50 protein-coding genes and 1 pseudogene (2 of these 51 running past the window's edge) are annotated in these 57,671 nt (G+C 69.6%); 18 read left to right on the top strand and 33 right to left on the bottom strand.

Going from position 1 to position 57,671, the window contains the following annotated elements; genetic code table 11:
• Positions 1-1,176 carry the 5' portion of an MDR family MFS transporter gene (locus IFR11_RS05505; protein ID WP_191915492.1) on the bottom strand. It extends 303 nt beyond the left edge of the window, so only the first 1,176 of its 1,479 coding nucleotides appear in the window; the start codon lies at positions 1,174-1,176; the stop codon falls past the left edge of the window.
• A gap of 72 nt (positions 1,177-1,248) precedes the next feature.
• Here IFR11_RS05505 and IFR11_RS05500 point away from each other — a divergent pair, with 72 nt between their 5' ends.
• The gene (locus tag IFR11_RS05500) at positions 1,249-1,869 is read left to right on the top strand and encodes a TetR/AcrR family transcriptional regulator (RefSeq protein ID WP_055832857.1); all 621 of its coding nucleotides are present in this window, start codon (positions 1,249-1,251) and stop codon (positions 1,867-1,869) included.
• 4 nt (positions 1,870-1,873) lie between these two features.
• Here IFR11_RS05500 and IFR11_RS16545 read toward each other — a convergent pair whose 3' ends face one another.
• From IFR11_RS16545 to IFR11_RS05465, 8 genes and pseudogenes are all read right to left on the bottom strand, one after another.
• On the bottom strand, positions 1,874-2,245 hold the full coding sequence (locus IFR11_RS16545; protein WP_191915491.1) for a nucleotidyl transferase AbiEii/AbiGii toxin family protein: 372 nt from the start codon (positions 2,243-2,245) through the stop codon (positions 1,874-1,876).
• Between the two features lie 143 nt (positions 2,246-2,388).
• A pseudogene (locus IFR11_RS16865) lies at positions 2,389-2,457 on the bottom strand (hypothetical protein); the annotation flags it as partial.
• Positions 2,458-2,541: 84 nt separating this feature from the next.
• Positions 2,542-3,801 carry a COG4705 family protein gene (locus IFR11_RS05490; protein WP_191915490.1) on the bottom strand — a complete coding sequence of 420 codons (1,260 nt, stop codon included), beginning with the start codon at positions 3,799-3,801 and terminating at the stop codon, positions 2,542-2,544.
• A 65-nt stretch (positions 3,802-3,866) separates the two neighbouring features.
• A complete protein-coding gene (locus IFR11_RS05485) occupies positions 3,867-4,622 on the bottom strand; it encodes a COG4705 family protein (protein WP_197978795.1) in 756 nt (251 codons plus the stop codon).
• A gap of 13 nt (positions 4,623-4,635) precedes the next feature.
• Complete coding sequence (locus tag IFR11_RS05480; RefSeq protein ID WP_342030248.1) at positions 4,636-5,292, bottom strand: VTT domain-containing protein; 657 nt, start codon at positions 5,290-5,292, stop codon at positions 4,636-4,638.
• 142 nt (positions 5,293-5,434) lie between these two features.
• Entirely contained in the window at positions 5,435-5,785 is a 351-nt protein-coding gene (locus tag IFR11_RS05475; RefSeq protein WP_191915488.1) for a hypothetical protein, read from the bottom strand.
• An 82-nt stretch (positions 5,786-5,867) separates the two neighbouring features.
• Positions 5,868-6,818 carry a sensor histidine kinase gene (locus IFR11_RS05470; protein WP_191915487.1) on the bottom strand — a complete coding sequence of 317 codons (951 nt, stop codon included), beginning with the start codon at positions 6,816-6,818 and terminating at the stop codon, positions 5,868-5,870.
• Positions 6,818-7,504, bottom strand: coding sequence for a response regulator transcription factor (locus IFR11_RS05465; protein WP_191915486.1), 687 nt, complete (start codon positions 7,502-7,504; stop codon positions 6,818-6,820). Before IFR11_RS05465 ends, IFR11_RS05470 begins: the two co-directional genes overlap by 1 nt.
• A 127-nt stretch (positions 7,505-7,631) precedes the next feature.
• On the opposite strand from IFR11_RS05465, the gene IFR11_RS05460 reads away from it, so the two are divergent.
• The 3 genes from IFR11_RS05460 (at position 7,632) to IFR11_RS05450 (ending at position 10,483) form a co-directional block, all read left to right on the top strand.
• Positions 7,632-8,336, top strand: a complete 705-nt coding sequence (locus IFR11_RS05460; RefSeq protein WP_244630594.1) for a response regulator transcription factor — start codon at positions 7,632-7,634, stop codon at positions 8,334-8,336.
• A complete protein-coding gene (locus IFR11_RS05455) occupies positions 8,333-9,733 on the top strand; it encodes a sensor histidine kinase (RefSeq protein ID WP_191915485.1) in 1,401 nt (466 codons plus the stop codon). The genes IFR11_RS05460 and IFR11_RS05455 overlap by 4 nt, the downstream gene beginning before the upstream one ends.
• 177 nt (positions 9,734-9,910) lie before the next feature.
• Positions 9,911-10,483, top strand: coding sequence for an LPXTG cell wall anchor domain-containing protein (locus IFR11_RS05450; RefSeq protein ID WP_191915484.1), 573 nt, complete (start codon positions 9,911-9,913; stop codon positions 10,481-10,483).
• Positions 10,484-10,836: 353 nt separating this feature from the next.
• On the opposite strand, the gene IFR11_RS05445 is transcribed toward IFR11_RS05450, so the two are convergent.
• A complete protein-coding gene (locus IFR11_RS05445; RefSeq protein ID WP_070409153.1) occupies positions 10,837-12,264 on the bottom strand; it encodes an alpha/beta hydrolase in 1,428 nt (475 codons plus the stop codon).
• A 73-nt stretch (positions 12,265-12,337) separates the two neighbouring features.
• Between IFR11_RS05445 and IFR11_RS05440 the strand changes: the two genes are divergently transcribed.
• Positions 12,338-12,940: a TetR/AcrR family transcriptional regulator gene (locus IFR11_RS05440; RefSeq protein WP_191915483.1), complete on the top strand. Its 603-nt coding sequence runs from the start codon at positions 12,338-12,340 to the stop codon at positions 12,938-12,940.
• Between the two features lie 35 nt (positions 12,941-12,975).
• On the opposite strand, the gene IFR11_RS05435 is transcribed toward IFR11_RS05440, so the two are convergent.
• Positions 12,976-13,587: a TetR/AcrR family transcriptional regulator gene (locus tag IFR11_RS05435; protein WP_070409151.1), complete on the bottom strand. Its 612-nt coding sequence runs from the start codon at positions 13,585-13,587 to the stop codon at positions 12,976-12,978.
• A 185-nt stretch (positions 13,588-13,772) separates the two neighbouring features.
• Between IFR11_RS05435 and IFR11_RS05430 the strand changes: the two genes are divergently transcribed.
• The 5 genes from IFR11_RS05430 to IFR11_RS05410 all read left to right on the top strand — a co-directional run bounded on the left by IFR11_RS05430 (position 13,773) and on the right by IFR11_RS05410 (position 19,070).
• The gene (locus tag IFR11_RS05430; protein WP_070409150.1) at positions 13,773-15,074 is read left to right on the top strand and encodes an MFS transporter; all 1,302 of its coding nucleotides are present in this window, start codon (positions 13,773-13,775) and stop codon (positions 15,072-15,074) included.
• A 54-nt stretch (positions 15,075-15,128) separates the two neighbouring features.
• A complete protein-coding gene (locus IFR11_RS05425; protein ID WP_191915585.1) occupies positions 15,129-16,250 on the top strand; it encodes a serine hydrolase in 1,122 nt (373 codons plus the stop codon).
• 28 nt (positions 16,251-16,278) lie between these two features.
• Positions 16,279-17,238 (top strand): alpha/beta hydrolase, encoded by a 960-nt coding sequence (locus IFR11_RS05420; RefSeq protein ID WP_070409148.1) that lies wholly within the window; start codon positions 16,279-16,281, stop codon positions 17,236-17,238.
• A 166-nt stretch (positions 17,239-17,404) separates the two neighbouring features.
• Complete coding sequence (locus tag IFR11_RS05415) at positions 17,405-18,034, top strand: hypothetical protein (protein ID WP_191915482.1); 630 nt, start codon at positions 17,405-17,407, stop codon at positions 18,032-18,034.
• A gap of 37 nt (positions 18,035-18,071) precedes the next feature.
• Positions 18,072-19,070 carry a hypothetical protein gene (locus IFR11_RS05410; protein ID WP_206755296.1) on the top strand — a complete coding sequence of 333 codons (999 nt, stop codon included), beginning with the start codon at positions 18,072-18,074 and terminating at the stop codon, positions 19,068-19,070.
• Positions 19,071-19,324: 254 nt separating this feature from the next.
• Here IFR11_RS05410 and IFR11_RS16220 read toward each other — a convergent pair whose 3' ends face one another.
• From IFR11_RS16220 to IFR11_RS05390, 4 genes are all read right to left on the bottom strand, one after another.
• Positions 19,325-19,621: a hypothetical protein gene (locus IFR11_RS16220; protein ID WP_206755295.1), complete on the bottom strand. Its 297-nt coding sequence runs from the start codon at positions 19,619-19,621 to the stop codon at positions 19,325-19,327.
• 408 nt (positions 19,622-20,029) lie between these two features.
• A complete protein-coding gene (locus IFR11_RS05400; protein ID WP_055832855.1) occupies positions 20,030-20,875 on the bottom strand; it encodes a transglutaminase family protein in 846 nt (281 codons plus the stop codon).
• Positions 20,872-21,804, bottom strand: a complete 933-nt coding sequence (locus tag IFR11_RS05395) for an alpha-E domain-containing protein (protein WP_055832854.1) — start codon at positions 21,802-21,804, stop codon at positions 20,872-20,874. Before IFR11_RS05395 ends, IFR11_RS05400 begins: the two co-directional genes overlap by 4 nt.
• Complete coding sequence (locus tag IFR11_RS05390; protein WP_055832853.1) at positions 21,798-23,513, bottom strand: circularly permuted type 2 ATP-grasp protein; 1,716 nt, start codon at positions 23,511-23,513, stop codon at positions 21,798-21,800. The genes IFR11_RS05395 and IFR11_RS05390 overlap by 7 nt, the downstream gene beginning before the upstream one ends.
• 118 nt (positions 23,514-23,631) lie before the next feature.
• On the opposite strand from IFR11_RS05390, the gene IFR11_RS05385 reads away from it, so the two are divergent.
• A complete protein-coding gene (locus tag IFR11_RS05385; RefSeq protein ID WP_055832852.1) occupies positions 23,632-24,855 on the top strand; it encodes a carbamoyl phosphate synthase large subunit in 1,224 nt (407 codons plus the stop codon).
• Positions 24,856-24,934: 79 nt separating this feature from the next.
• Here IFR11_RS05385 and IFR11_RS05380 read toward each other — a convergent pair whose 3' ends face one another.
• The 15 genes from IFR11_RS05380 to IFR11_RS05310 form a co-directional block, all read right to left on the bottom strand.
• On the bottom strand, positions 24,935-26,116 hold the full coding sequence (locus tag IFR11_RS05380) for a zinc-dependent alcohol dehydrogenase (protein ID WP_070409144.1): 1,182 nt from the start codon (positions 26,114-26,116) through the stop codon (positions 24,935-24,937).
• Positions 26,117-26,202: 86 nt separating this feature from the next.
• Positions 26,203-26,922, bottom strand: a complete 720-nt coding sequence (locus tag IFR11_RS05375; protein ID WP_191915480.1) for a glycosyltransferase — start codon at positions 26,920-26,922, stop codon at positions 26,203-26,205.
• The gene (locus IFR11_RS05370) at positions 26,919-28,289 is read right to left on the bottom strand and encodes a PIG-L family deacetylase (protein ID WP_191915479.1); all 1,371 of its coding nucleotides are present in this window, start codon (positions 28,287-28,289) and stop codon (positions 26,919-26,921) included. Before IFR11_RS05370 ends, IFR11_RS05375 begins: the two co-directional genes overlap by 4 nt.
• Positions 28,283-29,329 (bottom strand): acyl-CoA dehydrogenase, encoded by a 1,047-nt coding sequence (locus tag IFR11_RS05365; RefSeq protein WP_342030247.1) that lies wholly within the window; start codon positions 29,327-29,329, stop codon positions 28,283-28,285. Before IFR11_RS05365 ends, IFR11_RS05370 begins: the two co-directional genes overlap by 7 nt.
• A gap of 91 nt (positions 29,330-29,420) precedes the next feature.
• The gene (locus IFR11_RS05360) at positions 29,421-30,590 is read right to left on the bottom strand and encodes an alpha/beta fold hydrolase (RefSeq protein WP_191915478.1); all 1,170 of its coding nucleotides are present in this window, start codon (positions 30,588-30,590) and stop codon (positions 29,421-29,423) included.
• Between the two features lie 166 nt (positions 30,591-30,756).
• Positions 30,757-32,076 carry a COG1470 family protein gene (locus tag IFR11_RS05355; protein WP_191915477.1) on the bottom strand — a complete coding sequence of 440 codons (1,320 nt, stop codon included), beginning with the start codon at positions 32,074-32,076 and terminating at the stop codon, positions 30,757-30,759.
• Positions 32,077-32,131: 55 nt separating this feature from the next.
• A complete protein-coding gene (locus tag IFR11_RS05350; RefSeq protein ID WP_191915476.1) occupies positions 32,132-32,755 on the bottom strand; it encodes a hypothetical protein in 624 nt (207 codons plus the stop codon).
• 99 nt (positions 32,756-32,854) lie between these two features.
• Positions 32,855-36,748 carry a LamG-like jellyroll fold domain-containing protein gene (locus IFR11_RS05345; RefSeq protein WP_197978734.1) on the bottom strand — a complete coding sequence of 1,298 codons (3,894 nt, stop codon included), beginning with the start codon at positions 36,746-36,748 and terminating at the stop codon, positions 32,855-32,857.
• Positions 36,749-37,096: 348 nt separating this feature from the next.
• Positions 37,097-37,369 carry a type II toxin-antitoxin system Phd/YefM family antitoxin gene (locus tag IFR11_RS05340; protein WP_191915474.1) on the bottom strand — a complete coding sequence of 91 codons (273 nt, stop codon included), beginning with the start codon at positions 37,367-37,369 and terminating at the stop codon, positions 37,097-37,099.
• Positions 37,366-39,423 (bottom strand): glycoside hydrolase family 31 protein, encoded by a 2,058-nt coding sequence (locus IFR11_RS05335; protein ID WP_191915473.1) that lies wholly within the window; start codon positions 39,421-39,423, stop codon positions 37,366-37,368. The genes IFR11_RS05340 and IFR11_RS05335 overlap by 4 nt, the downstream gene beginning before the upstream one ends.
• Positions 39,420-41,177, bottom strand: coding sequence for an MGH1-like glycoside hydrolase domain-containing protein (locus IFR11_RS05330; protein ID WP_191915472.1), 1,758 nt, complete (start codon positions 41,175-41,177; stop codon positions 39,420-39,422). Before IFR11_RS05330 ends, IFR11_RS05335 begins: the two co-directional genes overlap by 4 nt.
• Before the next feature lie 29 nt (positions 41,178-41,206).
• Entirely contained in the window at positions 41,207-42,022 is an 816-nt protein-coding gene (locus tag IFR11_RS05325) for a carbohydrate ABC transporter permease (protein ID WP_191915471.1), read from the bottom strand.
• Positions 42,022-42,996, bottom strand: a complete 975-nt coding sequence (locus tag IFR11_RS05320) for a carbohydrate ABC transporter permease (RefSeq protein WP_191915470.1) — start codon at positions 42,994-42,996, stop codon at positions 42,022-42,024. The genes IFR11_RS05325 and IFR11_RS05320 overlap by 1 nt, the downstream gene beginning before the upstream one ends.
• Positions 42,997-43,023: 27 nt before the next feature.
• Entirely contained in the window at positions 43,024-44,271 is a 1,248-nt protein-coding gene (locus IFR11_RS05315; RefSeq protein ID WP_191915469.1) for an extracellular solute-binding protein, read from the bottom strand.
• Positions 44,272-44,371: 100 nt separating this feature from the next.
• Positions 44,372-45,409 carry a LacI family DNA-binding transcriptional regulator gene (locus IFR11_RS05310; protein WP_244630593.1) on the bottom strand — a complete coding sequence of 346 codons (1,038 nt, stop codon included), beginning with the start codon at positions 45,407-45,409 and terminating at the stop codon, positions 44,372-44,374.
• Between the two features lie 129 nt (positions 45,410-45,538).
• On the opposite strand from IFR11_RS05310, the gene IFR11_RS05305 reads away from it, so the two are divergent.
• Positions 45,539-47,092, top strand: a complete 1,554-nt coding sequence (locus IFR11_RS05305; protein WP_191915468.1) for a molybdopterin-dependent oxidoreductase — start codon at positions 45,539-45,541, stop codon at positions 47,090-47,092.
• A gap of 85 nt (positions 47,093-47,177) precedes the next feature.
• On the opposite strand, the gene rocD is transcribed toward IFR11_RS05305, so the two are convergent.
• From rocD to IFR11_RS05290, 3 genes are all read right to left on the bottom strand, one after another.
• The gene (rocD, locus tag IFR11_RS05300) at positions 47,178-48,395 is read right to left on the bottom strand and encodes an ornithine--oxo-acid transaminase (RefSeq protein WP_191915467.1); all 1,218 of its coding nucleotides are present in this window, start codon (positions 48,393-48,395) and stop codon (positions 47,178-47,180) included.
• The gene (gene ddaH, locus IFR11_RS05295; protein WP_191915466.1) at positions 48,392-49,288 is read right to left on the bottom strand and encodes a dimethylargininase; all 897 of its coding nucleotides are present in this window, start codon (positions 49,286-49,288) and stop codon (positions 48,392-48,394) included. Before ddaH ends, rocD begins: the two co-directional genes overlap by 4 nt.
• A gap of 270 nt (positions 49,289-49,558) precedes the next feature.
• Positions 49,559-50,533, bottom strand: a complete 975-nt coding sequence (locus IFR11_RS05290) for a carbohydrate kinase family protein (protein ID WP_191915465.1) — start codon at positions 50,531-50,533, stop codon at positions 49,559-49,561.
• Between the two features lie 202 nt (positions 50,534-50,735).
• Here IFR11_RS05290 and IFR11_RS05285 point away from each other — a divergent pair, with 202 nt between their 5' ends.
• The 6 genes in view from IFR11_RS05285 to IFR11_RS05260 are tightly spaced (at most 38 nt apart) and all read left to right on the top strand, a layout consistent with a single transcriptional unit that may run on beyond the window.
• Positions 50,736-51,749, top strand: coding sequence for a substrate-binding domain-containing protein (locus IFR11_RS05285; protein WP_197978733.1), 1,014 nt, complete (start codon positions 50,736-50,738; stop codon positions 51,747-51,749).
• A gap of 38 nt (positions 51,750-51,787) precedes the next feature.
• Entirely contained in the window at positions 51,788-53,290 is a 1,503-nt protein-coding gene (locus IFR11_RS05280) for a sugar ABC transporter ATP-binding protein (protein ID WP_191915463.1), read from the top strand.
• Positions 53,287-54,288, top strand: coding sequence for an ABC transporter permease subunit (locus IFR11_RS05275; protein ID WP_191915462.1), 1,002 nt, complete (start codon positions 53,287-53,289; stop codon positions 54,286-54,288). The genes IFR11_RS05280 and IFR11_RS05275 overlap by 4 nt, the downstream gene beginning before the upstream one ends.
• Positions 54,285-55,394 carry an ABC transporter permease gene (locus IFR11_RS05270; RefSeq protein ID WP_191915461.1) on the top strand — a complete coding sequence of 370 codons (1,110 nt, stop codon included), beginning with the start codon at positions 54,285-54,287 and terminating at the stop codon, positions 55,392-55,394. The genes IFR11_RS05275 and IFR11_RS05270 overlap by 4 nt, the downstream gene beginning before the upstream one ends.
• Positions 55,391-57,046, top strand: coding sequence for an FGGY family carbohydrate kinase (locus tag IFR11_RS16730; RefSeq protein ID WP_191915460.1), 1,656 nt, complete (start codon positions 55,391-55,393; stop codon positions 57,044-57,046). Before IFR11_RS05270 ends, IFR11_RS16730 begins: the two co-directional genes overlap by 4 nt.
• Positions 57,043-57,671, top strand: partial view of an NAD(P)-dependent oxidoreductase gene (locus IFR11_RS05260; protein WP_191915459.1) — the 5' portion only. The gene runs 337 nt beyond the window's last position; only the first 629 of its 966 coding nucleotides appear in the window; it begins with the start codon at positions 57,043-57,045; its stop codon lies beyond the right edge, outside the window. Before IFR11_RS16730 ends, IFR11_RS05260 begins: the two co-directional genes overlap by 4 nt.

Genomic DNA, 57,671 nt, shown 5'->3' with positions numbered 1-57,671 from the left:
CGTGAACATGAACGCCAGACCCAGGCTCAGCAGGCAGTGCACGGCGATGACGAAGCCGACGGGGGTCGAGGTCGACAGGGTCGCGAAGCCCCAGAGCGCGACGCTGGCCACGATCGCGCCCGGCAGCACGAGCGGGCGCGCGCCGAACCGGTCGAACAGGTTGCCGACGAGCGGGGCCATGAGCCCCATCAGCAGACCGCCCGGCAGCAGCATGAGGCCGGTGGGCAGGGTCCCGAGGCCCAGCACGTTCTGCAGGTACAGCGGCAGCAGGATGAGCACGCCGAACAGCGTCGTCATCGCCACGACCACCAGCACCACGGCGACGCTGAAGGTCGAGTGCCGGAAGACGCCGAGGTTCAGCAGCACGCGGTCGGTCGCGCCGAGGCGCAGCTGACGCACGATGAACGCCACGAGCGCGACGGCGCCCAGGACCAACGGCATCCAGACGGGGACGATCTCGTGACCGCTCGCCGCTTCGCCGATGCTCGACAGGCCGAAGATGATGCCGCCGAAAGCCAGGGCCGACAGCACGACCGAGAGCACGTCGAGGGTCACGCGGCGCGTGTCGGTGAGGTTCTGCACCCACCGGGCGCCCAGGGCGATCGCGACCAGCGCGATCGGGATCATGACGATGAACATCGCCCGCCACGGGAAGACCGACAGGATCAGACCCGAGACGGTGGGACCGACGGCCGGGGCCACCGAGATCACGATCGAGATGAGCCCCATCATGCGTCCGCGACGGTGGGCGGGAACGACGTTCAGAACGGTGGTGAACAGCAGCGGGATCATGATCGCGGTCCCCGACGCCTGGACGACGCGGCCCAGCAGCAGCACGCCGAACCCGGGGGCGATCGCGGCGATCACGGTGCCGAGGGTGAACAGCCCCATCGCGGTGAAGAACAGGGTGCGAAGCGGGAAGCGCTGGATGAGGAACCCGGTCGTGGGGATGACGACGGCCATCGTCAGCAGGAAGGCCGTGGTCAGCCACTGCGCGGAGGCGGCGGTGATGTCGAGCTCGCGCATGAGCTCGGGAAGGGCGACGCCCATGATCGTCTCGTTCAGGATGACGACGAAGGCGGCGACGACGAGCAGCGCGATGACGGCGCCGGGGCGCACGGCGGGCTTGACGCCGGCGCCGGGCGGGGCGGTGGGGACGGTTCCGGTGGAGACCATGGAGGACCAATCTGAGCAGGAAGAGACAACTTGGCAGCTACTGCCAATAAGACATCGACTACTGTATCGGACATGAGCCCCCTGTCAGCCCCCGCGGGTGGAGGTCTGCGCGACCGACGCCGCCGCGAGACGGCGGTCGAGATCTGCGCGGCCGCCCTCGACCTGTTCGAGCAGAAGGGCGTCACCGGCACCACGGTCGACGAGATCGCTGCCCGCGCGGGCGTCTCGCCCCGCACGTTCTTCCGCCTGGCCGGCACGAAAGAAGACGCCGTCTTCATCGACGACGGCCGCTTCGCCGAGGCGCTCGCCGGCGTCGGCGCGCCGGGCGACGACATCGCCGCACTCACGACGGCGCTGCGTGCCGTCTTCGCGCGCGAGCTGCGCGGTCTGGATGCCGATCCTCAGGCGCGCGAGAGGTTCCTCCGCGTGCGTCGGCTCATCGGCCACGAGCCCGCGCTGCTGGGTGCGGCCGTGCGCCGCGAGGCCACGTCATCCGACCGCTTCATCCCCGAGATCGCCGAGCGCCTCGAACGCCCCGACCTCGACGTGCGCGCCGCGCTCGGCCTCGCCGGCCTCGAGATGCGCACGACCCTCGACGAGTGGGCACGCCGCCACGACCGCGGCCAGGCGAGCAGCCTGGTCGACCTGCACCGCGAGGTGCAGCAGCAGATGGGCCGAGCCGCCGGCGCCTGACCGCTCAGGTCTCGCGCGTGGGCGCCTCGGCTCCCCCGGCGGCGGATTCCAACGCCGCCTCGACGACAGCAACGGCCACGTCCGGCGTGACCCGCACGAGGCACTGATGCCCCAGAGCGCGAGTCCACTCCGTGTGCGTTGGCACATCCACGAAGCTGACCTTCGACGCACTGGTGAGGGGGCCGAGCCGTCGGAAGATGTCGAGCGCCTCGCCCGTGATCTTCGACGCTTCGGCGAGGGCCCAGAGGTCGTAGAGATCGCGAGCGGCACCGCGATCACTCCACGCTGCCAGCTTCGACGCCACGAACGACGCGGCCGTGAGAACGCGAAGGCGCGCCGGCGGAGCATCTCCGTAACGCTGCTCGATGGACACCACCTCGGTCGGCAGGCAGGATAGCCGACCGCCGAAACCAACTGCACTTGGATTCGCGTCTCCCCCACCTGCAGAACGGAAGCATGAGGATGTCGCGACTCAGTGAGCCGCGGAGTGAACTGCACGGCGCCGAACAGGCGCCCCAGTCGCCGCGAGAGAATGCCCTCGATCTGTTGCGCGACGTGTCGCCGCTCACCCAGGGCGATGAGATCGATGTCTTCGGACAGCCGAGTCTGCGGGAGGTGCGTTCGAGAGAGCGCCGTTCCGCCTGTGGCTGTCTCGTGAACGTTCGATTGTGATCAAGCCCCGAGCGTGGTCAGCAGGGTCTGCAGCGCCCTCTGCTCGGTGGCCGGGTCGGGAGTACTGGAGCGGACGGAGGAAAGGACGGGATCGATCTTCTGGTCGATGTAGGTCCAAGTGCCGCAGTCTGCCGCGTTGAGAGCATCCTGGTTGTTGTCCCAGGCAGTCTCGAGCTCGGTGGCCCGTTTGCTGGCGCCGGCCCGATCCCCGCTCTGCACCGAGGTGAGGATGTCGGTCGTGATGGTGCGGAAGTCGTTCATGGCGGTGACCGAGAAGTGCGCGGCAGCATTGCTCGCGGCTTGGTCCTGGGTGAGCGTGGAGGTGTCGCTGCAGCTGGGGCCGGGGCCCTCGTCGGCCAGTGCGCTCGCGTGGGGCTGGCTGTTCGTGTAGGTCAGCAGTGCGACGGTGGCGATCGCGACGATGGCCAGGATGCCGAGCGTCGCCCGTCGGCGTCGGGGTGTCGTCGCGGGTTCCGGTGCGTTTCGGTCGCGTTCCACGATGTCGGTTTTGCTGACGGTGAGGTAGATCACGGTGGCGAGGATGGCGGCTAGGAAGATCAGGCTGGTGGTGAAGGTGCCGAGGCCGATGCCGCCTTCGGCGGGGGTGAGGCCGAGCCAGTCGCCGATGTTCGCGCCGAGGGGGCGGGTGAGGATGTAGGCGATCCAGAAGGTGAGCACGGGGTTGGCGCCGTAGCGCCAGAGGGCGGTGACGATGCCGATGAGCACCAGGGGAAGCAGGATGGACAGGCCGGGGCCCCAGCCGGTGAGTTCGAGGGTCCAGTCGCCGAGGGCGGTGCCGAGAGCGAAGGTGACGAGCACGGCGACCCAGTAGAACGCTTCGCGGGGGCGGGTGACGATGCTGTGGATCGAGAGGGTGCGTTCGCGGGCGAACCAGATCGCGAACACCACCGCGAGAGCGGCGGCGAAGACGGCCGAGCTGACCGCGAGTGGCACGCCGGCCTGGTCGGTGAGGATGTCGGTGTAGAGGGTTCCGGTGATGCTGAGCACCACGACGGTGAGCCAGTACGCCGCGGGCCGGTAGCGGGTGAGACGCAGTTGGACGGCGAGGACGATGACGGTGACGACGGTGAAGATGATCGCGGTGGCTACCAGGCCCACGCCGAGGGCCATGTTGATGTAGTCGGCGAAGCTCTCTCCGACGGTGGTGCAGAGGATCTTGATGATCCAGAACCAGATGGTGATCTCGGGGACTTTGCTCAGAAGCTGCCGAGTCGTGGGTGTGGTGGCGTGTGCGCTCATGCTCTGACGTTCCCAACCGGGGTTCCGGGCATCCTGCGAACGGCGCCCTCACCGTCTGAGACTTCTCACACGATCGGGCTCTCCACGCCGGATCGGAACGGCTGTCGGCTGAGCACGGCGACGCAGACGGCGATCGCGGCGGCGAGAACGAGGCTGACCGTGCCGGTGCCGACGCCGATGCCTCCGCGGTCGGGGCCGACGCCAAGCCAGTCCGCGAAAGACGCCCCGAGCGGCCGGGTCAGGATGTACGCCACCCAGAACGCAACGATCGGATTGACGCGGAAGAAGGCGTAGGCGACGGCGGGGATGCAGATCGCCACGAGGAACAGCAGCCCCGATCCGAGGTAGCCGAGCCCGAGCACGTGGGCGGCCCAGTCGCCGGCGGCGGTGCCGAGCGCGAAGGTGGTCAGCACGGCCGCCCAGTAGAACGCTTCCCGGCGGGGCGTGTCGATCGCGTGGATCGACAGGGTGCCCTCGGTGCGGTACCAGAGGAGGAACACCACGGCGAGGGCGATCGCGAAGCCGGCGGTCGAGACCTCGTAGGGCACCCCGAACTGCACGTGCACCACGTCCGCGGCCATCGTGCCGAACACGCTCACAAGCACCACGGCGAGCCAGTAGACCCACGGCACATACCGCCGGGTACGGAACTGCAGCACCAGCGCCCCGACGAGCAGCACGAACGCGACGGCGACCCCGATGACGGGTTCGATGCTCGTCACGACGAAATCGGAGGTCGTCTCCCCCATCCCGGTGGTGAGCACCTTCGTCACCCAGAACAGCACGGTGATCTCCGGCACCTTGCTGCGGCTCAGGTCCATGCGCTTCACGCGCTCACCCACGGTCGGCACAGGCGGCGACATCGCCTTCCCGTTCGCGCTTGTCAGCGCGACGCTCCCGCACGACGGCGATGGCGATCGGGATGACCGACACCACGACGATCCCGACAGCGATGAGTTCGACGTTGTCGGCGACGACCGGGATCTTCCCGAGGAAGAAGCCGGCCACGGCCAAAAGCAGCGCCCAGGCCAGTCCGCCGATGCCGTTCCAAAGCAGGAAGCGGCGGTAGGGCATGCTCGACATGCCCACCACCGGCGGCACGAAGGTGCGGACGACCGGCACGAACCGGGCGAGCACCAGCGAGTGCGCCCCGTACTTCGCGAAGAACGCATCCGCTTTCTCGAGGTAGCGGGCTTTCAGGATGCGCGCGTCCGGCTTGAACAGCCGCCGGCCGAAGCGGCGGCCGATCGCGTACCCGACCGTGTCGCCCACGATCGCGGCCACGGCGACGCCCGCGACGAGCAGCGGCAGAGGGAGCCCCAGCGACCCGGTGAGCAGCGCCGCGGTGAAGATCAGCGAATCACCCGGAAGGAAGGGGAACAGCAAGCCCGTCTCGATGAAGATGATGCCCATGATCACCGGCAGCACCCAGGGACCTGAGCCCTCCAGCAGTGCGGTCGGATCGAGAATACCCCCGGATTGGATCAGCACGCGCGCCCTTTCGAAGTGGATGGCTGGTGCTCGCAGACTAGGCACCGCGGGTGCGAGAAGAGGCCGGATGCGGGGGCCGCGTTCCTGAAAGAACTCTCAGACGGACGGGCTCCTCGGCGCGGCGCCCGTCCGCCCCCGGGGACTACTTCGTGGTGCTGGTGGTGTCGTCGGCGGTCTCGCCGTCGTTGGTGCCGTCCTCCACACCGGTGCTGTCCTCGACCTCGTTGGGGTCGTTCGCCTCAGTGGGGTCTTCGGTCTCGGTGGCGGCATCGGCGATCTCGCCGTCGTTGGTCCCGTCCTCGATGCCGGTGTCCGTGCCCGTGTCGTCGGCGGTCTCGCCGTCGTTGGTTCCGTCCTCCACACCGGTCTGGCTGATCGTCGGGTCGGGCGTGGTGTTGGAGGCCTGGGCGGGGATGGAGACGGCCAGGCCCCCACCGATGAGGAGGACGGCGGCTCCGATCGATCCGAGCGTCCACGTGGTTCGCTTGTTCATGACTTCTCTCCTTCGTCGAGCACACGGAATTCGTGCATGGTCTGACGGTACGAACGTGTCGATGAGATGAGCGTGAGAGGCATCAGCGCGCGTCCAGCTTCGGAAGCTCGATCGTGGCGAGAGTGCCGCGCCGAGTCTCGGAGTCGATCGCCACACGGCCTCCATGAGCGGTGACGATCTGTCTCACCAGTGGCAGGCCCAGTCCGTGGCCGGGGATGGACTGCACGGAGTCCGCTCGCCAGAACCGGACGAACGCGCGGGACTGGGTGCCGGGCGGGAATCCGGGACCGTCGTCGGCGACCTCGATGATCGCCAGACCTGCACGCTCGGTCACGCGCACCCGGACGACACCGGATTCCGGGGTGAACTTAGAGGCGTTCTCGACGAGGTTCCCGACCGCGCGGGTGAGCAGCTCGCGCGAGCCTCGGACGATCGGGTCGCCGTCGAAGTCGAGCGTCAGAGTCGGCCGGGACCGGTCCCGGTCGCGGGCAGGGATCGCGCCGAGAACGATCTCCTTCACCCTGACCAGGCTGAAGGTGTCTTCGATGCGTCGGTCGCCGGCCCGGCCGAGAAGCAGCAGGTCGCTGGTGAGGCGTCCCATCTGCTCGACGGTGTCGAGGCTCCGCCGGATGGCGGTGACGTACTCGGTGCTGGAGCGGGGTGTGAGCAGCGCCAGCTCCAGCTCGCCGGAAATCACGCTGAGCGGGGTGCGGAACTCGTGCGAGGCGTCATCGACGAACCTCTCCTGCGCCTCGTACGCCAGCCGCACCGGCGCGAGCGTGCGGCGGGCCATAACATAGCTGACGGCAGGCACGAGCACCACGAGGATCGCGAAGCTGACCTGGAGCCCTGTGCGCAGCCCGGAGAACGCGACCTCGGCCGCGTCGACGGCGATGGCGGTGTCGCCCTCGGGTGGGTCGTAGTCAAACACGGTGGTGACGAAGAGGTAGATGGCGACCGCGAACGCCCCGAAGACGGTCAGCTGCACGACGGAGAAGAACACGCTGAGCCGGAGGATGGCCCGGCGGAACATCACAGATGTGTCCGCACGAGATAGCCGGCGCCTCGACGGGTCTCGATGAACTCGGTCTCGGACGTGCCCTGCGCGGTGAGTTTCCGGCGGAGGTAGCGGATATAGGTCTGCACCACGTTGCTGCCTCGATCGCTGTTGGTGTCCCACGCGTGGTCGAGCAGATCAGAGGTGGAGACCACGGTTCCGGCGTTTCGCATCAGATACTCCAGCACCGCGAATTCCTTCGCGGTGAGCGGGAACTCCCGACCCGAGCGGTAAGCCCGCCGCAGCCCGGTATCGAGAGTGACGTCCCGCACAGCGAACACGGGCGCGATCGCTTTCGGTGCCCGCCGCAGCAGCGCCCGCACCCGGGCGAGGAGCTCGTCGAGGTGGAACGGCTTCACCAGGTAGTCGTCCGCTCCCGCATCCAGTCCTCGCACCCGGGACCGGGTCGAGTCCATCGCGGTGACCATGAGCACCGGCACATCGGTGTTGACGCTGCGGATCCGCCGGCACAGTTCCACGCCCCCGCCCACCATGCCCGGCAGCATGAGATCCAGGAGCACGAGGTCGTACACGTCGGTCTCGAATGCGAACAGCGCCTCCACGGCATCCGCCCTCAGATCGACCGGGTACCCCGATTCGGTCAGGGCGCGGCGGATGATGTCTGCGATCCGCCGATCGTCCTCGACAACCAGAATGCGCATCCCACTCCCTCCACGAGACCACCAGGCTCCGACCCTACGTAGCGCGGCCAGGCGACTCCTGCGATCCGAGGGCGTCGACCATGAGAAGACCTTCAGACACCCCGCTGAGCCGGGCCGAGCAGGAAGAATGGCCACCATGACCGCTGTCTCGGATCGACCCGTACGTGTGCTGGTCGTCGAGGACGACACCCAGCTAGGCCCCCTCCTGGTGCGGGGCCTAGCGGACGAGGGTTACGACGCGACCTGGCTCGAAGACGGCACCTCTGCTCTGACCGAGTCGCAGGGGACCGACTTCGCGGTGGCCGTGCTTGACGTGATGCTTCCCGGGATGTCGGGGTTCGAACTCTGCCGCCGGCTCAGAGACGCGCACCCGACCCTGATCATCCTGATGCTCACCGCCCGAGACGACGTCGACGACCGGGTCAAGGGCCTGGACTCCGGAGCCGACGACTACCTCGTCAAACCCTTCGCCTTCACCGAACTCGCGGCACGACTCCGCGCCCTCCGCCGACGCGAAAACCTCACCACCAGCCCCCGACTCGAGATCGCAGAGTTGCTCATCGACAGCCACGACCACACGATCACAGCCAGTGGCGATCCGGTACCGCTCAGCCCGAAGGAGTTCGCACTGCTTCGGCTACTGGCCCAGAACCTCGACACGACTCTCCCGCGGGAGCAGATCCTGCTTGAGATCTGGGGAACCGTGCAGCACACCGACCCGAACATCGTCGATCAATACATCAGCTACCTCCGCCGGAAACTCGACCCCGTTCACACCGGAGTCACGCTTCGCACCGTCCGCGGAGTCGGCTTCCGCCTGGAACGACCATGATGCAAGCGCTCGCGCGACTGTCGATCCGAGCGCGCATCACAATCGGCACCCTGCTGATCGCAGCCCTGTTCTTCACCGGCGTCGCCATCGTCGTGCGCCAGCAGGTCGACACCATCCTCCAGAACGCCACCTACGACGTGCTCACCAGCGACGCCACCCCCTTCGAGACCGCCATCCAGCAAGAACCCGACGACCCCGTCGACAACCCCGGCGAAGGACAGCTCATCGCCGTCATCGACCCCACCGGCGCCACCCGCACCTCCACGTTGCCCGCCACCATCGTCGCCCAGCTCGACTCGATCGACCGTGAGCAGTCAGGGCCCCAGTACCTCACCGTAGACAGCACCAACTTCGTGGTCGCCATCGAGAAGGTCACCTCCCCCATCGGAGAGTGGACCATCATCTCCGCACGCAATGAAAACGCATCGAAGCAGGTGCTCACCGACCTCACCGCAGGCCTCGTCATCGGCCTGGGCGCGCTGACCCTCCTTTTCGGGATCGTCTCCTGGGCTCTTACTGGGGCAGCCCTCCGCCCCGTCACCCAGCTCCGCCGAAGCGCCGACACCATCGTCGCCACCGACTCGGACACGCCGCTCCCCGTAGGGCCGGCGAACGACGAGATCGCCGACCTGGCCGCGACCCTGAATGCGCTGATCACGAAGCTGCGCGCATCCGCCGCCCGCGAACGCCAGATGGTCTCCGACGCCAGCCACGAGCTCCGCACACCGCTGGCCGTCCTCCAAGCCCAGCTCGAACTCCTCCGCACCGGAGACCGCACCCGACTCGACACCGACCTCCTCGAAGCCGAGCGCGCCGCCGTACGTCTCAACCAACTTGTCGACAGCCTTCTCGAACTCTCCCGCTTGGACAGCGGCCGAAATCCGACGCCGGCCACGGTGGGTGAACTCGTCGACGAAGCTGGAGAAGCCCTCGACCGCGCACGCCTCTCCGTAGCCGGCGACCCGGTCGAGATCGAGCTCACTGTGCCCGAGCCTGCCGCGCCCAACGGCCGGGTCTCGATGGCGCCACTTCTTTACGGCCGAGTACTCGACAACCTCCTGGCCAATGCGCTCGACGCACTGGACGGCGATGGCAGGATCACCGTCACCCTGACGGTCGAAGTAGACCACTTCGTCACCACCGTCGTCGACACCGGACCTGGGATGTCACCGGAGTTCCTACCCCAGGCATTCGACCGCTTCTCCCAGGAAGACCATTCGCGAACAACCGGGCACGGCAGCGGACTAGGCCTCGCGATCGTGGCCGCTGCAGCCGCAGCTGCCGGAGGAACAGCCCAGCTCGCCAACGCCGCAACTCAGGGGCTGATGATCTCCGTCGCGCTGCCTATCCTCAACACCCATGGAACACCAATTCGCGGTCATATACCTCCGCAATAAAACGGCAATAAAACTCCGCAACTTACAAGCGTGGTGCGACCGCCGGATGGTGCGTCTCAAAAAGCTACTTTTTTTCGAGATGTGGAGAAGAGCGCTCCACCCGGTACCTGGCGCGCGTTCGTCGCTGCCAAAGAGGCTCACCCGGCACAGCATGACCCCGTTACACAATGGAGACGCTTGGTCGCCCTCGGCCGCTGTCCTCGCCACCTGTGGACTGATAGAAATCTCATCGGGCTCAGCCCCAGCGCTACCACGAGCGAGCCGATCGGGACGACCGAAGCCGCGCCCGACGGCCTGGTCGTGCACCTCGAGCCCCTGACCCTCCGCGACTGCGTCGTCTCCGGAGAGATCCGAGTGGTCGCGACCGCGACGCTCGACGGCGACAGCGACTACACGCCGCCGATCTCGCGCTGGTACGACCTCGCCGAGTTCGTCGACGGAGGAGACATCCCGCTCGCTGTACCCGCCGGCAGCTACTTCGTCTTCGCCGAGTACATCGCCCGCGCCGAGGGCGAGCCCGACCTCGAGCACTCCTTCTACGTCCACTACGTCGACGGGAACCCCGCCTATTTCGTCGTGCCACCCATGCCTGCAGCCACCACCCCGACGGCCCACCCGGCCGCGACGACGCCCGGCGCGCGCCTCGCCCAGACCGGAGCGGATGCGTCCGCACCGCTCCTCGGCGCCGGCGTCCTGCTCGCTGCCGGTGCCGCACTCCTGATCGGACGCCGGCGAGCCGCACGGGCCTGACGAGAGGTCGGGGTGTCCGTGCGGCGATGACTGCGGCGGGCACCTCGACGCTCTCCAGCACTGCAACTTCACCCGCGGCCGAAGCGCGGTGTCGCCTGAGCAAATTCCAGCGAATGGGTACGACTAATCGGCGGCACTTGACGACAGGTAGCAATCACCGAAAGCCGCCACGGAGCAGGCAACTCCACAGCGGAAATCCGCGGTAGAACCGCGACATCTACCGCCGCGAGAACACCGATCGGATCGCCCTCCAAATGCGTCCCGGTGAACGATCCCCTTACGGGACGCCACTGGTCATCGGACCGCGCTTCCCGCAACGGCACGGACGGCGGACGGCGGTGCAGGTTGGGTGGTCAGAGGCCGAGTGCTGACAGGAACGCGAGCTTCTTCTCGTTGTAGGTGTCGGTCCAGGTGCCTGGCATCGCCATATAGCCGTGGCCCAGGATCGCCGAGCTCGCAGGCGGGACGTCGACGGCGTTCGTCACTCCGAGCTGGTCAAGGCGCTCGTGCAGGTTCTCGGCCTGATCCGGGAACGTGCCGGTGTTGCCGTCTGCGATGAAGGTGGCAGGGAAGTCTGCGGTGACGTGGTTGGTGATGGACGCTTCCTCGTTCAGGGCCGTAGAGGTGCCGACGTAGCTGCGCGCAGACAGCCCGAAGATGAGGTCCTTCACCGGTTGCGGGGTCTGCGTTTCGCCTGTCTTCTCCAGCTCGAGCGCAGGACTGTCGAGCACTACTGCTCGCAGAGCGTCGCCGATGACCGGTTGCACTCCGATCTGAGCGGCGTAGGTCGGGTTGGTCTGGATGTTGGCGAATTGGCCGGCGAGCTGTCCGCCGGCGCTCCCTCCTGCGATGACGACGTCGGACATGTCGAGGCCGTACTGCTGGGCGTTCTGCTGGAGGAAGGCGACTGCCTGCGAGATCTGCTTCACCTGCGTGGGGTACTCGACGGTCGGGGCGAGGCCGTAGTCGAGGCTGACGAAGTTGAATCCGCCGTCGAGGACGGGGTCTGTGGTGACGGCGAACCCGCCACCGGGTGCGTTCGGGTCGCCGTCGGATTTGGTCCCGCCGATCCATCCGCCGCCGTGGATGTAGATGTAGGTGGGGCGGGTGACGGATGCGTCGTCATCGGCGATGTAGACGTCGAGATAGCTGCTGGGGTACTCATCGCCGTATCGGACGTCGCTCGTGAGTCCGTCTCCGTTCGCGGTCACGCTGACAGCTCCTTCGGTTCCTCGGGGCTGGAACGACGGTGTCTGACCGGCGGCGGCTTGGATCGGGATGGCCACCGCGGCGGGGGCAGCGGCGACCAGGAGGACGACAGCGGAGGTCGCCGCGGCGAGGACGACGAGGACGCTGCTCACGACGCTCTGCAGGATGCTGAGGAGGGATCGAGCCGGCGGAGTCTCACGCTCCTGCGCGAGGGCGCGGCGGCGCGTTCTGCTCAGCTTCCCGAAACCGGCGAAGCAGGAGAAGGCGACCACCAGCGCGAACCCCAGGGCCAGCGCCCATGCGGGGTACCAGGCGGTCACGAGCCACACGATCTGCGCGCCGGCGCTGATGATCGCCGAGAGGATCGTCACCCACGCGGCCTTGCTGCCGTGCGGGCGGCGCCAGGCCACAACTGCGGCGAGCAGGCCCACGAGCAGGAAGGATCCCGCCGGTGGGTAGCGCACGAAGAACGGCTCGATCCAGGCGACGAGGAGCACGTAGAGGCCGACGACGAGCAGCGCCCAGCGGGTCCATCGGGGGCGTTCGATGCGGGTGGGAGTGGGGTCGATCACGAGTCCTCCAAAGTTGCGGTTTACTGCAACTATACGTTGCAGTGCAGAACTGCAGAGGCGGTAAGGTTGCCGGATGGCTGCAACTTCGCTTCGAGAGCGCTCGAAGGAGCGCCGGTACCGTGCTGTTCTCCTCGCCGGTATGCGGCTGTTCGCCGAGCAGGGCTACGACGCGACGACGGTGGCGCAGATCGCCGAGGAGGCGGAGGTGTCGACCCGCTCCGTGTCGGCGTACTTCCCGACGAAGCTGCACATCGCCACGGCGTCCTCGTCCGCGGCGGCTGATCGCCTGATCCTCGCGTTGCGCTCCCGAGACGAGGGCGCGTCGGTCGTCGATCGTGTCGTTCAGTGGCTCCGCGAGGAACCGGCCTTCGTTCCCGAGGAGGAGTGGCGGCTGAGAGCCGCGATGCTCGAGCGCAACCCCGTGCTGCAGGGGTCCGGGCCGGAGGACTCCCCTCCCCTGCTCGCGATCGCGGCGGACGCGATCGCGGAGGACCTCGACGTTCCGCTGGATCACCCGGGGGTGCAGATCACCCTGGGCATCCTGGCGGGGATCGTCGTGCGGGTGGAGCTGCTCTTCGGATCACACCGCGAGAACGAGGAGACTCTGGCACTCATTCACGATGCCCTCGCAGGCGCCGTCGACGCGGTCAGGCGAAGCAGCCGTTCTTCGGGCTGAGCGCAGGTCGCGCCGCCCTCGCGGCGGTCGTGTGCTCAGGCTCGTAGGAACGCCAGGAACGCGCCGAGGTGCGCGGCGACGTCGACGGTGGGGTCGTAGAGCCACTGCATCTGGAGCCCTCGCGCCATCGCCGTGAGTTGACGCGCAGTGAGGTCGAGGTCCAGGTCTGCGCGCAGACGACCCTTCTCCTGCTCGCGCTCGAGCTCCCGGCGAACGTCGGCATTGAAGAGATCGATCCGGCGATGGGTGAACTCGTGCCCCGGGTGGTCCTTGCGAATCGCTTCCGCCTGCATGGTGGCGTCGAGTTGAACCAGTCCCGGGAAATCCTCGTTCTGTCGCACGAGCTCCGGGAGTGCCGCCAGCAAGCCCTGCTCGGAGAGCGACTGCTCCAGCAGGGGCCGATCCCGCTCCGCCTGACGGTCGAAGACGGCCTGCAGCAGGTCCTCCTTCGAGGGGAAGTGGTAGCTGAGGGCGGCGTGGCTGACCCCGAGCTCCTCCGCGATCTTCCGCAACGACAGGCGTTGGAAGCCGTGCGTCGCGAAGATCTCGAACGCGCGATCGATGAAGTCGTCTCGTCGCTGCCGACCGTTCGCATAGCGCCCGCGCCGCTTCACCGACGCCGGCTGCTCCGTCGCCTCCACCGTCATCGGCTCTCCTTCGATCCGCGCGAACCGCGCCCCGCATCTCATCCTCGCACGAACTTTTGCCAGATCGAATACTTTCCACCACGAATACTTGCCAGAGTGGACGATATTGATCTACTGTCAGCCGCAGCCGGATTCGCCGGCACCCGCGACGAGGTCCGGCCTCGACGTCTTCGAAGGAGAAGGTCATGACAGAAGCGATTCCGGCGCCCCCTCGCACGGTGAACGCCTGGTGGGTGGGGACCGTGGCCGGCATGGCGTCCTTCGTCGATGGCGCAGCCCTGAACGGTGTCGGTTTCGCGCTGGTGATCCTCCAGCAGACGATCGGACTCACCCCCGGGCAGATCGGCGTGCTCACCAGCGCCCTCACCTTCGGGGTGGCGGTCGGAGCTCTGATCGGCGGTCGCCTCGGCGACCGCTTCGGGCGACGGCGGGTGTTCGTGGTCACGATGATCTTCATCGCCCTCGGCGCATCGGTCCCGATCGTGGCGACCGCGTTCCCTCTGCTGCTGCTGGGGCTGGGTGTCCTCGGCGTAGCGATCGGCGCCGATATCCCCGTCTCCCTCGCGACCATCGCCGAAGCGGCGACAGATCAGAACCGCGGCAAGATCCTCGTGATGTCCAACCTCCTCGCCGGAGTCGGCATCGGCGCCGTCGTCCTCGTCGCCACCCTCACCGGCGGGACCGGGATCTTCGCCGCGCAGGCCATCTTCGGCCTCATCGCCGTCGTCGCGGTCATCGTGCTCGCGCTGCGGCTCACCATCCCCGAGTCCACCAGCTGGCGCGCTGCCCGCCTGGAACAGACGCAGGGCGTGCACACCGTGCGCGCTGACCGGTCGAAGCTTCGGGATCTGATCACGCCCCCGCTGCGCTTCCCGTTCCTGATCCTCGTCGGCTTCTTCACGATGGTGAGCATCCCGATCACGCTCTTCGGCTCCTACGCGGCCTACATCGGAGCGAACTTCACCGGCACGCCCGTGTCCGAATTCTCCGTGTTCGTGCTGTTCCTCGTGCCGCTCGCGATCATCGTGCAGGTCATCTTCATGCGAGTGGTCGACACCCGCTTCCGCCTCACCTTCTTCATCCTCGGGGGAATCCTCTACGTCGCGGCGTACCTCATTCCCGTCATCCTCGGGATGAACCTGGCCACGCTCGTCACCACGGTGCTCGTCTCCGGCATGGGCACCGTCTTCTGCGGAGAGCCCATCTTCCGCGTCTGGGTGAACGAAGCGTTCCCGACCATGCTCCGCTCCACCGGCCAAGGCGTCATCTTCGCCATCGCCCGCATAGTGCCCGCACTGCTCCTGGCCCCCGTCCCGGTCCTTCTCGCGAACTCGATCAACGGCTTCCTGATCGCCCTCTCCGTCCTCGCCGCCGCCGGGATCGCCGTCGGCTGGTGGGGGGTGCGCAGCGGACGCCTCATCAACGAGTTCCACCACGAGACCGAGAGCATCGACATCACCGCCGCCACCGCGTCCTCGGCGTCCTGACCACCTCCACCCAGAAGGCCTCCACACCACCCATGAGCACTCCCGCCCCCCCCCATCCACGGACACGTCGAACCCGGATTCCAGCGCGTCGCCGACGCGTTCACGCAGAACTTCACCGAACGCGGCGACACCGGCGCCGCCTGCACCGTCTACCTCCACGGCGTCCCCGTCGTCGACCTCCACGCCGGCGCCTTCCGCCACGGACCCTGGACCGCCGACACCCGCAGCATCCTCTTCTCCGTCAGCAAAGGCGTCACCACCATCTGCCTGCTCATGGCCGTCGAAGCCGGCCATCTCACCCTCGATGAACCCGTCGCCACCTACTGGCCGGAGTTCGCCGACCGCGGCAAGAGCGCACTGACCGTCCGGCAGCTCCTCGCTCACCGCGCCGGACTCATCGCCCCCGACGAACCCCTCACCGTGGAGGACCTGCGCGCGTGGCACCCGGTCACCGAAGCCCTCGCCCGGCAGAACCCGCTCTGGGAGCCTGGGACCGCACACTCGTACCACGCGCTCACCTTCGGCTGGCTCGCCGGCGAAGTCCTCCGCCGCACCACCGGACTGCGCCCCGCGGACTGGCTCCACCAGCACATCGCCGGCCCCCTCGGCCTCGGACTCACCTTCGGGACCGACCCCGACACCGACCCGGACTTCGCGCTGCAGGAGCAGCCCCTCCCCGACACTGCCGCACCGCCGTGGAAAACCCCGGACCTGGACATGCTGGCGCGCGTCATGGGGATGAACGGAGCCATCGACGGCCTCAACCTCTTCGCCTCCGCGAACACCCCCGACCTCCTCGGCTTCGAGAACCCCGCCGCGAACATCGTCGGCACCGCCCACGACATCGCCCGCCTCTACGCCGCGACCATCGGCGAGGTCGACGGGATCCGCCTTCTCCAGCCCGCCACCACCCGCGACGCCCGCCTCCCCCAATCGGTCGGCGCACCGTTCTTCGGACCCGACTCGGGGCTCCGCTGGGGCACAGGATTCATGCTCGACTCCAGCCCCCGAGGCATGGCCGGCCCCGGCAGCTTCGGCCACGACGGAGCCGGAGGCCAGCTCGGCTTCGCGCACCCCGAATCCGGCGTCTCCCTCGGATACGCCACCGTCCGCCCCGGCGGCTACCCCGACGACCGCGCCGAAGCCCTCTGCCGCGCACTGCGCGACAGTCTCTGACACCCCACCTCTTCGAAGGAGAAGACCCATGCCGCTCGACCCATTCCTCGTCCCCCTGCTCGAGACCATGCCGCCCGTCCCCGCCGAGATCGAGGACATCGCCGCCTTCCGCTCGCAGGAGAACGCCGCCGCCGCCGCACTCGCCGAGCAGCTGCTCGAACCCGCCCCACCCGTCCGAAGCAAGCGCACCGCGAGACTCCCCGTCCAGGACGGGGAGATCACCCTCAACGTCTTCCACCCCGACAGCGACGGCCCCCACCCCATCCACCTCTACTTCCACGGCGGCGGATGGATCGGCGGCACCATCCACTCGATCGTCATCGACATCCTCTGCCAGGAACGCGCCGCCGGAGCAGACTGCATCGTTGTCGCCGTCGAGTACCGCAAAGCCCCCGAACACCCCTTCCCCACCGCCCTGAACGACAGCTACGCCGCGCTGCTCTGGGTCGCCGAGAACATCGAGAACCTCGGCGCCCGCGCCGACCTGATCACCGTCGGCGGAGGATCCGCCGGCGCCAACCTCGCCGCCGCCCTCTGCCTAAAAGCCCGAGACAACAACGGCCCCGCGATCGCCTTCCAACTGCTGGAAGTCCCCGCGCTCGACTTCACCTTCAGCAGCCCCTCCATCCGCCGAAACGCCACCGGCTACGGACTCACCGAGCAGACCCTGCACCTGTGCCGACGCCTGTACCTTCCGCCCGAGGCCGACGCGACCAACCCTTACGCCTCACCACTCCTCGCCGAGAACCTCAACGACCTGCCCCCGGCGCACATCATGTCCGCGGAATACGACCCCATCGCCGACGACGGCGCACGCTACGCCGAACGCCTCACCGCCGCCGGAGTACCCGCCACGTTCTCCCTCCAACGCGGGCACATCCACGGATCCAGCGCCTTCACGAAAGTCATGGCCTCCGCTCAAGCCTGGCGAGAAGAGGGACTGCAAGCCCTCCGAGCGGTCCACGCTCGACGCGCACTCAGGAGCTGAACCGCGACCGGTTGGCCATCCCCTTACGGGACAATCGGCTCGGCCCCCGGGTAGCCGTCAGGCGCACGCTCTTAACGGGGGATACGCCGATCCTCGGGTGATCGATGGGAGATGCGTCACACTGAGCGCGTCGAGTGTCGCGTCCCCCGCGCACGTCGACCGGACCGTGCCGACGCTGCGCGGCACGGACACCGGACCGCCCCACGTCTCGCGGCCGCCGCTCCTTCCGATCCCGATGCCGGACCGACCGCTGCGGAGCGCAGCACCCACGACTGAGCACGACGACGCCACCACCGACCAGGCCGGCCCCTCGCGCCGCCGTGTCGCGCAGGCCGCCGGCTGGTCTGTGCCTCTCGTCATCGCCGCCGTCGGCGCGCCCTCCGCGCACGCGAGCACGACCCCGCCGCCGCCGTTCGACAGACTGACCGGCACCTGGAGTACGCCGGAGTTGACCCAGTTCGGCCTCACTCAGGCGGTGTTCACCATCACCAACACCTCGCAGGAGACGCAGGTGTTCAGCGCGGTGCGTTTCGTCTACTCGACACGGGATGATCGGCGCTCGCTGATCGTCGGCGTCGACAACGGTGGAGGGGAAAGCCAAGCGTTCAATCTCAGCGGCTCTGGCAAGCCGAATGCTGTCGAGACCTACGGCTTCAGCCCGCTGGACGCGGGGCAGAGTCTCCGCTTCCTCTGCATCATGAATCGCAGCGGCGACTCCGCCACGATCGCCGTCACGGCGTCCGACTCCTCCGCGCAGACCTCCTTCGCGGCAGTGTTCATGCCGGACGGTCGCTGATCCGCAGGCGGAGCACACGTCCCGCAGCTCGCCGGCCGTGATGCTCACGATTCGTGCTCTCGGTCGATCGATCGGCGTCGACCTCAGCGCGGTATCCACGAAGGACCGCGAGGGCATGACCGCCCTATGGCAGCGCACGCGCCACGCGAGACCCGATCTTCCGAGCCACAGCTCCTTCACCATGGTGAGCACGCCGGATGCGTTCGAGCATCGGGCGGCGCAGGCGATCGCGGAGGTGACGCTGCGGGCGATCGAGGCCGCGCAGGGCTCTCTCCTGATGCTGCATGCCTGCGCCCTCGCGGACCGGACCGGCGCGGCGATCGTGCTCGTCGGCCCGTCCGGTCGCGGGAAGACGACGGCCGCCGCGACCCTGGGCCGCTCCTACGGATACCTCACCGACGAGACCACCGGGATCACCCCGGACGGGCGGATCCTCCCCTACGAGAAGCCTCTCCTCCTCCGCACCGCGGAGGGCATGCCCAAGCGGCCCTTCTCCCCCGACGCGCTCGGCCTCCTCCCCGCGCCCGCGCACCCGCGGCTGGCCGCGCTCGTGATCCTCGACCGCGACCCGTACCTGATCGGGGCGGCGCAGCTGGAACTCCTCGACCTGGCCGACGCGATCCCGCTCCTGGTCCCCGAGACGAGCGCCCTGCCGGCGCTCGAGAACGGCATCCCGATCCTCGCCCGCCTCGCCGCCGGCATCGGCGGCGTGTACCGCGTCCGCTACCGCGACGCCGAGCAGCTCGTCCCGATCACCGCCGGCCTCCTCGCAACTCCGCCCGCACAGGAGGACCGCTGGTCGGAGATCCCCGGGCGCAACGCGGTCACGGACGGGCAGCGGGTCGTCGTCCTCGCCGCCGACACCGTGCACGTGCTCGACGGGATCGCGGCGACCATCTGGCACCACCCGCGCCTGCACGGCGACGCTCTCACTATGGCCGTCACCGCTCAGCACGGGCACGCCGACGACGCGCCCAAGCGCGTCCGCGACGCGGCTGCACACCTGGTCGCGATCGGTCTGCACGCCGAGGCGTAGACGCGAGCGACCACCACCCCTGCGATACGAAGTGATCACAGAACGCCGCCACAGAAAGAGCAACTCCACACGTTCCGCCGAAGAAGACGACATGGTTCGTACTCAGCTCGGCTATGGCCGCCAGCGCATGGGAGACGACATGATCTCGGGCCACCTGCTCTGCGGCGACGCCGAAGAGCCGTTGAACCGCGCGCCGCTCTTCCTCGTCGAGGACACCGACCGTCGGTCCACGACCACCGAACGTCGGGCGCGCCTCACTCATACTTCTCTCGCAGGCGTTCGAGTGCGGCGCGAGCAGCTTTGCCCGGGCGAGCAGAGCGTGCGAGGACATCCGCGTAATCGGGGACCTCGACCCGAGCGATCAGATTGTCGACTGCCCCATCGATCTCTTTCTCGAGGCCATCAGCGGGACGCCGCGAAAGCAGATCGAAAAGCGTCTGCGCCGGCGTCGTGACGAGCCCACGCCCAAGACTCGTGCGCTCCAAGACGAGATCGAGCAGATCAAAACGCCGCGGGACGAAGAGGACGGTTCCTCCGTGATCCAGTTCCAAGGCCGAGTGCTTCCCCCGGTCGACCGCGACGGTTGCTACACCGATCGCTCGGGGAAGGACTCCCCAGTAGCGGGCCGCGCTTGTTCCCATCAGTGCGGCCGACCGGCCGCCCACCCGTGCCGCAGCGATAGCCAAGGCGGTGGACTCGAGCGACGGTCGCCAAGAACGCCCGTCTTCCCCATCGGGGGGAGCGGTATAGACACCATGAGACAGTCGCACCAGCGCGCCGCGGTCCGTCAACCTCTCAACGGTTCGCCACGTGTTCCGAACGAGCGGAGGGAGGTCTTTCAGGCGGGCTGTGCGCAACGGTGACGCAGCAATCGACCGTGCGATGTCGACGTCGGCGCCCATGAACCCTCCTATACCCCTGGAACTATACGCTCTGCGTATATTTCCGGGGAACCAGCGTCAGGTCTCGCGCGTGATCGTGACCTTCACCTTGAGGTTGCTCTTGCCGGGGCCGGCGTACACGCCGCGCAGGGGCGGCACGTCGTTGTAGTCGCGACCGCGACCGACGAGCACGTGACGGTCGCCGATCTCGATGTTGTTGGTGGGGTCGAAGCCCTGCCAGTCGCCGGCGAACCACTCCACCCACGCGTGCGACTCGCCCGTCACGGCCTCGCCCACCTCGGCGGACGGCTTCGGGTGCAGGTAGCCCGAGACGTACCGGGCCGGGATGCCGACTTCGCGCAGCGCCCCGATCGCGATGTGGGCGATGTCCTGGCAGACGCCCTTGCGGGCCTCCCACGCGTCGACCGCGGTGGAGTGCACTCCCGTGACGCCCTGCATGTAGTCGATCGCGTCACCCACGGCCTCGACGATGGCGTGCGCGGCCGGACCCGGGCGGTCGTGCTGCGCGGCGATGGCACGGGCGAGCTCGGCCACCTCGGCGTGCGGGGTCGTGCGGCGGGTCTGCGTCAGCTGCTCGACCGTGGTGATCGAGCGCGCCGACTCGGACGCCAACTGCTCCCACGTGATGTCGGCGTGCTCGATCGGGCGCGGCCGCACCTCGACGAGCGAGCGCGCCGTGATCGTGAGCGCCTGGTGCGGCGACAGCACGTCGAACGCCGCGACGCGCGTGCCGAAGTAGTCGACGTACTGGTTCACCGAGGTCGAGGGCTCGATGTCGAGCGACGAACTCAGCACGAACTGGCTGTCGGTGGAGTGCGGCAGCATGCGCGCCTCGTTGTACGACGCCGACACGTCGCCCGGGTAGGCGAAGCCGGTCTGGTGTTCGATGCGGAGGCGTTTCACGAGATCTCTCCGATCCAGCTGGGCTCGGCCTGCGTCGGGAAGAACCGCGAGCGGATGGCCTCCGACGCCTCGCGCGAGACCGTCTGCACGCGCTGCATGTGTTCGGGCAACTCCGCGAGGATGTCGCTGACCGGGCGGTACTCGAGGTCGTTGCGGATCTGTCCGAGGGCGCGCAGCACCGTGTTGGAGTGTCCGACGCGGTCGGCGCGGGGGTCGATCGCGCTCATGCAGTCCTCTGCCCGCTGGATCGAGTAGATGATCGACCGCGGGAACAGACGGTCGAGCAGCAGGAACTCGGCGGCGTTTCGCGCACTGGGCATGCCGCGGTAGGTGCGCAGGTACGCCTCGTACGCCCCGCAGGAGCGCAGGATCGTCGTCCACGACGGACCCGACACCTCGGTGAGCGAGCGGGTGGCCAGCAGGCGAGCCGTCATGTCGGTGCGCTCGATGCTGCGCCCGAGGGTGAAGAACTGCCACGCCTCGTCGCGGTTGGTCGAGGAGTCGACGATGCCGATCGCGAGGGCGGCGCGCTCGCGCACCCACTGGAAGAACTCGTGCACCTTGTCGGTCTGCAGGCGGCGGGGCATGCGGGAGTTCGTGGTGTTGAGGATCTCCCACAGCTCCGTCGACACGATCTCGCGAGCCCGGCGGGCGTTCTCGCGCGCCGCGGTGATCGAGTAGGCGATGCTCGACGGGTTCATGCGGTCGACGGCCAGACGCGCGAGCACGTCGTCGCGACGCACGGTGTCGAGCTCTTCGGGCCAGGCCGACCCCATCACGCTGAGCAGCGACCGGCAGGCGGTGTCCTCGTCGATCCACGGATCCTCGAGCAGCAGTTGCAGGTGCACGTCGAGGATGCGCGCGGTCCCGTCGCTGCGCTCGATGTAGCGCCCGATCCAGAACAGGCTCTCGGCGATCCGACTCAGCATTCCGGCACCTCTCGCGCTTGCTGCTGCTGCTCGGCCTGAGGGCCGTGCTGCACACCGGCATCCTGTTGCTGCTGCTCCTGCTGATCGCGGCCCGGGCGTTGGTCGCGGGGCGAGGTGGCGGGGGCGGGCTGGCCGTCGTAGATGATCGGGATCGACTCGGTGACCGCGGCCTGATCGGCCACGAGACCCGACACGCCCTGACCCTGGCCGTACTCGACGTGCGAGGGGGCCGCTCCGCCGACGATCCACGTGTCCTTCGACCCGCCGCCCTGGCTGGAGTTGACCACGAGCTGTCCCTCGGGAAGGGCGACGCGGGTCAGGCCGCCGGGCAGCACCCAGATGTCGTCGCCGTCGTTCACCGCGAAGGGACGCAGGTCGGCGTGCCGCGGGCGCATGCCGTCTTCGACCAGCGTGGGGATGGTCGACAGCATGACCACCGGCTGAGCGATCCACCCGCGCGGGTCGGCCAGCAGGCGCTTGCGCAACGTGTCGAGTTCGGCCGGCGAAGCGTCGGGGCCCACGACCAGGCCCTTTCCGCCGGAGCCGTCGACGGGCTTCACGACCAGTTCGGGCAGACGATCGAGCACCTCTTCGAGGGCGCCCGGGTCTTCGAGCCGCCACGTGTCGACGTTCTTGAGGATGGGCTCCTCGGCCAGGTAGTACCGGATGAGCTCGGGCACGTAGGTGTAGAGCAGCTTGTCGTCGGCGACGCCGTTGCCGACGGCGTTGGCGATCGTGACGTTGCCCAACCGCGCGGCGAGCATGATCCCGGGGGCGCCGAGCATGGAGTCGGCGCGGAACTGCAGCGGGTCGAGGAACTCGTCGTCGACGCGACGGTAGATCACGTCGACGCGCTGGGGGCCGCGGGTGGTGCGCATGAAGACCTTGCCGCCGATGCACAGCAGGTCGCGCCCCTCGACCAGCTCCACGCCCATGAGGCGCGCGAGCAGCGTGTGCTCGAAGTAGGCGGAGTTGTAGACGCCCGGGGTGAGCACGACGATGTTCGGGTCGTCGATTCCGGGCGGGGCCGACGCGCGCAGCGCCGACAGCAGCTTGTTCGGGTAGTCGCCGACCGGGCGCACCCGCATCGAGACGAACAGCTCGGGCAGGGTCTGCGCCATCACGCGGCGGTTCGAGATGACGTACGAGACCCCCGAGGGAACGCGCACGTTGTCTTCGAGCACCCGCATCTCGCCGTGCTCGTCGCGGATCAGATCGATGCCCGACACCTGGATGCGCACGCCGTTGGCACTGCGGATGCCGGCGGCCTGGCGGTAGAAGTACTGCGACGACGCGATGAGACCGGCGGGGAGGATGCCGTCGCGCACGCAGTGCTGGTTGCCGTACGCGTCGTCGAGGAAGGCCTCCAGCGCGCGGACGCGCTGTTTGACGCCGGCCTCGATGCGCGACCACTCGTCGTACGCGATGACCCGGGGCACGGCATCCAGGGGGAAGGGCCGTTCCTCACCCGCGAAGTCGAAGGTGACGCCCTGCGCCAGATACGAACTCGCGAGGGACTCGGTGCGACCGCGCAGCTCCTGCTGCGTCATCTTCGCGAGCGTCTGGTACAGCTCCCGGTACGCCTCGCGCGAGGGCACGGCGTCTCCGGGACCAGCCGGACCGCCGAACATCTCGTCGTACGCCGGAACGCCGGATGCGGTTTTGCGCGGCGCCAGCGTGGAGCCGTAACCGTCGAACAGGTCACCCATGCGATGACTCTACTCAGCGCCGTGTTGCCGACACGTTTCCTCCGCCGGTGACACGTGCGCGGACACGGGCGATGGATAGAGTGACGGCAACGTCCGCCGCCACGATAAGGGTGCCTCCATGCGCGTGCTCGTCACCAGTTCCCGCAACACGTTCGCTCTCGACCTGATCCGCAAGCTCGGCAGCGTCGGGCATACCGTCTTCGCCAGCGACACCTACGACGGGGCCGTGGGAAACCACTCGCGCTTCCTCGCCGGGCACCTCGCGACGCCCTCCCCGCGCTTCGAGACCGACGCGTTCATCGCCGCGGTCTCCGACTACGTCGAAAAGCACAGCATCGACCTGATCATCCCCACGTTCGAGGAGGTGTTCTACCTCGCCGCGCGCGTGGCCGACCTGCCCTCGAGCGTGCGCCTGTTCGCCGGGGACTTCGCCGACCTGGCCCGCCTGCACGACAAGGCCAGCTTCCAGCGCCTGGCTCAGGATGCCGGGGTGCCCATCCCCGAGACGGTCGTCGTCACCTCGCCCGACGAGCTGCGCGCCGCCATCGACAGCTTCCCCCGCTTCTTCGCCCGCGCGGCCTTCTCGCGCGGCGGCGTGGGCCTGCTGACCAACACGGGTCCGCTGGCAGGCAAGATCCCCGTCGAGGAGTGCGTGCCCACCCCCGAGCAGCCGTGGCTCGTTCAGCCCTTCGTCGACGGACCCATGGTCTGCACGTACAGCGTCGTCGTCGACGGCAAGGTGCTCGCCCACACCACGTACAAGGCGGCAGAGCAGTGGGCGCACTCCACGGCCATCGCGTTCATCGCCGTCGACAGCACCGACACCCTGCGCTACACGCAGCAGCTCGTCGACGCGCTCGACCCCGGCTTCTCGGGCCAGATCTCGTTCGACTTCGTCGACCACGGCAGCGAGGCCGCGCCCGACTACAAGATCATCGAGTGCAACCCGCGTCCCACCAACGGCGTGATCCTGCTCGAGGCCGCCGACGTGTCGAAGGCGATCGAGGGCCGGCTCGACGAGCCCGTCGTCGCCATCGCCGGCACCGAGCGGCAGATCACCCTCGCGGTTCTCGCCGACGCCTTCACCGAGCCGCTGTCGCACCTGTCGAAGACGCTGCACGACCTGCTGCACGTGCGCGACGTGGGCGCGGGCTGGTGGGACGGTGCCGCGATGCTGTGGAGCCCCGCGACCATCGTGCACGGCGCGAAGATCTCGCACGGCGACCGCAAAGAGATCCTCGCCGCCCTCGGCGACGACATCGTGTGGAACGGCGAGCCGATCGAGGGCATGTCCGACGCCGACGCCTCGGCCCTCGAGGCCGTGCACGCCGGCCGCGCCTGACGCGCGCGAGTCGCCGAGGTTCGTCGCTTCCGGCATCCGCCGGGCGACGAACCTCGGCGACTCACGCCACGGGTGCGGGTCAGGAACCGGGGCGCAGGACGACCTTGATGCAGCCGTCTTCCTTCTTCTGGAACGTCTCGTACAGGCCGGGGGCGTCTTCGAGCGGCGCGTGGTGCGTGACGAGGTCCATCACGCCGAGCGGGTCGGCGGAGTCCTCGACCAGGGGCAGCAGGTCGTCGATCCACCGCTTGACGTTGCACTGGCCCATGCGGAAGGTGATCTGCTTGTCGAACATCGTCTTCATGGGCAGCACGTCGGCCTCACCGGCGTACACGCCGCTGAGCGAAACGGTGCCGCCGCGACGCACGAGGTCGATCGAGGCGTAGACCGCGGCGAGACGATCGAGACCCGCCTTGTCCATGAGCGTGCGCGCCAGGGGGTCCGGCAGCAGGCCGATGGCGCTCTGCGCCAGCTTGATGCCGCCGTTGCCATGGGCCTCCATGCCCACGGCATCCACGACACCGTCCACTCCGCGCCCCTCGGTGAGGTCGACGAGCTCGTCGACCACCGTGTCGGTGAGGTCGTAGGTGAGCACGCCGTGGCGTTCGGCCATGGCCCGGCGGTCGGCCTCGGGCTCGATCGCGAGCACGCGGTAGCCGAGGTGCACGCCGATGCGGGCGGCGAACTGTCCGACGGGGCCGAGACCCATCACCGCGAGCGTGCCCCCCTCGGGGACGTCGGCGTACTTCACGCCCTGCCAGGCGGTGGGCACGATGTCGCTGAGGAAGAGGTAGCGGTCATCGGGCAGGTCGTCGCCGACGCGGATGTGGTTGTAGTCGGCGAGCGGCACGCGCAGGTACTCGGCCTGTCCGCCCGGCACCTGGCCGTAGAGCTTGGTGTAGCCGAAGAGGGCGGCGCCGCTGCCGTACTCGCGCACCTGCGTGGTCTCGCACTGCGACTGCAGGCCGCGGCGGCACATGAAGCAGTGCCCGCACGAGATGTTGAACGGCACGACGATGCGGTCGCCGACGGCGAGGTTCGTCACGGCCGACCCCACCTCGACCACGACGCCCATCGGCTCGTGTCCGAGAACATCGCCCTTGTCGATGAACGGTCCGAAGAGCTCGTACAGGTGCAGGTCGGAGCCGCAGATCGCCGTCGAGGTGATCTTCACGATCGCGTCGGTGGGTTCGAGGATCTGCGGGTCGGGGACCTCCTCGACGCTCACGCTGCGCTTGCCCTGCCAGGTCAGTGCCTTCATGGTCGTGCCTCTCGTTCCGGGGGGTTCCAGTGTGGGACGGGTCGTCGCGTGCGACCGAGGTGGTTGACGAACCCCCCGTCGGTGCGTCAGGCCCCCGGAGCCGCGAGTGGCGACGCGTCGACCCAGGCGTGCACCCGGCGCAGGAACGCGGCGTATCCGGCGGGGGTGCGGCCGGTGAAACGGCCCGAGGTCTCGACCTCGTGCGCGTCGCTCACGTGCACCGCCGCCCCCGCCGCGCGGGCCGCCTGCACGAACGCCACGTCTTCGTGCTCGATGAGATCCCGGATGCCACCCGCCCGGGCGTACATGCTCCCCCGCACGCCGAGGTTGGCTCCGTGGACGTTCCCGGCGGGCTCACCCCGCCGATGAGTCGCCCGCCAGTACGAGGCATGCCGGGCGCTGAGGTCGGCGAAGTCGGGGCGCACCGTTCCGAGCACGAGGTCGGCTCCGGCATCCATCCGCGCGAGCTGGTGCGTGATCCAGTCGGGCGGCACGACCGTGTCGGCGTCGGTCATCGCGATCCACGTGTCGTGCGGGTCGGTCGCGAGCGCGGCCAGGGCGTGCGTGACACCGCTCCGGCGGGCGGTGCCGACGTTGCGCGCGGCGATCTCGAGCGTGTCGACCGGCCAGCGTCGCACCTGGGGCGCCGTCGTGTCGGTGCACGCGTCGAGGACGACCACCACGGTCACGGCGAGGTCGGGCTCGAACGACCGCGCCTGCGCGACGGCGCGCACGACCGAGGCGAGGCAGCGCCCGATCAGCGCTTCTTCGTCGTGCGCGGGGATGACCACCGCCACCGCTCTCACGGCACGAGTCCCGCCTCGGCCGCCACCGACCGCGCCCCCGGTCGGCCGTAGACCTCGAGCACGAAGTCCCGCTCCTCGTGCCGCACCAGGCGAACGAGGTCGGGACGGGCCGCGAGCGCGTCGTGCACGTCGTCGCCGCTGCGCGGATACTCGGCGACCGGATGCCGCCAGTGACAGGCCGCGAGATGACCGTCGGCGCTCAGCGACGCGATGGATGCCGTGATCCCGCGGTCGAGGTCGGGACCGGCCCAGTAGTACGCGACCTCCGACAGCACGACGAGGTCGACGTCACCCTCGGGCCACTCGCCGGGGAGCGTCGCTCGGCGCAGCTCGACGTTCGTCCGCTCCGCGAGCCGCCGGCGCGCACGGTAGAGGGCGGCGGGGGCGAGGTCGACGGCGAGCACCCGATCGCAACGGTCGGCGAGGGCGAGGGTGAGCGCCCCGGTCGCGCAGCCCGCCTCGAAGGCGGCGCGATACCGCCGTCGGGGGAGGGAGGCGAGCAGCACGGCGCGCTTTCGCTCCTCGTACCAGCGCGAGTCGAAGCCCCACGGGTCGTCGTGCCGGTCGTACATGTCGTCGAAGTACTCCTGACCGACGGTGGTCGTGGGGTCGGCGGGGGCGTCTTCGGGGGCGAAGAACACCTCCGCGTCCCGCTCGAAGTGCGAACGCATGCGCGCGTGCACCATCGGCTCGTCGCCGGGCGCGGCCGACAGCGGGGCGATCTGACTCGCGTGCGCGTCGAGTGCGCGGGTCTTGGCATCCCGAGCAGCGGGGTCGAGGGCCAGACGCTCGGCGCGCGTCCAGGGCACGTCTGCGGCGCCTCCCCAGTGCCAGAGCCAGATGGGGAAAGCGCGCGAGCGCACGCCACGGGCCGCGCACACCTCGTCGACGATCTCGCCGACGACGCGGTGATCGCGGTGCCCGTCGCCGCGCCACGGCGACAGCACGAGCACGCGGTCGGCTCCGGCACGGTCGAGGGCGTCGCCGAGCGCCGCGGCGATGGCCGGCCGGTGGGCGTCGGTACCGCCGTCGGGCAGCCCGAGGAAGATCGGCGCCGCGGTCATCCCGACGATCGCGGCGGCCTCGTGCAGCTCGCGACGACGCAGCAGCGCGAGCGACGCGGGCGTGTGCGTGGGCGATGCGGGGTGCGACGCCTCACCGTCGGTCACCACCAGCAGATCGAGGGGAATGCCGCGGGCCGAGGCCGTGGCGAGCAGCCCCGCCGCCCCGAGCGTCTCATCGTCGGGGTGCGCCGCGACGACGATCACGCGGTCGACGTCGAGGTCGACGGCGGGCAGCTCGCGCCGCAGGGCGGCGGTCCAGGTGCTCTCGTCGGTCCCCGCGTCGCGGTGGTCGAAGCTCACCACGCGGCGCCCCCCGCCGCGACGTCGCCGCCGATTTTCGCCAGATCGCGCGCGGCGTGATGCTGACGCACGTAGACCTGCAAGTCGGCCACGCGGCGGGCGTGCGCCTCGTCGGCGACGAGCGGCGACGGCCCGAGGGCGTGGGCCGCCTCAGCGAGTGTCGTCTCCACCGCGTCGGCCACCACCGAGCGCGCGCGGGCGGCACGGAGCCCCGCGGATGCCGCGCCCCCGGCCGCGAACACCGTCGCCGTCTCGGTCAGGACGGCGCGGGCGGCCCAGAGGGCGACGTCGGCTCGGCCAAGGTGCGTGCGCGCGAGCTGATCCGCCCGCTCGCCGCGCGCCGCCGCGGCGAGCGCATCGCGGAGGGGCAGCGCCCCGCCCCACCAGCACGCCGCGACCCCCACGCCACCGTGCGCGAATCCCGGGCGCCGCAGATACCAGCCGGGCTCCCCCACCGGACGCGCGGTCGCGCCGTCGACGTCGATCGGGGCGCTCACGACCCGGTCCAGGCCGCGGGCGTGCCACGGTCCCGACCGCGCCCGCACGGCGGGGCCGCGCAGATCGAGCGCGAAGAGCTGCCGCCGCTCGTCGTCGACCCAGGCGGTGACGAGGGCCTGGTCGAGGTCGGCGGCGAGCGAGCACCAGGGTTTGGTGCCGTGCAGGGTCCAGGTGCCGGCATCCTGTCGCGCGTCGAGACGCATGCCCGGGCCCTCCGCGGCGAAGACGCCCCACGATCCCGACGGCTCGACGTCGAGGGCGGATCCGGCCGCGGCGGCCTCGTCGAGGATGGCGAGGGCGTCGAGGTGCGGCTCCAGCACGCGGGCCGCGGCCACGTCGCGCGCGGCCACCGAGGCGAGCAGTTCCCAGGTCGCCGCGACCGAAGCGGGCCGGGGGACGCCCGTGGCCCAGGCGAGCGTGGCGGCGATGTCGGTGCCGAGTCCGTCCACGGCATCCGCTTTCTCGAGAGCGGCGCGGACGCCGTCGAGGTCGACCGTGCCGGGCGGGAAGAGCAGGGAGAAGCGGGGATGGTCGCCGTCTGTCACCGCCCCACCCTCGGCGCGAGGAACGTTTTACGACAGAGCCTTGACACCGACCCGCGGGCGGACAGTGGATGCCGCTCGTCGGCGCCGCGGCTCAGCGGCGTCGAAGCACACGGCGGCGGACCACGGCGTCCAGCCGCGCGACTTGCACGAGAAGCGACGGGAACGACGCCGACAGACCGGTGCGCGGCAGCCGGTCGAGCGCCGGCTCGTCGCCGGGCAGGGCCGCCTGCTGACCGCGCACGAGCCGCCGGACGGCGTTCAGCAGCGCCATCGGGTGGGTGTCGAGGGCGCTGTGCCCGTTGTGCAGGCGCACGAGGGTGGCATCCGGAGCCGCGGCGACCACCCGCTCGGCGATCGCCGGCGGGGTGCGCAGGTCGCGGTCGCCCGAGAGCACGACGAGCGGCCAGTCGAAGGCGCGCACGGCCGCGCGCAGGTCGTACGGTTCCCCCGCGAACGCGGCGTAGCGCGGGGCGAGGGGCAGGTAGGTGCGCACCGGGTCCAGCGGGTGCCCGTCGAGGGCACCGCCGTATCCCAGCTCGCGGAAGGCGATCGTGCCCACGAGGTCGAACTCGTAGATGCGCGGAATGTCGGCGATCTCGGCATCGCGCGTGGCGTAGGCGGTGAGCGCCCGCCAGGCAAGACCGGGCTCATGGCGCACGAGCGGGTGGACGAAGTCGGTCCCGCCGAGTTCGTACGCGGCCCGCACGACGTCGAGCACGATGCGCTCCGAGACACCCGCCGCGATGAGACGTCGGACCCCGCGCGCCATGTCGTCGTCGGCATCCCAGAACAATCGCCGCACGCACGCGCGTTCGAGGTCGACGTCGTGGGCCGACTGCAGGGCGGAGTCGAGCAGCATCGATGCCACCCGTTCTGGATGCCGGGCCCCGAACGCCATCGCCAGATAGCTGCCGTACGAGGAGCCGACGATCACCGCACGGTCGACGCCCTCCGCGTCCAGCACGGCGGCGATGTCGTCGAGCACCGCGGTGACGCGCATCGCCGCGGGCGGGAGCGGATGACCGTCGAGGTCGCGGCGGGAGCGTCCGACGCCGCGATGCTCGATCATGATCAGGTCGAGCCCGCCGCGGGCTGCTCGCCGCCGCAGGCCGCGATAGGGCAGGACCGACGCCAGTCCCGGACCCCCGGGAATGACCACGGCGGGCGTCGCGCCGCGCGGTCCCGACCGCACGTACGCCAGGTCGAAGGCGGGCGCCGCGTCGGAGGCGGGACGCCGGAGGGACCGCAGGCTCTCGCGCATGCGTGAACGCTACCCGGCCGAGACGCACGCGGGCTTTCACGCGCACCGTTAGCTCGCGCGGAGGTTCCGCTCGGCGGGTATCGCGTTCCCCGCGGACGGTCTTCGTCCGCGTCCATGACGGCGTTCGAGGCGGTCGCTCATGATCGGCGGGAGTCCTCCCGACGCCTCACCGTCCGGGACGCGATCGTTCCCCCAGGATCAGTCCCCCAGCGGTGACGGCCAGCCAGGGATCGGCCACGAAGCCGGTCGACGCGAGGTCGCTGCCCGGCGCGGTGTCGCCCGGAGGAGAGCCGGGCGACGTGGTGGTCGACGACGTCGTACGCGCTGGCGCGGGGGTCACCTCGACCTCGATCGTCACGCCCGCGGTGAGTTCGGATGCCGAGCTCACCGAGACGGAGCCGACGACGCACGTCCCGGCCGCTGCCGCGACACACGCGACGACCAGGCCCACTCGCCCCATCACCGCTGTCCGCCGACCCTCTTCTCGAGCATCGTCGAGCATCCGCTGCAGCGCACGACGCCGTCTTCTGCGGCCCCAGAGCAACAGCGTGGCGGCGAGAACGAGGCAGAGCCCGACGACGAGTTGGCTGAACGGCATCGTCGTGATCCTCGTGTCGGCGGAGGCGGTGGCGACGGGACCCGAGCCGTCGATGCTGCGCGGGACGACATCCGTTCGCACATCGGTCACGAAGGTGGGCCAGACATCCGCCAGCATCGCGGTGATCATCCGGGATTCCCCCGGCGCGAGTTCCGGTAGTTCCGCCAGCGCGCCGTGGGTTCCGAGCACGCCGAGAAGCCCCGAAGCATGTACCGTCGGCTGCGCGGCCAGCCGCGTGTTGCCGGAGTTGACGACGGTGGCGGTCACGGCGAGCGACCCGGGAAGGAACGGATTCCACGACGGGGTGTATGTCGCCGACTGCTCCGTCACCGTCAACGCGGGTGCGAGTTCTCCGCGCACCCGTGTCATCACGCGGAAGCCCACCCGGGACTCCACACCGACGACGCCGTCGCCCGTGCGGATGCCGGCGGCGACTCCCGCGGGATGATCACCGGGGGTGGCGTTGGCGGGAACCGACACCTCGAAGGGGATGATGACGCTCTGCCCGGCCCCCACCTCCACTTCGTCGGGGATCGCGATCCACGTGCCGGCATCCATCGACTTCTCACCGTTCGCCAGCATGTTGAAACGTCCCGTGTCGGTGAAGTATCCGTCGGCGGCGGACAGGTCGAAGGTCACGTCGCTCAGGCCGCGGTTGGTGATGAGCATGTACTCGGTGACGCTCTGCCCGGCGTCGAGAGTCAACTCGGTCCAGGCCTTCCCCGTAGCGGCGTCGGCATCCGCGGGTTCCACCGACCAGGTGACGCTGGCGGCTGACGTCGGTGTCGGCGCCGCTTGGGCTTCGTCCGGCACGACGACGGCGAAAGCGAGCAGGAGCATCGCGCTGAGAACGGCATTCTGCGAACGGGGGAGGGCGAGGAAAGGCATGGCGGTCCAATCGTCCGGCTCGGCAGTCGGGTCCACCGAGCCGGACGGGCTGAGCTCACTCGAAGAGCGACAGGGTGATGGTGGAGGAGTACTGACCGGCCGCGACGGTCGCGGGCACGCGGAGGGTGAGATCCGCCGTCGCCGTGGACGTGGCTCCGCCCTCAGGAAGGGAGGCGGCGTCACTGAGGTACAGCAGTTCCTGGTCCTTCAGTCCCCGACCCGGGTCGCTGTCCGGCTGCGACGGGAGCGCTCCGTCGACGTCGCCGCCGACGGAGATCGTGTTCTCGTCACCCGCGACCAGACGCGGGCTCCACCCCAGGTACTTCGCCTCGATGACGGCGCCGTCGGCGTTGGTGAAGTCGCTGGCCGATCCCAGGACAGACCACTGCGCGCCCTCTGCCACGTCGTCTGCACTGCGGGTGTCGGTCACCGTCACCTGGGGCAGCGTTCCGGTGAACTGGCGCGCCTCTCCGGTCGATCCTTGCTCCGTGAGAGTCGCACGCCCCGGCGCAACCGTCAGCATCAGGCTGCCTGGGCCTTCCTGTGGCGTGACCTCCACGTCGATGCCGATCTGGCTGTCGTCGATCGGATCGGCGGCGACGGCGGCGACCGCCGCACCGCCGGTCGTCATCAGCGTGGCGGCCAGGACCGCGACGCCGAGGCGAGTGGTCTTTCTCATTTCTCTTCCTTCGGGTAGGGCGTCGAAGACGATGACGTCCTCGACAGAGGGATGGGGTGGGAGGGGTGGGAGCGGGCGTTCCCGCCCCCACCCGGTATGTCAGTTCCGCGCCGCGTAGGACGCCTCGACGCTCGAGGTGACTGTCTTCCCGTCGATCGTGGCCGTGGCCGTGACCGTGACCTTACCCGCGGGGATGGACGCCTTCGTCGAGTTGATCGACACGCTGACCTTCTTGCCCGGCTGTACCGCCGTGAAGGTCTTCTTGCCGTACGCGGTGACGACATCGATCCGCACCGGCACCTCCGAACGGTTGACCGCCTCGACCGTGACGTAGGCCTTGCCGCCGATCTTCCGAGTGGATGCCGTGGCATCCACCTTGAGCGCGGGGGCCGGTGCGGCAGGCTTCATCGCGGTGAACGTGAGCTTGTCGAGGTTCGGCGCCCATTGCGAACGCAGCCCCAGCGTGGGGAACCGCTCGGAGATGAAGGTGGTCCCGTTGAAGTCGGGCGCCTCCTTCGAGGCGAACGACACGGTGTTCTCCCCCGCCTTCAGCTGAACGGGGACGGTGAGGTCCCAGAACTGGTTGGCGTTGTAGCTCTGCGGGAAGAGCACCTGCTGCACGGGTCCCCCGTTGACCGAGATGTCCGCGCGGCGGGCGACCGGGTCGGGGTTGTAGTGCGACGAGGGTGCCTGCTCCTCATTCGAGTAGCGCACCGTCATGGCGTAGGTACCCGCCTCCTGCACCGTCACCTTGTGGGTGAGGGTGTTCGTGTTGTTCTGGGCACCGCCGATGCCGACGATGGCCTTTCCTCCGCTGGCGAGCGAGAGATCCTGGACCTTGGCCTGGCCGTTGACGACGCCGGCTTCGGCCTCGACGGTCTGCGAGGCGAGCTTGCCGACCGAGGCGCCGACCGAGACGCGATCGACGGCAAGGGTGCCCGTGCCACCGACGATCTCGACCTTGTTGATACCGCCCACCAGGAAGGCAGGAACGCTCACCGTGTCGGTGACGCTGCCGAGTTCGACGCCGTTCACCTTCACCGTGCCGGTGCCGCCGCCGAGCGTCTTCACCTCGAGCGACTTCTCCGAGTCGTCCTTGTTGTAGACCCAGAACGTGGCGGACTGGTTCGCTGCGACCTTGACGTAGCCCGACCCGGAGACTCCCCCGCGGTCGTAGGCGGCCTGCGCATCGTGCAGGACCGCGTTCTCGGCCTCGTAGATCGGCGTGTAGTTCGCGTTGGGCAGCGTCACATCGATCTTGTCGATGATGGCGGCGCCCTTCGTCCCCTTCGTCCCATCCAGGCTGCGTGCCGCCAGGGTGATGGTGTTCTTGCCGGCGTTCAGGGTGACCTTCGTGTCGGTGTGATCCCAGACGACCCACTTGTATCCGAGGTTGGCGTAGATCTCCTGCTCCGCCCCGCCGTTCACACGGAGGAACATGTTGACCGGGCCCTGCTCTTCGTTGCGCGCCTCTTTGTTGTAGGCGTTGGCGAGGACGCTGAGGTCGTAGCTGCCGGCCTGCGGAACATCGACCTCGAAGTTCAGTTCCAGGGTCGAGTTCGTCTCGATGCCACCGACGTTGCGTTCACCGGAGGTGTAGAACTTGCCGACATTGGACGGTGAGCCCTCCGGGCCGTTGTTGTAGAACGGCGAACCGGTGTGCGAGGCGGCCTCGGCCTCGTAGATGCCACGCCATGACGTTGCCGACTGCGATGAAGAGGTCGTGTCCGTTCCCGGCGTCACCACGATCTCGTAGGCCGAGTCCTTTCCGAGCGCGGGGAGGTCGCCCTCCCCGAAGGCCAGTTCGATGGAGCCTCCGCGCACGGGTGCCTCGAACTCCTTCACGGTCTGCGGCTCCGCCGAGTCGCCGATCTGTCCGGTCCATCGGATGTCGCGGATCAGCACGTGAGCGCTGCCGCCGAGGTATGACGGAACATTGTCGACGTAGACCTTCTGCGCACCGGTGGAACCGCCGATGATGGCCTTCACCTGCTGCTTCGCATCATCGATCGTTGCGACACCCTGCAGCGTGTAGCTGACGTCGGGCTGCGGCGGCGTGACACGGATGGTGTCGCCGGTCATGTTGCCGTAGGAGTTCAAGAGCCACCACTGCCCGTTCGCACGGTTGGCCTGGACGGCCGAGTCGCTCAGGTTGCCGTCGATGTTCCAGTAGGCGATGTCGCCGTCGACCTTGGTGTCCTCGATGGCCGACATCCACTGGATCATCTGCGCCGGGACGGACGTGTGGTAGTTGAACGCGTACTCGTTGAGGTTGATCGGCAGGTGCACGTCCGCGCCCAGATACTGCGCCTCCCATTGGCGGTACCGTGCCACCGAGCCGCGGATCGTGGCCGGGTTGCTCAGTTCGTGCCAGGTCATGACCTGGGGCACGGTGTTCTGCTCGCGCACGTGCTTCAGGAAGCCCTGGATCTCCGAGTGCAGCGCCTCGGTGTTCGGTCCGGCGATGCGGGCATCTGGCATCAGGCCCTTGATGAGGCGGTATGCGTCGTCCCACGCCGCGAAGAACTTGGTCGGATCGTTGCGCCAGTTGACACCCCAGAACGACTGCGGCCCGTTGCCGTACATGTTGCCCTCGGGCTCGTTGTACGGCACGAACACGATGTTGTCCTGGTACTCCTTCGGCAGGGTGAGGACCTGTTCGACCTGCTCGCGGATCTTGTCGCGGTACCACGCCTCTTTCTCGGTGCCGTTCGCCCCGGGCACCTCGTACGGGAAGCCGCGGTTGACGTCGGTCATGTAGATGTAAACTTCGCCATCCGACGAATCTGCGAGCGGCTTGACCACCTCGAGAGCGTCTGCACCGGGATGCTGCGGACCGTCCTGCGCCTTCGTGGAAACGGTGCGCAGCTGAATGCCGTCGATGAGGTTGTTCGAGGGCAGCCCCGGGCCGTAGAGGCCGTACAGGGTGCCGGAGGCTCCGCCCATGAACGCACCGGTGCGATCGGCGGCGTCGATGGCGAACTCGCCGGGAGCCACGACACGCACCTCGACCGTCACCGCGGTCTGGGTGCCATCGACCACTCCGCGCACGGTGAACGACCCCCGCTGGGCGTAGGCCGACGCGGGCACGGCCTCCCATGTCACCGCGGCGAGCCGCTCCTGGCCGTCGCTGAACTTCGCACGCACACCGGGGAGGGACGGGGCGGTCCCCACGTTCGTCTTGGTGCGGGTGGCGGTCTCGAGTACTTCCGTCAGGGCGGGGGCGGCGTTGCCCGCGAGCGACCGCACCTGCGCGGAGGTGAGGACGGTGTCGTAAACCTGGAAGTCGTCGATCGAGCCCTGGAAGAACGGGTGCGCACCCGTCCAGAACGGCTGACCGATGTATCCCGAGTTCGCCGACGAGGCTCCATAAAGCGCCTGGCCGACGTTGATCCCGACATCGGTGCGGCTCACTTCGAGTCCGTCGAGGTAGTAGATGAGGTTGTTCTGGTCGATGGTCGTGGTCACCAGATGCCAGCCGTCTGTGGGGAGGGCGGTCGCCGCGCGGGCGCCGATCTCCTGCCCCGCGGACGCGGGCTTGGCGCTGGAGCGGGCCGTGCCATCGTTGAACTTGGGCGTGTAGAACGTGGCGCTGGAGGCGTCCTTGCCGAGCGTGTACAGCCACTCGAACACCTGAGAGCCCTCCCACTTGACCCACGACGAGACCGTGGTGCCCTGGAGGTCTTTGAACAGGCCTGCCGGAACGGTCAGGTACGGGGCGACACGGGAGTCGCGAGCACCGCCGCTGAGCTGCAGCGCTTTGCCGCCACCCTCGCGGTCCACGAGCTTCGCCGAGCTCGGGTTCGTGAGGGTGGCGTTCCGGCCGTCTCCGGACTTGTCCTCGATGGTGGCGGTGACCGCGTCGACCCCGTCGAAGTCGTAATCCAGGATCAGGTGATCGGCGGCCGATGGAGCCGTCGACGCGGCGGCTGCACTGTCGGGAACAGCGGGCTGGCCGATGGCGAGAACGGCGACGGCCAGTCCGGCCGTCACTGCTGCGATGGGCTTGCAGGACGCAAGCCGCGGAGATGACCTCATGAGTGGTTCTCTTCCTCGTCGTTGAGAGATACCGGCTCGCGACATCGAACCGGTTCGACCACACGATAGGCCAGGAAGCGAAACCTGGCAAGACGCAATCCGCTACAGGGGAATGCGCTGAATCCGCCGGATTCGAAGCGCCCGCGATGTTCACGTCGCCATAGCCGCCAACCGGAACCACGCGGTCAGCGGTGTGGACGACGCGCCCTCCGGGGCACCGGATCGTTCCCGATCACCCGGGGCCGTTTCGACCGGACGCGGGCCGAAACGGCATCGTCGCCGGACGGTGAATGTGGGTTCGATCTACGCGGCGTCCCCGCCCGCGTGGGGCGCCGAAACGGGCGCAACGCCACGCACCTCGACCGGAGCGTGATGACGTGCAGCGCGCGCCTCCGCGGCGATCAGCACCTCGTACTGATCCATCGTGATCACCGCAGCCACCGGTCGTCCGCGCCGCGTCAGCAGTACCGGGTGCTCCTGCACGCTGTCGACGACGGTCGACAGGCGCCCGCGCGCGGCCTCGATGGCGAGACGGTGCACGCTCGTCCCCCGTCCGGGCGCGGGCACCCGCGTCATGACGGAAGGTTCCCCAGCGCCTCGCGAACGACCTGCCAACCGCCGTCCGCACCCTCGCGCACGAACAACGGGATCCGCTCCAACGGCACGGCGACCTCGATCTCTCCGCCGCCCTCCGTCCGGGTGCCGGTCCAGAGGTCGATCCACGCCGCACCCGCCGGTAGCATCACGCGACGTGTGCGCGCGCCCGGTTCCATGACCGGCGCGACGAGCAGATCCGAGCCGAGCAGATACTGATCCTTGATCTCCCAGCTACGGGTATCGGCGGGGAACTCGTGGAAGACCCCGCGCAACGCCGGCTGTCCGTCGACGTGCGCCTCGCGCATGACCTGCCGCAGATACGGCCGCAAGGCCTCGCGCACACGGAGGTAGCGTTCCAGGATCGGCGTCGCGGCATCCCCGAAGCTCCACACCTCGTTGGGGCCGCCCGAGGGCGATCGTCGCGAGCCGTCGACGGCGAACACCGGTGTCGTCGGCAGCCTGTCACCGTGCAGGCGCATGACCGGGCAGAAGGTGCCGAACTGGAACCATCGCACCAGCAGTTCACGAAACCCCTCGTCGTCGGGATCCCCGTGATGGAACCCGCCGATGTCGGTCGTGAACCACGGAATGCCGGCGACTCCCATGTGTATGCCCGCGGTCACCTGCGCTCGCAGTGCGTCGAAGGTCGAGGCGATGTCTCCCGACCACACCAGGGCGCCGTACCGCTGGCTCCCCGCCCAGGCCGTTCGCAGGAGGTTCACGACCTCCGTTTCACCGTCGCCCCACTGCCCCTCGGCGAAGGCGCGGGCGAAGTGCTGCGGGTACACGTTTCCGACCTGCGGCACCGACCCGGCGTGATAGCGATAGTTGTCGTAGTCGTACAGGCCGAACTCCGGTTCGGCCTCGTCGAGCCAGAAGGTGCGGATGCCGTATCGGCCGTAGTTCTCGCGGCATCGCTGCCACACGAACTCCCGCGCGCGGGGATTCGTGGCGTCGAGGAAGGCGCTCGGCCCCTCGAACGACATGTGGACGTCGAGACCCCGTTCGGCCCGGACGAGGAGGTTCTCCTTCTTCATCTGCGCGTAGTTCTCGGACTCCAGCGACACCTGCGGCCAGACCGAGACCATCAGTTCCACGCCGAGCTCGTCGAGTTCGCGGACCATCGCGGCCGGATCGGGCCAGAACTCTTCTTCGAAGCGGAAGTCGCCCATCTTCGGCCAGTGGAAGAAGTCGGCCACGATCACATCGAGGGGCAGTCCTCGACGCTTGTGCTCGCGCGCGACCTCCAGCAGTTCCTCCTGGGACGAGTACCGCAGTTTGCACTGCCAGAACCCCAGGCCGCGCTCGGGCATCAGGGGCGCGTGTCCGGTGGCATCGGCATAGGCCCGGGCGATGTCGCGCGGGGTCTCGCCCGCCGTCACCCAGTAGTCCAACTGCTGGGTCGCCTCGGCGAACCACTGCGTGGTGTTCGCCGCGAACGTCGCGCGGCCGATGGCGGGGTTGTGCCAGAAGAAGCCGTAGCCGCGACTCGACACCACGAACGGAACGCTCGACTGCGAATTGCGGTGGGCGAGCTCGAACGAGCAGCCCTTCAGGTCGAGCACGTCCTGCTGATACTGGCCCATGCCGAACAGGTGCTCGTCGGCCGCGCTCTCGAACGAGGCGGTGAGCCGCACATCGCCCCCGGGAATGGGCCGGTGCTCGCGCGCCACCAGTGCCAGCGATCCCCCGGCATCCCGTTCTTGGAAGAGCAGGCGCCCGTCGCTGTCGAAGAACGCGAGGTGACAGAAGTTGCGGTCGTACCCGGTCTGCAACTGGATGCCGGTGCGCGAGGTCGCGACCACGTGCAGGCGCCCGTTCGTCAGGGTGGCCGTGGCGCCGTCGACCTCGATCTCCGCGTCGCCCACGGGGGCCGGCAGCAGCGCCCAGTCGTGGTCGATCACGTCGTGCATGAGCCGCGCCCGGACCCGGACGCTGTCGCGGCCCCAGGCTTCGACGACCAGGGTCTCGCCGTCGCCGCGCCATGTCAGCCGCTCACCATCGACGTGGAAGTGTGTGAAGTCACCGCTCATGCCCGAACACCCTCATTGCTCGCCGCGCCCGCGGGCGACGTGAACGCCGCGCGACGCACGTGATCGTCGGCGAAGACGAGGTACACGCTGGCCGTCCAGGTGTAGGCCCGGTCTCGGAGCCCCTCCCCCGTGATCGCGTCGAAGTTCTCCGCAAAGCCCGATTCCTCGCACAGGGCTCGGAAGCGTTCATTCACGGCGTCGGCGAGGGCGACGTGCCCGCCGCGTCGCAGGCCCTCCTCGATGATCATCGTCGAGGGGGCCCAGATGGGTCCGCGCCAGTACCCATCGCTTTCGTACTCGGGCGTGCCGATGAGCTGCGTCGCGGGCCCCCACGGAGTCAGATGACGCTCGATCTGCGCTGCGAGCTGCGCACCGACGTTCTCGGGGAGACGGTCGGATGCCAGGATCGGCAGCAGGGTGAGCAGGCTCGTGCGCTTGCTCTCCCGGCGACTGAAGCTCCCCACGGCGAAGAAACCGTCAGCATCGCGCAACTCGCGCAGCATCGCTTCTTCGAGGCCGTCGCGCTCGACTCGCCACTCGCCACCCCCGTGACCCAGCTCATCGGCCAGGTCCGCGACCACGCCCAGCTGGATGACCAGGAAGGCCGCCAGGTCGGGGGCCTCGATGACCCGATCGTGATCGAAGGCGGTCGAATTGTCCCAGCCGCTGTCGTTGCCGTGCTCGTAGTAGGGCACGACGCGGCCCGGCGCCCGGCGGTGGTCCAACCAGAAACGCGACCAGCGGGCGAGGTGGTGGTAGACGGCCTCCAGCTCGTCGCGGCGCAACGGCCGGCCGAGTCGTTCGCGCAGACGCGAGAAGGCCCACCCGTGGATGGGCGGCTTGACGAAGTTGTAGAGCACCTCGGAGTGGGTCACCGAGTCGGGCATCGCCCCCGCGGCATCCTGATGATCGAACGGAGCCAAGAACTGATCCAGGGCGAGATCGGGCAACCCGGGGGCCAGGGCCAACGCGTTGAAGCAGTGGTCCCAGCTCCAGACCTTGTCCATCCAGTGCTTGGACATGAGGACGGACTCGCGCGTGAGGAACCCCGCGGGCGCGACCGTCGCCGACCACAGGGTGTATGCGGCGAGGGCGGCCGGCCCCGTCTGCTCGGTGCGCCAGCCCGCGACGGCATCGAGGTAGGCGGTGAACTCCGCCGCTACACGACGTCGGATGTCGTCGAAGGGTTCGACCGTTGCGTACGGAAGCGCCGCGGCCTCGATCTGCTCGATCGCGACCTCCCAGCCGCCGTCGCCGCCGACGGTGAGCGAGCGCGCGTCGTCGCCCAGCGCCTCGGCCCCCTCGGCCGTGGCGGTTCCCGCGAGCACCGTCACGCGGTACCGGCGGCCCGTCTCGTACGACGTGAACACGAAGGCACCGTCGACGGGAGACCGGAAGAAGTACGAACCCGTGAAGGGGGTGAGCACTTCCGCGGCATCCGCGATGGTGAACTCCCCCGCGTCTCCCGCCAGTCGCACCACCTCGCCCGACTCGAAGACCGCACGCGCCACCGGCACCCCGTCCACCAGCCACGAAAGGGTCGCCGCATCCGCCTGAACCTCGGACGGAAGGACCTCGCCGCGAAGGGAGGGCCCGAGCCGCAGAACGGCGTGCATTCCCGTCACATGGGACACGAGGTGGATGTGTTCGGAATGCGCGTGCAGCCCCACGACCGGCGAGAGGTTCAGCCATGAACCGCGATGGCTGAACGGGATCTCGCGCACGTCGAAAGAGGGCAGAGAAAAGTCGGTCACGAGAGCCTTTCCGGGCAGGGGGAGAGAGGTCAGTCCTTGACGGCACCGGCGGTGACGCCGGCGGCGACATATCGCTGAGCGAGGACGAGCAGGACAGCGGCGGGGATGGACGCCACCACGGCGGTGGCCATGATGGCGTTCCACTCCTGGTTGTTGTTGCCGATGTAGCGGTAGATGCCGATCGTGATGGGCTGCACCTTTCCGCCGCTGTTCAGGGTCGACGCGAAGATGAAGTCCGACCACGACCACAGGAACGCGAAGAGCGCGACCGTCACCATGGAGTTGCGGCTGACCGGCAGGACGATCGAGCGGAACGTCCGCCAGGTGCCCGCCCCGTCGATGCGCGCGGCCGCGAGCAACTCGTCGGGGATCCCCCGCATGAACGCGGTGAAGATCAGCACGCCGAAGGGCACCGCCAGAGTGGAGTCGGCCAGGATCAGACCGGGGATCGTGTTCAGGATGCCGAGGTTGAGGTAGATGGCGTAGAACCCCATCGCCATGATGATCCCCGGGATCATCTGCGCGATCAGGAGCGCGAAGCTCAGCGCGCTCCCGCCCCGCGGGTTCAGCTTCGCCAGGGCGAAGGCGGCGGGTGCCGACAGGGCCAGGGTGAGGATCACCGTGCCGAACCCAATGACGAAGCTGGTGCCGAGGAACGGCAGCTGGTCCGACAGCACCTTCTCGTATCCCTCGAACGTGGGGGTGAGGGGGAACAGATCGGGCGGCGACTTGCGCATGTCACTCTGCGGGGTGAGTGAGACGTTGACCATCCAGTAGACGGGGAACAGCATGACGGCCGTCAGCACCACCCCGACCAGTGTGATCCACCAGGGACGACGTTTCATCAGACTTCCAGACGGCGCTGAGCGCGGATGTAGATGAGCCCGAAGACGAGCGCAATGACGATGAGAAGGTTGCCGACCGCCGCTGCCGGGCTCAGATCGGGCAGCGCCGAGCCGAAGCCCAGCCGGTAGGACCAGATGGCGAACGTCGTCGATGTCGAGCCCGGACCGCCGCGGGTCATGATCCAGATGATGTCGAAGACCTTCAGGGTGTACACCAGGCCGAGCAGGATCGTGATCGCCGAGACCGGACGCAGAAGCGGGAAGGTGATGCGCCAGAACTTCTGCCACGCGTTCGCTCCGTCGATCGACGCCGCTTCATAGATGTCGGTCGAGATGTTCTGGAGGCCGCTGTACAGGATGACGAGGTTGAACGGGACACCGATCCAGATATTCGCGATGAGCACCGAGACCAGCGACCATTGCGGCGACGTGAGCCAGTTGACCTGACCGAGACCGATCGAGGTCAGGAAGAAGTTGACCACCCCCGACTCGGAGTTCAGCATCCACGACCACGCCGAGGCCGATACGAGCAGCGGCAGCAGCCAGGGCACGAGGAAGAGGGCGCGCAGCGTCGCCGACAGCGGGAACCGCTGGAAGAAGAACACCGCCAGCGCCATACCGATGGAGTACTGGAAGACGATCGACACGAGGGTGAAGGTCGCCGTGTTCATCAACGCCGGCCAGAAGGTCGCGTCCTGGAACACGGCGACGTAATTGTCGAACCATACGAACGGGGCGTTTCCGTCGATGAAGGATCGCACCGTGTAGTCACGCAAACTCAGATCGAGGTTGCGGTACAGCGGGTAGGCGTAGAAGACGGCCAGATACACAACGACCGGGGCGATGAACGCCCAGGCCGCCCATTGGCCCCGCCGCCGGGGACGGCGGGCGGGGCCCGGGAGGGCGGCGGGTGACGCCGCCCTCCCTCGACCACCGCGAGCCGCTGACTCAGGAGCAGACTGTGCCAGGGTCATGTCGGTACTCGATTCTTCGTGGCTGGATCAGCTGTTGGCGCTCTGCTGAGCGGCGGTGAGGGCGTCCTTCGCCGACTGCGTTCCGGTGAGGGCGTTCTGCACCGCGGTCCACAACTGCTCGGAGATCACCGGGTACTTCGTGCCGAGGTTGTCACCGGTACGCGCCTGAGCGGCATTGACGGCTTCGACCCACGGCTCGAGCGTGGGATCCTCGGCCAGCTGAGCCTCCTGCGCGGCGGGCGTGGCCGCGATGTAGTTCAGCGAGTTGTCGGTGGCGACGACGTTGTCAGTGGCGGTGAGGCAGGACACGATCTCCGCCGACTTCTCGTAGCGCGCGGTGTCGCTCTGCACGGGCAGCGTGAGGAACTCGCCACCGGTGGGAGCCGCTGCGGCCCCGCCGTTTTTCCCAGGGATCGGAATGACGTCGTACCCCGCCTCCGCGGCCGCGGCCTTCTGCCACGTGCCGTTCTCGGCGAAGGCGTACTCGCCGGTGAGGAACTCTTCCCAGCTCGTGGTCTGAGTGTTGTTGATCACCGAGTTGGGCGCGAGCCCCTTGTCGACCCAGCCGGTCCACAGCTCGACGGCCGAAACGGCGTCGGCCGAGTCGAGCTCGGTGAGCTCGGCCCCGGAGCCCCAGTACCACGGAAGGAATTGGAAGCTACCTTCCTCGGTGCCAATGCCCGAGAAAGTGATCCCCTTCTTGCCTGCCGCGACGACCTTCTCGAGCGCTGCGTTCAGACTCGCCCAGTCCTTGACCGACGAGATCTCTACCCCGGCGGCGCTCAGAACGGTGGGGTTGTAGTACAGCGCCAGAGTGTTGGCACCGATCGGCACGCCGTAGGTCTGACCATCGACGACCGAAGCACCGAGGATGTTCTCGGCGATGTCCCCCGCATCGAGTCCGTTGTCTGCAGTCGAGGTCAGCAGGCCGGCCTCGACCAGCGTGGAGACGGCGGGATTGTCGATGAGCAGGATGTCGGGCGAGTCGCCCTGCTGACCCGACAGCAGCGCACGGCTGGTCAGGTCGCTGGTGTCGAATCCGGTGCGCTCGACGGTGACCCCGGCGTCTGCCGCGCATGCGTCGATGACCTTCGCCCAGTCGGAGGTCTCGTCGTACTGGGGGTACGGGTCCCAGAAGGTGAAGGCTTCGGCGGATCCGTCGGTATTGCCGGCGTCGTTCGTGCCACCTCCGGCACAACCGGCGAGAACGCCGACGGCGACCGCGCCGATGGCGATAGCGCCCAGAGCTCGGTTACGGGTGATTTTCGTGCTCACTGCGATTCCTTTCTGAATGTGACTGCGTTGTCGTACATGCAGGTAGCGCGTTGAACCGGTTCGATAGATGACGACGAAGACGGCCGCGCGTAACGCCCTTTCAGGCGGTGCTCCCCCTGTCGGTGAGCTCCGGCGCGATGAACCGAACGACGGGCGGGCCGCCGTTCGGGTCAGCGATACGCCGAACCAAGTGCTGGACTGCTGCGCGGCCCAGCGTGTCTGGGGATGTCTCGACCGCCGTGTAAGGCAGGAGGAAAGTGCGTCCGAAGTCCCGCGAGTAGAGGCTCACGACCGAGAGATCGCGGGGCACGACGGTCCCTCGCTCACGCAAAACGGACGGAAGCGCCGCGATCGACGCATCGTTGTGCACGATGAGGGCGCTTGCCCGAGGCTGAGAGTCGAGGATCGTGTTGAGACTGCGCTCGATGGCGGGCTGCTGCGACTCGCCGTAGTGCGCCGACAGAACGATCCCGTGGCGACCCGCGCGCTCGAGGGCCGCGTCGCGAAAGCGCCACGCGTAGGCTCCTCCCCGCTCGAACACGTGTCGCGGTGGCGAGATGAGGACGACCTCTCGATGCCCGAGGCCGTGAAGGTGATCGACGAGAAGGCGTGCAGCCTCACCGAAATCGAGGTCGAAGACGTCCAGCGCCTCCGTGTCCTTCGGCAGGCCCACCAGCGCGCCCGGCTGTCGCGCCTCTCGCAGAGGAGGCAGCCGCGGGTCGTCGTGCAACACGTCGAGCAAGACGACGCCATCGACCATGTTCGAGGAAGTGATCCGACGAATCGTATCGGGGCCGTGATCGTCGGTCACCATGAGGATGTCGTAGCCCAGTTCGCGCGCCGCAGTGGTGATCGCGAGGATGTACTGCAACATCGCCGGAGGGAATTCGTCTTCGTGGAACTGGAGGAGCAAGCCGATCACCATGGTCTGCGCCGTGGCGAGGGCACGGGCACCGGCATTCACCGTGAAGCCGAGCTGGTCGATGGCCGCATCGATACGATCTCGTGTCTCGCGGGAGATCGGACGGTTGCCGGAGAGGGCATAGGAGACCGTGCTTCGGGATACTCCCGCTGCTTTTGCCACGTCGGCGATGTTTACCATCGATGCATCCCCCTCCCCGTCGAACTGGTTCGACATGACACTAGCGACGTGGAGCCGAAAGCGCAACACTCGCTCGCGCACCTCTGTCGTTCCCCCGGATGGCGGTTGGCTGTGAGTTCCGCCGGCGGCGGCGCCCCTTGGCCGAGCGCTCTCTAGGCTCCGAACGTGGCCCCTGTGTCTTCTCGTCTCCGCGATCTTCCGGCCGTCGTCGCGGGGATCGCCGCGACCGTGCTCGGGGCCGGCCTCGGTGAACTCGCCGCCGCCCTCGTGGCGCCCTCGGCGAGCCCCTTCGCGGTCATCGGGGGCGCGATGATCGACCTCGCCCCGGCGTGGGCGAAAGACCTGGCCATCGACCTCTTCGGCACCGGCGACAAGGCCGCGCTGCTCGTCGGCATCGCCGTCCTGCTGCTGGTGGTCGCCGGGGTGGCCGGGGCGATCGAGAACCGCCGGCCCCCGTGGGGCCGCGTGGTGCTCGCGGGCCTCGGCGTCCTCGGCGCCGTGGTGTCGACGACCCGCGCCGATGCGGGGCTGCTGTCACCGGTGCCGTCGCTCATCGCGGGGGCGGGAGCCGCGATCGCGGGGGCTCTGCTGATCGGCCGCCCGCGGCGTGGGCCCCGGCGCCCCGTCGCCGAGGGCGCGCCCGCCGACGAGGGCATCACCCGCCGCGGAGTGCTCGCCCTCTCGGGCGTCGCGGTCATGGCGGGCGCCCTCGCCGCCTTCGGGTCGGTGGCGCTCAGCGGCGGGGCCCGCGCGATCAGCGCCGTGCGCGCCGCCCTGCGTCTGCCGACCCCCGCCACCATCGCGACGGTTCCGGATGCCGCGGAGCTCAGCATCGACGGACTCTCCCCCGTGATCACGCCCTCGGCGGATTTCTATCGCATCGACACCGCCCTCGTCGTGCCGCAGGTCGACCCTGCGACCTGGACGCTGCGCGTGCACGGGCTCGTCGAGCAGGAGGTCGTGCTGCGCTGGGAGGACCTCGTCGCCCTGTCCCAGAAGGAGACGGTGGCGACCCTCGTCTGCGTGTCCAACGAGGTCGGCGGCTCGCTTATCGGCACCGCGCGGTGGCTCGGCGTTCCGATCCGCGACGTCCTCGCCCGTGCGAAGCCGACCGCCGAGGCCGATATGGTGCTCTCGCGCTCCGTCGACGGGTTCACGGCATCCAGTCCCCTGGAGGCGCTCACCGACAGGCGCGACGCCCTCCTCGCCATCGGAATGAACGGCGAACCGCTGCCAATCGAGCACGGCTTCCCGGTCCGTCTGGTCGTGCCGGGGCTCTACGGCTACGTCTCGGCGACGAAGTGGGTGAGCGAGCTCGAAGTCACGCGCTTCGACCGCGCCGAGGGGTACTGGACGCCGCGCGGATGGTCGGAGCGCGGGCCGGTGAAGCTGCAGTCGCGCATCGACGTCCCGCGCGCGGGGGCGCGCGTGGAAGCCGGCTCGACCGTGATCGCCGGGGTGGCCTGGCACAACCACGTCGGCGTCGCCGGTGTCGAGGTGCAGATCGACGACGGTCCGTGGCAGGCGGCGACGCTGGCGACCGCGATCTCCGCCGACACCTGGGTGCAGTGGAGCCTGCCGTGGGAGGCGACCAGCGGCCTGCACGCCGCACGCTGCCGCGCGATCTCAGCCGACGGCAGCACGCAGACGTCCGACTCCGCCCCGCCCGCCCCCGACGGCGCGACGGGCTGGGACGAGGCGACGATCTCGGTCGCGTGACCCTCACGCGCGAGGTGCCGGAAGTTGTCGCCTGAGCAGGCTCCGAAGCGACGATTCGTGGCACCTCGCGGGATGGCGAGGGCGGTCAGGCCGTGAGCACGTGCCGCACCTGCTCGACCGCCCAGTCGAGCTCGGTCGCGCGGATCGTCAGCGGCGGAGCGATGCGGATGGTCTGCCCGTGCGTGTCTTTGACGAGCACGCCGCGGGCGAGGAGCTTCTCGGCGATCTCGCGGCCGGTTCCGGCCGCCGGATCGATGTCGACGCCCGCCCAGAGCCCGGCGATGCGCACCGCCGTCACGCCGCGACCGACGAGCGTCTGCAGCGCGGTCTCGAGGTGCGCACCGAGCGCCGCGGCCCGGGTCTGGAATTCTCCGGAGGCCAGCATCTCGACGACCCGCAGGCCCACGGCGGCCGCCAGCGGGTTCCCTCCGAACGTCGAGCCGTGCTCCCCCGCCCGGATGACGCCGAGCACGTCCTCGTTCGCGACGACCGCCGACAGGGGCAGGATGCCGCCGCCGAGCGCCTTGCCGAGCAGGTAGACGTCGGGTACGACGCCCTCGCGGTCGCACGCGAAGGTCGTCCCCACCCGGCCGAGACCCGACTGGATCTCGTCGGCGATGAAGAGCACATCGTTCGCGGTGCAGATCTCGCGCACCCGTCGCAGGAACCCCTCGGGCGGGAGGACGACGCCGGCCTCGCCCTGGATGGGCTCGAGGAGCACCGCGGCCGTGTTCTCGTCGATCGCCGCCGCGATGGCCTCGGCGTCGCCGTACGGCACGTGCACGAAGCCCGGCGCGTAGGGGCCGAAGTCGTCGTGCGCCGTGGGGTCGTCGCTGAAGCCGACGATCGTGGTCGTGCGGCCGTGGAAGTTGCCGTTCGCGACGATGATCGTCGCGGCATCCGCAGCGATGCCCTTGGTGCGGTAGCCCCAGGCGCGCGCGACCTTGATGCCGGTCTCGACGGCCTCGGCCCCGGTGTTCATCGGCAGCACGAGGTCTTTGCCGCAGAGCTGCGCGAGCGCCGTGGCGAAGGGACCCAGACGGTCGTTGTGGTACGCGCGGCTGGTCAGGGTGAGGCGTTCGAGCTGCTCGCGCGCCGCCGCGAGGATCGCGGGGTGACTGTGGCCGAAGTTGAGAGCCGAGTAGGCCGAGAGCAGGTCGAGGTAGCGCTTGCCCTCGACGTCGGTGACCCACACGCCCTCGGCGCGCGAGACGACGACGGGGAGCGGGTGGTAGTTGTGCGCGAGGTGCGCGCCCTCTTCGGCGATCAGGTGCGCGCCGAGGTCGTCGACGGCGGTGCTCATCGGGATCCGCCTCGCAGCTCCAGCGTGCAGCACTTGATGCCGCCACCACCGAGCAGCAGCTCGGAGAGGTCGACCTTCACGGGCGTGTAGCCGCGCTCGCGCAGCTGGGCCTCGAAGCCCACGGCGCGGGGCGAGATGATGACGTTCTTGCCGTCGCTGGCCGAGTTGAGGCCGAACACCGAGCCGTCGGCATCCGAGACCCGGATCGCGTCGGGGTAGCGCTCGCGCAGGGTCGCCTGGCTCTTCTCGTCGAAGGCGTTCGGCAGGTAGGCGATGTTGGCCTTCTCGGCGCCCCCCGGTCCTTCCACGGGGTCGAGCACCGCGATCGCGGTGTCGAGGTGGTAGAACCGCGGGTCGGTGAGCGTCAGCGACACGACCTCGCGTGAGAACACCTCGCCCACCTCGCGGTGGCTGTCACCGGTCGAGCGGAAGCCCGTCCCGGCGAGGATGGTGTCGCCCACGAGCAGGAAGTCGCCCTCGCCCTCGTTGACCTCGACGGGCTCGGCGACCTCGAAGCCGGACGCTGCGAACCAGTCGATGAAGGCGGGCGCCTCGGCGGCGCGCTCGCGGAAGCGGAACTTGGGGCCGTAGGCGACGCCGTCGATGACGAAGCCGCCGTTGGCGGTGTAGACCATGTCGGGCAGTCCCTCGACGGGGTCGATCAGCTCGATCTCGTGCCCGAGCGACACGTAGGTGTCGTACAGCGCCTGCCACTGCGTCAGGGCCAGGTTGGTGTCGGTGGGCCGCGAGGGCTCCATCCACGGGTTGATGCTGTAGCTCACCGTGAAGTGCTCGGGCCGGCACATCAGATAGCGACGGCGCTGCTGCACGCGCTCGGTTCCGGCCGCGGAGGCGGCGGTCGAGTCGGTGGCGGCGGTGGGGGTAGCGGACATCTCTGCTCCTCGGAGAAAAGGTGCGGCGGACGCTGTCCTGGGGCCTGGTGGCCCTTCAACTCGACGACGCCGGGGCGCCGTGCGGGGAAAGGTCGATCCGAGCACGCCGCGGCCATTCTCGCACGCGGGCGCGGAAGGGCGCGAGCGGCGCTGCGCGGGGGCGTGGCCACACGCTCCGCGATGTGCAGAACCTCCGCGGCATCCGACGCCGGACGACGGAGGTTGCGCGCATCGCGGAGGATGCGCCCCCGCGAACAACCCGGATGCCGCCTACACGGCGCCGCGTACGCCCTCGGCCCGCAGCCGCGCGACGTCGGCCGCACCGTGCAGGCCCGCGTCGGACCCGAGGCCCGTCGCCACCAGGCTGCCGCACGCCAGCCCTCGCTCGGCGGCCTCGACGATGTCGGTGCCGTCGACCAGCCCCCAGATGAACCCCGCGCTGAACGCGTCGCCGCAGCCCGTCGTGTCGACCACGTCGACCGCGTATGCCGCGAGACGCATATCGCGCCGCTCGCGCGTGCTGATGCTGACCCCCGCGGCGCCGCGCGTGATCACGACGGTGGTGACACCGGCATCCAGGTAGAACGCGATCGCCTCGTCGAGCGTCGCCGCTCCCGCGAACGACAGCGCGTCCTCTTCGCTGGGGAAGAGGTAGTCGACCAACGGCAGACACGGCAGCACGGCGTCACGATCGGCGGGAGCGCCGGTGGGGATGAAGTCCATCGTCGTCACGACACCGGCCGCACGCGCACGGCGGAGCAGCTCGACGCTCGGCGCCCCATCGATGCCGGGCAGCAGGCACGTACCGCCCAGGTGCAGCACGGCGACATCGTCGAGGTCGACGGCGGCCAGGTCGTCGGCGCGTATCGCGGCGTTCGACCCGATGACGTGCAGCGCCGGTCGGCTGCCGTCGCGGCGGATCGGCAGCATCGTCGCCGAGGTGGGGTGCGCGGACCGCACCGCCAGGGCGTCGACGTCGACACCCTCGGCCGCCATCGTCGAACGCAGGAACACGCCCAGCGCGTCGTCGCCGACCGCCCCCACCGTGGCCACGGGCACGCCCAGGCGCGCGAGGTCGACGGCGGTCGCGGCGGCGGTGCCCGCCACGGTGAGGCGGATCTCGTCGAGCAGGGCGAGTCCCTGACCGGCAGGGATGGCGTCGACGTAGCGACCGAGCACGTCGGCGACGTGGAGGCCCACGGTCAGGACGCGACGGCCGCCGAGCGCACGGGTGGACTGCGACATGGGTCTCCTCGGTGTCGGGAACGGCCGAAGCCTACTGACGCGGTCACCGGTGACGACTTCATTTCACCGTGTGACGCCCGAGTCGAACGTTGTCTCGCCCCTCCCTACGCTTCGAGAGTCCGCTCCCCGGCGGCACCCCACACAGCATCAGCGGCGACGCGCACCCCGACGCGAGCGCCCTCCGGCCCACAGGAGCCCCACCGTGAGAAAGTCCTTCCTCGCCCTTCCGGCGCTCGTCGTCGCGGCGGGCATCGCCCTCAGCGGCTGTTCGACCGTCTCGTCCGACGGCGCGGCCCCCGACGGCGAGGGCGTCGACGCCAGCCAGCCGCTCGCGGGCAAGACCATCGGCATCGCGGTCGTCGGAACGCAGCACTTCTGGGACCGCGAGGCCTTCCAGGGCGCGGTCGACGAGGTCACCAAGCTCGGCGGCACGCCGCTGACCACCGACGGCAACCGCGACAACACCCTGCACGCGCAGAACCACGACATCTTCCTCGCGCAGAACGTCGACGCGGTCATCACGATCCTCGGTGACGCCTCGGTCGACCCGAAGCTGCAGCAGCTGCACGACGCCGGCATCCCCGTCTTCGGGGTGGACCACGCCTCGGAGTACGCCGTCAACAACGCGCAGTCCGACAACCAGGTCGGCGGCGAGGCCCTCGGCAAGATCACCGGCGACGCCCTCGGCGGTCAGGGCAACGTCGCCGTGTTCAACGCGTTCGGCCAGAGCCTGTCGTTCTGCGGCGAGCGCTACGACGCGTGGAAGAACGAGCTCTCGACGGACTACCCCGGCGTCAAGCTCATCGAGCCCGAGCTCGCCGAGCAGTTCGCCAACGCGCCCGACGACGCGCGTCAGCAGACGCTCGCGCTGCTCGAGAAGTACCCGGTCGGAACGATCCAGGGCATCCACGTGGCGTGCTGGGACCAGCCCGCCATCGGCGTGGTGCAGGCCATCGAGGACTCCGGCCGCACCGACGTGAAGGTCACGGCCTTCGACGCCGGCCCCGACACCCTCGAGATCATGAGCGAGCCGAACAGCCCGTTCGTCGGCAACATCGCACAGCTTCCGCGCAAGATCGCCACGATCTCGGCCGACAACGTCGGCAAGTACTTCCTGGGCGAGACGGTCGACAAGGTCAGCTACGTCGACACGATCCCCGTCGCCGGTCCCGACGAGGCGAAGAAGGTCTCGAAGGAGCTGGGCTACACCCAGTGATCGAAAGCTCCTCCCCCCTCGTGACGCCGGTGCTCCGCATGACCGGCGTCACGAAGGCGTTCGCGGGCGTCCCGGCTCTCCGGGGCGCCTCGATCGACGTGCGCCCGGGCGAGGTGCACGGCCTCGTCGGCGAGAACGGCGCGGGCAAGTCCACGCTCATCAAGATCCTCGCGGGGCTGTACGAGCGCGACGGCGGCACCGTCGTCATCGACGGCACCGAGACCGAGCGGCTCACCCCCTCCGATGCGCACGCCGCCGGCATCCGGTTCGTGCACCAGGAGCTGCAGCTCGTGCCCGACATGACGGTGGCCGAGAACGTGTGGCTCGGCAACGAGCGGAGCGCGGGCGGGGTGCTCCGCGGCCGCGCGATGCGGGCGCGGGTGACCGAGGTGCTGCACGACGTGCTCGGCATCGACCTCGCTCCCACCCGGCTCGTGCGCGACCTCGGCCCCGCCGAACGCAAGCTCGTGCAGGTGGCCCGCGCCCTCGTCGATGACAACGCGCGCATCATCGTCTTCGACGAGCCGACCGCCCCTCTCGCGAGCGCCGAGGCCGAGCAGCTGCTCGGCATCATCGGACGCCTGCGCGAACGCGGCATCTCGAGCCTGTACATCTCGCACTACCTCGGCGAGGTCACGCGCATCTGCGACCGCGTGACCGTGCTGCGCGGCGGCCTCGACGTGGGCCGCCTCGAGGCGGTCGGCCCCGACAGCGGCCGCGAGATGATCCGCCTCATGATCGGGCGCGAGATCGACGACCTCTACCCCGCCCGCCGTCCGCCGGTGACCGCGCCGGCCGTGCTGCGCGCCCGCGGCCTCGGCGTCGGCACCGTGGTGCACGGCGTAGACCTCGACGCGCGCCCGGGCGAGATCGTCGGGGTGACGGGGCTTCTCGGCTCCGGCGCCTCGGAGCTCGGCGAGGCGCTCGTGGGCCTTCACCGCCACACCGGCGAGCTGCGCCTCGGCGAGCGCCGCTTCCGCCCGTCGAGCCCGGCCGCCGCCCTCGAGGCCGGCGTCGTGCTCGTGCCCCGCGACCGCCGTCACGACGGTGTCGTGCTCGACTTCTCGGTGCAGCAGAACCTCACGCTCTCCACGCTCTCGACCGATGCCCGCGCGGGGCTCCTCGACGCCCCCGCCGCCCGCGCGCGCGCCGACGAGCTGTCGGAGCGCCTCGACATCCGCCCCCGCGACACGACCGCCCAGACGCGGCTGCTCAGCGGCGGCAACCAGCAGAAGGTCGTGCTGGGCCGCAGCCTCGCCGCCGGCGCGCGCGTCATCGTGCTCGACGAGCCCACCGTCGGCGTCGACATCGGCGCCAAGCAGGAGATCTACCGCCTGTTGGCCGAGCTCGCGGCATCCGGGACCGCGGTGGTGGTCGTCTCGACCGACCCCGCCGAGGTGCTCGGACTCGCCGACCGCATCGTGGTGCTCGAGCGCGGACGCGTCGCCTACGAGGTGTCGACCGACGGTCTCACCCTCGAACACCTCAGCGCCCTCGTCACCGGCAGCGGTGACGCACGATCGGAAGGGGATGCCGCGTGAGCGCCCTCGCCGTCGAGCGCCCCGCGCTCGCTCCCCGCATCCGCAGCCTGCTGGCCCGGCGCGGTCCCCTGCTCGTCGTCCTCGCGATGACCGTGTACCTCGCCGTGACGGCGAAGGGCTTCCTCGGCCTCGCCAACGTCACCGCGAGCCTCACCCAGGCGGCCCCGGTCGCGCTGGTCGCGATGGGGCTCGCGATCGTCGTCATCGGCGGCGGCGACGACGTCGTGGTGGGCGGCATCGACCTGTCGATCCCGGCCACCGCGGCGCTGGCCACCGCGATCGTCAGCGATCAGCTGACCTCGTACGGCACGCCGTTCGCGGTCGCCTTCGCCCTCGGCATCCTGGTCACGACCCTGTTCGGCGTGCTGAACGCGATCCTCGTCGGCTGGGTGGGACTGTCGTCGATCCTGGCGACGCTGGCCGTGTACGTCGCGGTCGTGGGCATCACGCGCGTGGTCAGCGGCAACCGCCGCATCGACGTCACCGACCCGCTCGTCGTCGCCGTGCGCGATACGCGGATAGCCGGCATCCCCCTCGCCGCCGTGCTCATGCTGATCGTGGCCGCGGTGCTCGTGTTCGTGTTGGCCCGCACGCCCTACGGCCTGCGCCTGCAGGCGGTCGGCGGCAACCGGGATGCCGCGACCTTCGCCGGCATCCCCGCTCAGCGCTACATCATGTCGACGTTCGTCATCGCGGGCGTCGTGGCGGGGCTCAGCTCGCTGCTGCTCGTCGCGCGCGGCTCGGGCAGCAGCCCGGGGATCGACGAGCGCCTCATGGTCGACATGGTGCTGGCGACCTTCCTCGGCGCCGCCTTCACCCGCCGCGGCACGGTCACCGTGTTCGGCTCGGTGCTGGGTGCCCTGTTCGTGGCGCTGCTGTCGAACGGCCTGATCCTCTCGCGGGTCGCCAACGCGTGGGTCGACGGGTTCAAGGGCGTGCTGATCCTGCTCGTCGTGGCCGCGGCCGCGGCGCGCAAGAACGAGGAGGCCCGCGCATGAGCACGACCGCCCCCCGCGCCCGGTGGTCGGGCGTCGCCGGCTCGGCCGCCGCAACCGTCACCCGCTACGGCTTCGTCGCCGCGTTCGCGGTGCTCATCGTGTTCTTCTCGTTCGCCAGCGACGTGTTCCTGCGCCCGAGCAACCTGCTCAACGTGCTCGACGGCGTCGCGATCCTGCTGCTGGTCGCCCTGGCCCTCACCGTCGTGGTGTCGTCGGGCGGAATCGACCTCTCGGCCGCGGTCGCCGTGGACTTCGGCGCGTGGTTCGCGATCGTGTCGATGATGTCGTTCGGGATGCCGTGGCCCGTGGCCGTGCTGCTCGGACTCCTCGGCGGCGCGCTCATCGGCGCACTCAACGCCTTCCTCATCGTGGGGCTCGGGGTCACCCCCTTCCTCGCCACCCTCGGCACCTTCTTCATCGGCCGCAGCGCCCAGCAGATCGGCACCAACGGCGGGGCGAGCGTCAGCTTCCGCGCCGCCCCCGAGGGCTTCACCTTCCTCGGCTCGGGCGACGTGCTGGGCATCGGCATCCCGGTCATCATCGCCGCCGTCGCGGCGGTGGGCGTCGGCGTCCTGCTGCACCGCACCCCCGCGGGCGTGCGCATCCAGGCGATGGGCCTGCAGGACCGCGCGGCGGTCGTCGCGGGGCTGCGCACCCGCCGCATCCGCGTGCTCGTGTACGTCGGCGCGGGCGTGCTGTGCGCGGCGGGCGGCATCCTGCTGAGCGCGTCGCTGCGCCTGTACACCCCGCTCGCCGGGTTCAGCTACCTGCTCGACGCCATCGCCGCGGTGTTCATCGGCGCCTCGATGCACCCGCGGTCAAGGCCCAACGTCCCCGGCACCGTCGTGGGAGTACTGTTCCTCGGCGTGCTCGCGAACGGCCTCGACCTGCTCGGCCTCGACTTCAACGTCAAGGCCGCCGTGCAGGGCGTGGTGCTGCTCGTCGCCCTCGTGCTGGCGTACACCGTCGCGCAGCGCGCGCGGGCGGCGGCGGAGCGCCGGCCCGCCCCGGCGGCCCCCTCCGGCACCGTGGGCTCGGCCCCGGCCGGCGAGCGCACCACGATGCCGCCGTCGACCACCGACACCACCTCCGGCGGCACGGCGTGACCCCCGCCGTCCTCGGCATCGACGCCGGCACCACCGCGGTCAAGGCCGTGCTGTACTCGCTCGAGGGCGAGACGCTCGCCGCCGGCCACCGGGCCGTGAGCGTCGTGCGCACCCCCGACGGCGGAGCCGAGAGCGATATCGACGCGGTCTGGGACGCCGTCGTCGGCGCCGTCCGCCAGGCCCTGTCGCTCGCGCGGAGCGCCCAGCCCGACGTCGTCGCGATCGGCGTCACGGGCCAGGGCGACGGCGCCTGGCTGGTCGACGGCGAGGGACGCCCGGTGCGCCCCGCGGCCCTGTGGCTCGACGGACGAGGAGCCGACCGCGTCGCGGCCTGGCAGCGCGACGGGCGCGACGCCGCCGTCGTCGCCGCGACCGGCTCGGCCAGCTTCCCCGGCACTCTGCCCGTGCTGCTCGACGGTTTCGCCGAGACCGAGCCCGACACGCTCGCCCGCGCGGCCCACCACCTCAACTGCAAAGACGCGGTGCGCCACCGCCTCACCAACGAGGTCGCCACCGATCCCTCCGAGGCCTCGCGCACCTACCTCGACCCGGCGACTCTGGCGTACTCCGACGAGATGATCGACGCGCTCGGTCACCGCCGGTTCGCGCACCTCCTCGCCCCGGTGCGCGCCCCGCACGAGGTCGCCGGACCGCTCACCGACGCGGCCGCCGCCGAGCTCGGCCTCACCGCCGGGGTCCCGGTGGCCGTGGGACTCGTCGACTCCGCCGCGTGCCCGGTGGGCCTGGGCGCCCTCGCCGATCAAGACGGCTGGGTCGTGCTCGGCACCACCGCCACCGTGGCCGTCAACCGGGCCGATCGGGCCGCCGCCGACAGCGGGATCGGCATCCTTCTTCCCACCGGCCGCGGCACGCAGGTGATCGAGGCCCTGTCGTCGATGGTGGGCACCCCCAACCTCGACTGGGTGCGGGACTCGCTCGGGCTGTCCGATCGCGGATGGAGCGAGCTGGAGCGCCTCGCCCGCACCGCGACCGACGGCAGCGGCGGCGTCGTCTACCTGCCCTACGGATCGCCGAGCGGCGAGCGCGCCCCCTTCGTCGACTCCGCGGCCTCGGCCTCGTGGGTGGGCATGAGCGTCACGACCACCCCGGCGCAGTTGCTGCGCAGCGTCTTCGAGGGGCTCGCGTTCACCGTGGCCGAGAGCCTCGACCTGCTGGATGCCGGTGACCGGGTGCCCGTGTGCGGCGGCGGCGCGCGCAGCGACCTGCTCTGCCAGTTGCTCGCCGACGTGTCGGGACGCACCATCGTGCGCACCACCGACCCCGAGATCGGCGCGCGCGGAGCCGCGACCGTCGCCCTCGTGGCGGCCGGGCTCGCCGACGACCTGGCGGCCGCGGTGCGGGTGTTCCCCGCCGACACGGTCGAGTTCACCCCCCACCTCTCGCTCGCCCTCGGGGCTGCGCGCGACGTGTTCGCGCGCGTGCGCGCGGCGCTGCGGCCGGAGTGGCCCGCGCTGCGCGTGCTGGGTCGGCTGTCGCCCCCGGCGGAGACGGCCGCGTCCGATCCCGCGCGCGAGGGCACGCGCCCCGCCACCGACCCCGCCGAGACCGAGCGCACCGACGCCGCGGCCCCCGCCGCCCACCTCGACGCGTCCCGCCCCGAATCCCCCACCCCCGAGAGGACACGCGCGTGACCCGCACCGTCATCACGGCCCCCTTCGACCCGCGCACCGCCGCCGAGATCGCGGGCGACGTGCTCGTGGCATCCGAAGCCGAGACCGGCCAGTCGCTCGGCGCCCGCGCCGCCGCCGACCCCGCCTTCGCCGCCGCCCTGGCCGACGCCGACGTGGTGATCGCCGAGCTCGACCGCATCGACGACGCGGCCCTCGCGGCCGCCCCCCGCCTCGCGCTCGTCGTCGCGTGCCGCGCGAACCCCGCCAACGTCGATCTGGCCGCGTGCGCCGCGCGCGGGGTCGAGGTGCGCACGACGCCGGGCCGCAACGCCGACGTCACCGCCGACTTCACCCTCGCCCTCCTGCTCGCGACGGTGCGCCACGTGCCCGCAGCCTCGGCATGGCTCCGCGAGGGCCACTGGAGCGCCGACGACGTGTTCGAGCCCTACGCGCGCTTCCGCGGCATCGGGCTGTCGGGCCGTCGGCTCGGCGTCGTCGGCGGCGGAGCGGTCGGCCGCCGCGTCGTCCGGCGCGCCCAGGGCTTCGGCCTGCGCATCGCCGTGTACGACCCGTTCCTCACCCCCGGCGCCCTCGGCGACGACGTACAGCACGTCGAGCTCGACGACCTGCTCGCCGAGAGCGACAT

This window comes from Microbacterium sp. CFBP 8801, from assembly GCF_014839455.1.
Classification (GTDB): Bacteria; Actinomycetota; Actinomycetes; order Actinomycetales; family Microbacteriaceae; genus Microbacterium.
Note: the sequence above shows the minus strand (reverse complement) of the source record. Positions and strands in the feature narration are given on the sequence as shown.

Bases quoted from the DNA above. Each gene is read 5' to 3' on its own strand.
- IFR11_RS05390 (WP_055832853.1), bottom strand. From the start codon at position 23,513: ATGGGTGACCTGTTCGACGGTTACGGCTCCACGCTGGCGCCGCGCAAA.
- IFR11_RS05460 (WP_244630594.1), top strand. From the start codon at position 7,632: ATGGCCACCATGACCGCTGTCTCGGATCGACCCGTACGTGTGCTGGTC.
- rocD (WP_191915467.1), bottom strand. From the start codon at position 48,395: ATGAGCACCGCCGTCGACGACCTCGGCGCGCACCTGATCGCCGAAGAG.
- ddaH (WP_191915466.1), bottom strand. From the start codon at position 49,288: ATGTCCGCTACCCCCACCGCCGCCACCGACTCGACCGCCGCCTCCGCG.
- IFR11_RS05485 (WP_197978795.1), bottom strand. From the start codon at position 4,622: ATGGACCTGAGCCGCAGCAAGGTGCCGGAGATCACCGTGCTGTTCTGG.
- IFR11_RS05395 (WP_055832854.1), bottom strand. From the start codon at position 21,804: ATGCTGAGTCGGATCGCCGAGAGCCTGTTCTGGATCGGGCGCTACATC.
- IFR11_RS05380 (WP_070409144.1), bottom strand. From the start codon at position 26,116: ATGAAGGCACTGACCTGGCAGGGCAAGCGCAGCGTGAGCGTCGAGGAG.
- IFR11_RS05385 (WP_055832852.1), top strand. From the start codon at position 23,632: ATGCGCGTGCTCGTCACCAGTTCCCGCAACACGTTCGCTCTCGACCTG.
- IFR11_RS05310 (WP_244630593.1), bottom strand. From the start codon at position 45,409: ATGTCGAACCAGTTCGACGGGGAGGGGGATGCATCGATGGTAAACATC.
- IFR11_RS05270 (WP_191915461.1), top strand. From the start codon at position 54,285: ATGAGCACGACCGCCCCCCGCGCCCGGTGGTCGGGCGTCGCCGGCTCG.
- IFR11_RS05430 (WP_070409150.1), top strand. From the start codon at position 13,773: ATGACAGAAGCGATTCCGGCGCCCCCTCGCACGGTGAACGCCTGGTGG.
- IFR11_RS05470 (WP_191915487.1), bottom strand. From the start codon at position 6,818: ATGTTCCGCCGGGCCATCCTCCGGCTCAGCGTGTTCTTCTCCGTCGTG.
- IFR11_RS05500 (WP_055832857.1), top strand. From the start codon at position 1,249: ATGAGCCCCCTGTCAGCCCCCGCGGGTGGAGGTCTGCGCGACCGACGC.
- IFR11_RS05420 (WP_070409148.1), top strand. From the start codon at position 16,279: ATGCCGCTCGACCCATTCCTCGTCCCCCTGCTCGAGACCATGCCGCCC.
- IFR11_RS05355 (WP_191915477.1), bottom strand. From the start codon at position 32,076: ATGCCTTTCCTCGCCCTCCCCCGTTCGCAGAATGCCGTTCTCAGCGCG.
- IFR11_RS05475 (WP_191915488.1), bottom strand. From the start codon at position 5,785: ATGAACAAGCGAACCACGTGGACGCTCGGATCGATCGGAGCCGCCGTC.
- IFR11_RS05290 (WP_191915465.1), bottom strand. From the start codon at position 50,533: ATGTCGCAGTCCACCCGTGCGCTCGGCGGCCGTCGCGTCCTGACCGTG.
- IFR11_RS05340 (WP_191915474.1), bottom strand. From the start codon at position 37,369: ATGACGCGGGTGCCCGCGCCCGGACGGGGGACGAGCGTGCACCGTCTC.
- IFR11_RS05320 (WP_191915470.1), bottom strand. From the start codon at position 42,996: ATGACCCTGGCACAGTCTGCTCCTGAGTCAGCGGCTCGCGGTGGTCGA.
- IFR11_RS05280 (WP_191915463.1), top strand. From the start codon at position 51,788: ATGACCGGCGTCACGAAGGCGTTCGCGGGCGTCCCGGCTCTCCGGGGC.
- IFR11_RS05465 (WP_191915486.1), bottom strand. From the start codon at position 7,504: ATGCGCATTCTGGTTGTCGAGGACGATCGGCGGATCGCAGACATCATC.
- IFR11_RS05350 (WP_191915476.1), bottom strand. From the start codon at position 32,755: ATGAGAAAGACCACTCGCCTCGGCGTCGCGGTCCTGGCCGCCACGCTG.
- IFR11_RS05435 (WP_070409151.1), bottom strand. From the start codon at position 13,587: ATGACGGTGGAGGCGACGGAGCAGCCGGCGTCGGTGAAGCGGCGCGGG.
- IFR11_RS05335 (WP_191915473.1), bottom strand. From the start codon at position 39,423: ATGAGCGGTGACTTCACACACTTCCACGTCGATGGTGAGCGGCTGACA.
- IFR11_RS05440 (WP_191915483.1), top strand. From the start codon at position 12,338: ATGGCTGCAACTTCGCTTCGAGAGCGCTCGAAGGAGCGCCGGTACCGT.
- IFR11_RS05360 (WP_191915478.1), bottom strand. From the start codon at position 30,590: ATGCGCGAGAGCCTGCGGTCCCTCCGGCGTCCCGCCTCCGACGCGGCG.
- IFR11_RS05325 (WP_191915471.1), bottom strand. From the start codon at position 42,022: ATGAAACGTCGTCCCTGGTGGATCACACTGGTCGGGGTGGTGCTGACG.
- IFR11_RS05455 (WP_191915485.1), top strand. From the start codon at position 8,333: ATGATGCAAGCGCTCGCGCGACTGTCGATCCGAGCGCGCATCACAATC.
- IFR11_RS05490 (WP_191915490.1), bottom strand. From the start codon at position 3,801: ATGAGCGCACACGCCACCACACCCACGACTCGGCAGCTTCTGAGCAAA.